Origin of the sequence: Rhodoferax aquaticus (assembly GCF_006974105.1) — a bacterium.
Taxonomy (GTDB): Bacteria; Pseudomonadota; Gammaproteobacteria; order Burkholderiales; family Burkholderiaceae_C; genus Allorhodoferax; species Allorhodoferax aquaticus_A.
This window is the reverse complement of sequence record NZ_CP036282.1, coordinates 627,300-681,452: the sequence shown is the minus strand read 5'-3', so window position 1 is coordinate 681,452 and position 54,153 is coordinate 627,300. Positions and strand designations below refer to the sequence as shown.

Below are 54,153 nucleotides of genomic sequence, written 5' to 3'. Positions count from 1 at the left end.
TGAGTCTGCACATTGCGTTTATAGGCGGTGGAAATATGGCCTCCGCCATCATTGGCGGTCTGACCAAGCAAGGGCACCCCACTAGTGGCATCACCGTTGTTGAGCCTTCGGAAGACGCCCGAGCGAGCTTACGTTCCCAGTACGGCGTTGGCGCTATGTCAGCTGGGTCGGATGCGCTCAAGGCGGCTGACGTGGTGATTTGGGCAGTGAAGCCTCAGGTTTTTCACGCCGCTGGGCTTGCAGTTGCGCCGTGGGTCGCTGGGGCGCTTCACATCAGTATTGCGGCGGGCATTCCATGCGGCAGCATTGCCACTTGGCTGCATTCAGATCGCATCGTTCGAACAATGCCGAATACCCCGGCACTCATCGGTAAGGGCATCACAGGTTTATTTGCCATGGAACGCGTCACCCCCACAGACCGCGAGCACTGCACCGGCATATTGGGTTGCACGGGTCAGACCGTATGGGTGGAGCGCGAGGAGCAACTTGATGCGGTTACAGCGCTGTCCGGCTCTGGGCCTGCCTATATGTTTTATTTGATGGAAGCGATGACCGATGCAGGTGCTCAAATGGGCCTCAGCCGCGAGCAAGCGCACAAGCTGGCCGTAGCTACCTTTATTGGTGCAGGTGAATTGGCCTTAGCGTCCACTGAAGCCCCTGAAGTCTTGCGCCAACGGGTGACTTCCAAAGGAGGAACCACCCACGCAGCCATTAGCGCAATGGATGCGAGTGAAGTCAAAACCCTGTTCTCCAAGGCCTTGTTTGCCGCTCACGCACGGGCGCAAGAGATGGGCAAAGAGTTTGGCAGCGCCGTATGACTATTGCGATCAGCAAAGACTCGCGACAGCAAGCCATCACGTCGATTGAACGCTACTTCCGGGAACACATGGATGAGCCCATTGGTAATGTTGCCGCTGGCGGACTGCTGGGATTCTTCTTGGAAGAGATTGGCCCTTTGGTCTACAACCGCGCCGTTGCCGATGTGCAAGAACGCCTGCAAGCACGTGTCATGGAGGTCGATGTAGAAGTTCACGAACCGGAATTCGTTTATTGGCGAAAACTCGACAAAAAACGGTGAGGCAACTACTATTTTTGCAGCATTTGCCAAAAACCAGGGGTGCCGTAGTGGTGTTTGAGGTAATCAATCCATAGGCGCACCCGCAGTGGCAAATGTTTGCGCTGCGGAAAAACTGCGTAAATGCCATTGGGCGGGGCCGCAAACTCGTCCAACACTGACACTAACGCTCCCTCTGAGATCTCGGCCTCTACCTCCCAAGTGCTGCGCCAAGCGATGCCATAGCCGGCTAGGCACCAGTCGTGCAGCACCTGACCATCGGAACAATCCAACGGCCCAGCAGGTCTTAAGTGAATGACTTCCGTACCCTGTTCGCTTGGCACTTTAAAGGCCCAGCCTCGGGTTTGGGACGCATCACTCGACAAGGTTAAGCAGGCGAATCTAGCCAACTCATTGGGGTGCTTTGGTGCCCCATACCGGGCAAGGTAAGCCGGGGTTGCCACACACATGCGTCGGTTGTCCGCCAGACGCAAACTCACCATGGACGAGTCCGGCATATCCCCTACACGAACCGCGCAGTCAAACCCTTCTCCCGCAATATCGACCACTCGGTCACTCAGGTTCAAAGACACGGTTACCTCAGGATGTAGTTCTCGAAACTTGGGTACCAACGGTGCCACATGGCGCCGCCCAAACCCTGCTGGCGCAGTAATGCGCAAATGACCGCTAGCCTTCACCCCGCCTGCACTCACACTGGCTTCCGCGTTGGACAAGTCCGCCAGTAGGCGCTGGCAATCTTCGAGGAACGCACTGCCTTCGTGCGTGAGGGTCAGCCGCCGGGTAGTGCGTAGCAACAACTTCACACCTAAGCGCTCCTCCAATGCGTCCAGCCGTCGCCCCATGATGGCGGGGGCCACGCCTTCTGCGTTCGCAGCTGCAGTAAGGCTTCCTCGCAAGGCTACAGAGACAAATGATTCGAGTTGCTTGAGTTTGTCCATGGTTAGCTCCCGTTGGCCTGAATGGCAGAACGCTCTGCTTCGTGTCCTCCGCCCGCTTTGCGGGCTCCCCCTTGACCTACGCAGACCGCTCTCCCATTCAGGCCCTTGGCGCTCGTGGAATATGCGTACGCAGCTACTTTTTTCATAGCACGACACCAGCTTCATGCAGTGCAGCCACATCAGTGGCCGAGTAGCCCAAGCTTTGCAGCAGCGCGTCGGTGTGCTCACCGAGCTTGGGCGGGTCCAGCCGCAGGCCGAGGCGCTCGCCGCCAAGAGTCAACGGCAACAAAGGCACTTGCGTCTGGCGGCCGTCGGGCAGCTCCATGGGCGCCAGCCCGCCCGTGGCTTGCAGGTGCGGGTCGTCAAATAAATGCTGCGGATCGGTGATGGGCGCAAACGGCAGGCCGACCTGCTCAAAGCGCTGAGACAGCTCAGCCCGGCTGAACTGTGCCAGGCGCGTGCGCAGCTCGGGAATGAGCCAGCTACGGGCCAGCACGCGGTCGTTGTTGGTGGTGACGCGTGGGTCGGCAAAGAGATCGGCGTAAGCGAAGGCCTCGCAAAAAGTCTTCCACTGTCCGTCACCCACCACGGCCAGAAAGATTTGCTCGTTGTCTTTGACGCTGAACACGTCGTAAATGCCCCAGGGCGAGATGCGCTCGGGCATGGGCGCAGCGGCCTTGCCGGTCACGGCGAACTGCATCATGTGCTGAGCAACCAGAAAGATGTTGTTCTCAAACAGCGCGCTTTGCACCTCTTGGCCCTTACCGGTTTGCTGGCGCTGCATGAGCGCGGCCATGGCGCCCACCGCGCCGAAGATGCCGCCCATGATGTCGTTCACGCTTGACCCAGCACGCAGCGGGTCACCCGGGCGGCCGGTCATATAGGCTAGGCCACCCATCATCTGCACCACTTCGTCCAGCGCGGTGCGGTGGTCGTAAGGGCCGGGCAAAAAGCCCTTGTGGCTCACGTAAATCAGGCGCGGGTCCAGCTTGCTTAAAGACGCGTAGTCCAAGCCCAGTTTCTGCATGGTCTCTGTTTTGAAGTTCTCGCTCACGATGTCAGCAGTGGCGACCAACTTGAGCACGATCTCGCGGCCCTGCGGGCTTTTGAGATCCACCGCAATGCTCTTCTTGTTCCGGTTGAACAGCGGGTAAAAGCCCGCGCCACTGCCCAGCAGCTTGCGGGTGCTGTCGCCCGCCAAGGGTTCAACCTTGATGACCTCAGCACCCAGATCACCCAAGGTCATGCCGCAAGTAGGCCCCATGACCATGTGGGTGAATTCGACGACGCGGATGCCGGCTAGGGGCAGTGATTGAGTGGATTCAGACATACATAAAGTTCAATGCATCGGAAAGGTGCGGCAAAACTAAAGCGCTAGCGCCTGACGGCCTAGGCCGCCTATACGGTGTAATCAAACACCAGCACATCGTCCAGCGCGGGCTTGAGCTGCGCGACAAACGCTTGGTGCACAGGGTGCGGCAAGTAGCGTGCGCGCCCCGTGTCATCGGCAAACGTCAAGTTAAAGCAGTGGGTAAAGCCTTTGACCAAACCCTCTGGGCTGTTGTTGCGCCCCCATTCCAAGCTGATGACATCGGCAATGGCGTCCTGCAGCGCGCAAAATGCATGCTCCAGCTCAGCCTGCTGCTGCGCTGACACTTCTGGCTTAAATTTCAACAGTACCAAGTGGCGAATCGGCATGCGCTAACTCCTTGAATGGCGGGGTGCCTGCATTTTTGTCACAAATAGAGTGATTTTTATCCATATAGTTTCCTATAAAGGATGGAATACAGTAGCACTATCCGCAAATCTCTGCCCTTTGCGTGGGGTTTTGCACCGTTTTTTGATTTGGAAAGGCTTTTTTCATGTCCACAACATCTACCCCCCGCACTGCTGAGCACCGCCTGCAAGTCGCGACCAGCCTGCACAGCTTCATCCAGGACAAAGTGCTGCCCGGCACCGGCATCAGCGCTGAGGCGTTCTGGAAAGGCTTTGACGCCATCGTGGCTGACCTGGCACCCAAAAACATCGCCCTGCTCGCCGAGCGCGACCGCCTGCAGACCGAGCTGGACACCTGGCACCAAGCCAACCCCGGCCCCATCAGCGATATGCCCGCCTACAAGGCATTCCTGGAAAAAATTGGCTACTTGGTCGAGAGCCCCAAGAAGGTAAAGATCACCACCAAAAACGTGGATGCCGAGCTGGCCACCCAAGCCGGTCCTCAGCTGGTCGTGCCCGTGCTCAATGCCCGCTACGCCCTGAACGCCGCCAACGCCCGCTGGGGCAGCCTCTACGACGCGCTGTATGGCACAGACGTCATTAGCGAAGACAAGGGCTGCGAAAAAGTAGGCCCCAAGGGTTACAACCCCAAGCGCGGCAAAAAGGTCATCGAATACGCACGCAACGTGCTGGACCGCTGCGCACCGCTGAAGAAGGGCTCGCACGTGGGCTCTACGGGTTACGCCATCAAGGGCGGCGACTTGGTCGTCACCTTGAAGGACGGCTCTACGTCCAAGCTGGCCGACAAGGACCAGTTCGTGGGCTTCCAGGGCTCTGCCAAAGATCCCTCCAGTGTGCTGGTGATTCACAACGGCCTGCACCTCGACATCATCATCAACCGCGCCACGCCCATCGGCAAGACCGATGCCGCTGGCGTGAGCGATTTGGTGCTGGAAGCCGCCCTCTCCACCATCCTGGACCTGGAAGACTCCGTGGCCGTGGTGGACGCTGAAGACAAGGTGCTGGCCTATGGCAACTGGCTGGGCATTCTGCAAGGCACGTTGGTCGAGAGTTTCGAGAAGGGTGGCAAGACGCTGACCCGTGGCCTCAATGGCGACCGTGTGTACACCGCCCCCGACGGCAAGAAGGAAGTCAAGTTGCACGGCCGCAGCCTCATGTTTGTGCGCAACGTAGGCCACTTGATGACCAACCCGGCGATTCACTACACCGCGGCCGACGGCAGCACGCAAGAGATTCCCGAAGGCATCATGGACGCCGTGGTCACCACCACCATCGCCCTGCATGACCTGAAGAAGACCAAGAAGGACGCCATCCGCAACTCGCGCAAGGGCTCGGTCTACATCGTCAAGCCTAAGATGCACGGCCCCGCTGAAGTGGCGTTTGCCGCCGAGCTGTTCACCCGCGTGGAGCAGATGCTGGGTCTGCCGGACAGCACCGTGAAGCTGGGCATCATGGACGAAGAGCGCCGCACCAGCGTGAACCTGAAGGCCTGCATTGCCGCCGCCCAAAGCCGCGTGGCCTTCATCAACACCGGCTTCCTGGACCGCACCGGCGACGAGATGCACACCGCCATGCAAGCCGGGCCCATGATCCGCAAGGCAGACATGAAGAGCAGCGCCTGGATTGCCGCGTATGAAAAGAACAACGTGCTGGTGGGCTTGTCCAGCGGGCTGCGCGGCAAGGCGCAGATCGGCAAGGGCATGTGGGCCATGCCCGACCTGATGAAGGCCATGATGGAACAGAAGATAGTCCACCCCAAGGCCGGAGCCAACACCGCCTGGGTGCCCAGCCCCACCGGCGCCACACTGCACGCCCTGCACTACCACCAGCTGCTGGTGAGCGACGTGCAAAAGGAACTGGAAAAGACCAACTACGAGAAGGCCCGCGCTGGCATCCTCGACAACCTGCTGCAGATTCCGGTGACTGCCACCCCGAACTGGACAGCCGCCGAGAGACAAGCCGAGCTGGACAACAACGCCCAGGGCATTCTGGGCTACGTGGTGCGCTGGGTGGACCAAGGCGTGGGCTGCTCCAAGGTGCCCGACATCAACGACATCGGCCTCATGGAAGACCGCGCCACCCTGCGCATCAGCAGCCAGCACATGGCCAACTGGTTGCACCACGGCGTGGTCACCAAGGCACAGGTGGAAGAAACCTTTGCACGCATGGCCGCCAAGGTGGACAAGCAAAACGCCGGCGACAAGCTCTACACCCCCATGGTGGGCAACTTCCAGGGCGCGGCCTACCAGGCAGCGACCGAGCTGGTGTTCAAAGGCCTGGCCCAGCCTAGCGGATACACCGAACCGCTGCTGCATGCATGGCGCTTGAAGGTGAAGGCGGCGTAACTCGCCTTTCTCTACAGGCCCTTTAAAGGGCTATGCAGGTTGTTATACATTTGATAGCAGCCTGCGCCCAATAAACGGGCGTTACCGGCAATTTTGCGCCAAATCAGAGACGTATCGGCCACAGCACACCATAACGCGCTATTCACTAAGCTGCCAAGGCACTTGTCGCTGGACCACTAACGCAGCGCTTCCACCTCAATTGCACCACCCGCCTTGTGCAACACGATCACCACGGCTTGGCCTTTGGCTTTGCGGATGCTGAGTTCTTTGGGAACAACGACAAAGTTGCGGTGGTAACTTGTGCTGCCGCCACCAGGCTTGTAGTCTGGGTTGGTGATATCTAGGTCGTGCACCCACAGCGAGCCACATTGGGTGCAGTCCACCGTTTGTTGAAATACGACTTCATAGGGTCCGTGCACGCCCTCTGGAAACGACAGGGGTTGGTGCACGAGTTCAAGCCGTTCTTGGTTCGAATTGCGCAAGCTAGCAGCTCCGTCCTTCAGCTCAACCGCAAGGCGAGTCGCGGCATCTGTAATCAAGACACAAGCGGCCAAGCACAGTGCGACTGCGATTGCTGGAGCGAACGTGGCCATAAGGCGTCTTTTGCTGATGTGCATAAAGCAACTCCCTCTGATGCCTAGGTAGACGACCATCACGCCAGCGGCAAGCTCTACGCCCCATGGCGGACAACTCGGAGGGCACGGCCTGCCGTGGCAAACACGGATTATCGTGGCCATCACACAATGCCATGAGATCTTGCAACCATGCGACCAAATCCAAATAGTGACTGGGTAGTATTTAAATCCAATGGAGCTTCAAGGTTTTATGGCAATGGCTAGCAGAGGCACGCATTGCCGCGCGACATGGGTGGTTTTACCAACCCCGGCGCCAAAGTGATTCGTCTTGCAGCTCGCGCCAACGGATGCGTGTCACCGTCTTTGAGAACACGGCTTCTAGTTCAACCCATTCAATCTTCACCTGCGGTGGTTCGGGCTCTATCACCCGCGACACCAAAAAGTGCTTGTTTTTAGCCACCGGCTGCACGGCGGTCCATTTGGTGAGTAAGAGCTTTTTGGGGTGGAGCGGTGTCATCGCGAAAGTAGCCGGTCAATGCAGTCATGTCAGTCAATACATCCGGGGTATAGGGCCAATTGGGTCCCATGTTACGTGCACGCTGGTGTCCCTGCGAGAATCAAGGTCAGCAAGGGCTGAACCTTCCCCTCACCGGGTCTTGCCACTATGTCCTCTAAAAAACTCACCCCCACCAACAACAGCTCAGCGGTGCCCAGTAGCCGCTTGGGACGCTTAATGCGCTTGGGCGGCATGGCCACGGGCGTGGCTGGCAATATGCTGGTGGCCGGTGCGCAGCAGCTTGCCCAGGGCAAGCGCCCGAAACTCAGTGATCTGCTGCTCACCCCAAGCAACGCGCTCAAGATCACACAGCAGCTCTCCCACATGCGCGGTGCCGCGATGAAGCTGGGGCAACTGATTTCGATGGATGCCGGTGATTTGGTGCCCCCCGAGATAGCGGCTGTGTTGGCGCGCTTGCGTTCTGACGCGCACGCCATGCCAGAGCGCCAGCTGCGCGCGGTACTCACTGCCAACTGGGGCGCACAGTGGCAGCAGCGCTTTACATCTTTTTCTTTCACGCCGATTGCGGCTGCTTCCATAGGCCAGGTGCACCGCGCAACGACCCTGGACGGACGCGACATGGCCATCAAGATCCAGTACCCGGGCGTGCGCAAAAGCATCAGTAGCGACGTGAACAACGTGGCATCCCTGCTGCGCCTATCGGGCCTGCTGCCCAAAGCACTGGACATAGAGCCGCTCTTGAAACAGGCCAAACGCCAACTGCGCGAAGAGGCCGACTACGAAGCGGAGGGCAAGCACTTGCAACGGTTTGCCCAGTTGCTAGCCGCCACCCCAGAGTTTGTGGTGCCCACATTGCACGCCGACTTCACGACCCAGAATGTGTTGGCCATGTCTTTTGTAGCGGGGGTGCCCGTGGAGTCGATAGCGGACGCACCACAGGCCGAGCGTGACCGACTGCTGAGCCTGCTGGTGGGCCTCATGTTCCGCGAGTTGTTTGAGTTTGGGCTCATGCAAACCGATCCTAACTTTGCGAACTACCGCTACGACCTACAGAGCCAGCGGCTGATCTTGCTGGACTTTGGTGCCACCCGAAGTTTCACTCCGGCCTTCGGGCAGGCTTACCAACACCTGATGCGCGCAACTTTGGCGGGCGACCGCAAAGCCATGGCGCAAGCCGGTCTTGCCATTGGCTACTTTGATGACAGCATCCGGGCCCAACACCAAATGGCTGTGCTTGACCTGTTTGATATCGCACTCGAACCTCTCAAGTTCGACGGTGTTTTTGACTTTGGCACTACCAACATGGCCCCTCGCCTGCGTGAAGCCGGGTTGGCGCTGGGTCTGGACAGGGACTTTTGGCACATTCCCCCCATCGAAGCCTTGTTCTTGCATCGCAAACTGGGGGGCTTGTTTTTGTTGGCGGCGCGACTGAAGGCGCGGGTGAATGTGCGGCAACTTGCTGTGCCGTACCTGCAGGCTGGGAGCGGACTCTAGGGATTTGCTCACGCCTAGCGGGCCCTGACAGCCACTGACCCCATTAACGATTGCACAGGTACCCCACCCACTTTTCAGCATGGCACGGCCTACGCATTGAGCCACTAGGCATTTATCTGGACAATAACTGCCAGCCTCCTACCCCACACGCCCACTTCACAATGAGCACTCCATTTACCTTCCTCACCCGCGTACGCTATGGCGAGTGCGATGCGCAGCTGGTCGTATTCAACGCCCGCTATGGCGACTATGCGGACTTGGCTGCCACCGAGTACTTTCGCGCCATTTTTGGGGGCATTCAGGCCCTGTTGGCTCGCAACCTAGACACGCAAGTGGTGCATTATCAGATCGACTGGACGTCACCCGCCCGCTTCGACGATGTGTTGGGGGTGCGTGTGCAGACCGAACGCGTGGGCACGACCTCGTTCACGTTGAACATGGCGTTTTTTATCGCAGGCACCCAAGCGCTGGTGGCCACAGCGGCGCTGACCTATGTGCTGGTGAGCACTCCCGCTTTCACCAAAACTTCCATCCCCGATGATTTGCGCACAGCGCTGCAAGGCGGTGCCCCCGATGTGGTGATGAACCAATCGGGCAGCTAAGTGCGCCCGTGCGGGGCCTGGTAAGCGCCTAGACAAGGACACCACCTTGGCATACAGTGCCGCGATGGTCTGCGGCACTCCCCTCAAACGGTTGGCACTCCTGCGCACGTGGTGGATGGGGTGCGGCTTGGTGCTTGCCCAAGGCACCTGGGCGGTAGAGCCCTTGCGCTACGGAGTGATGGACTCCCTATCCCACCCCTTGGTCATTCAAGACGGCAATGGGACCGTCAGCGGCGGGCTGTTGCTTGATTTAGGCCAAGCGGTGGCGCGGGAGCTGCACACCAAATTGCAAGTTCAACCCTTAGCGCGCAAGCGCCTGGACGCAGCGGTACAAAAAGGGCAAGTGGACTTGGTGTGCTACTGGAGTCCGCAATGGACCACGCAGGCCGACAAGGTGCAATGGACGATGGAAAGCCTGGCCCAAATTGAGCGCTTGGTGACGCACCAAGGCCAGATGCCCTCCAAAGTGGCGCTAGATCAACTCGAAGGCAAACGCATTGCCACGCAACTTGGCTACAACTACCCCAGCTTGCAAGCTTGGTTTGACAACGGGAAACTGCAACGCAAAGACGAGACCCGCATCGTGCTGATGTTCAAGGCGCTGGACTTGATGATTGCCGAGGCGCTGGTGGCATCCGAGGCCGAGATTGAGGGGTTTTTTCACACCAACCCCGAAGCCCGCGCCCGCTTTGAAACATCACCCTACCTGTTCTCCAAAGTCGCAACCCAGTGCGCTTTGTCGCGTAAATCTCCTCACACACTCGAGCAGGTGAACAAGGCCTTGTCGACCCTCATCGAAAGTGGCGAACTGGCCCGCATGGCATCGGCCTACAAGCTCAGCGGCTTGTAGGCACCCTTACTGGCGTAGGCTACGCGGCGGGGAAACACCCCAACACGCCTGTGGAATAGGTCCCAAACGGCTATCTCGTGTTTAATCCACTGCACAGAGATCCTGCTTGGTACCGCACGGGTCTGCATGCGTGCTTGCACGGCCACAAACTGCTTGGCTCCCACCCACGCTGGGCGCATCGAACATCTTATTTGGCAAGGAACTAGTTCAATGGAAAATCTTCTCTCAAGGGTCGGCTCTCTGCTCTACGGCATGCGTTTCACCATGCTGTTCTTCTATGTGGGCTTGGTGGCGATCATTTTCGGAATCTTGGGCAAGTTCCTGCTAGAGACCTACAAGCTCATGAACACCTTGCTGTTCGCTGACCTAGAAAAAATTGCGCTCATCATCAAAGTGCTGGAACTGGTCGACATGACCATGGTGGCGCAACTCGTGTGGGTGGTCGCACTGGCGGGTGTGTCGCTGTTTGTGACGACCGGGCACTTTGACAAACAGGATATGAAAAAGCCGGACTGGTTGGACCACGTCAACACCTACAACCTGAAACTCAAACTCGCGTTTGCCATCATCTCCATCTCAGGCGTACACGCCTTGAAAACCTACCTCAGTGGCGAGCTGAACTTGGAGAACATTCAAATCGTCACCATGGTGGCGGTGATTCACTTCACCTTCGTGCTCTCGGCCATTGGCATCTCGTTTGCGGAGCGACTGACTCGCGAACAAACCTAACCCCATCTAGACCTCGGAGCCTCTCGCCATGCCCAACACCCGCTCTGCCAATGCCGCACGCCTAGAGTTCACGCCAGGCTCTTTGGTGCAATCCAACCTGTCTGGAGCGGCCGTCACCGGTGACTGGCTCTGGGTGGCAGGCGACGAGGCTTGTGGGATAGACCGCTTGCGCAGGCTCGACCCCGTGGGCCAAGAGTCCTTGCGCTTTGGCGAGGTGCGCGACTTCCCTCTGGCGGACCTGCTAGACCTACCGGGGCTGGCCGACGAAGAGGCGGACTTAGAGGGCATGGCGGTGTCCGATGGCTATCTGTGGGTGGTCGGCTCCCACGGCTTGAAGCGCAGGAACGCCAAGCCCGAGCGCGACCACGCAGACAACGCCAAACGGCTGGCCAAAACATCGTTAGACGGCAACCGGCGCTTGCTGGCCTGCCTGCCGATTGAAGCTGACGCCAGCGGGGCGCCCTGCCTTGTGCGACAAGCCCGGGACGGGCGACACGCTTTGCGCCTGAAGGGCGATGCGCAAGACAACCTGCTGACGCGCGCACTGGCCGACGACCCTCACTTCGGCCCCTACATGGCCATCCCGGGCAAAGACAACGGCTTTGACATCGAAGGTCTGGCCATTGACGGGCGACGACTGCTGCTGGGCCTGCGCGGACCCGTGCTGCGCGGGTGGTCCGCGCTTTTGGAGATGGAGGTCGAGGCACGGAACCAGCAGCTGCGTTTGGTTCCGCTAGACGACAAAGGCACCTTGATTCGCAAGCACTTCGTCCAACTGGACGGCTTGGGGGTGCGCGACCTGCACTTCTATGGCGATGACCTCTACATCTTGGCGGGCCCTACGATGGTGCTCAACGGCGAGATTCGGCTCTTCAAGTGGCCGCAGGCAAAGGCTTTGCTTGCGGACAACCGCGAGCCCGTGCGCTTTGAAGCGGCGCTGACTGAATCAGTAGCTCTGCCGCACGGGCAGGGCACCAACCGAGCAGAAGCCATTTGCGACCTGCCACTGTCAATGACGGGTGGCACGCCAAGCTGGCTCGTGCTGTACGACGCCCCCGACTGCGACCGCAAAGACGGCGAGCACACCGTCTTCGGCGATGTTCTGAGCCACGACTGAGAGCGACAGCACGTAGCGACACCCGGTGCGTTGGCAGTTGCAAGCCGGATGGAGTCGTCCGCGCCGAGCGCTGTGTACCGCCGCTCCCCTGATTTAACCCACCAGGGTGCGGCCCATGGCCGTAGCAGCCTCCAGTAACTGCGGCACATGCTGCAAGGCCTGCTGCAGCGGCATGCGCGCCGCAGGCGCTTGAAGTGCCACGGCCGTGCGCACCGTGCGACTGCCCGCTTGCAGCACTGGCACGGCCACACAGACCAAGCCGTCTACAAACTCTTCCGCATCCACCGCGTAGCCTTGGCGAATGATTTGCGCCAGCTCTTCCTCCAGCGCGCGGCGCTCCGTCAAGGTGGTGGCGGTGTAGCGCGGCAGGGGCAGGCTCTCCAACAGCGCGGCGCGCGCCTGCTCGGCCATATGGGCCAAAAACAATTTGCCACTGGCTGAGCAGTGGATGGGCACACGCGTGCCCGCCTTTAGCTCCATGCGCAAGGGGAAGGCGGACTCCACACGGTCTAGGTACATCACATCGGTACCGCTCAGCGCGGTAAGGTTGCAGCTCTCGCCCACCTGGCTCACCAGTTGGCGCAGCACCGCATGGCGCACGCCGCGCCGGGTGTCGGCGCTCAGCACGTTCTCGGCCAAGCGCACCAAGCGCGCGGCGGGGGCATACAGGCGGCCACCGGGTTCGCGGGTGATCAAGCCCCCGGCCTCCAGCTGCCCCAGCATGCGGTGCACACTGGGCTTGGGCCAGCCGCTGCTGCGCACAGCGTCGGCCAGGCTAAAGGGCTGGCCCGTGGCGCACACCAGGTCCAGTAACTCAAACACGCGCAGCAAGGGGGTGGGCTTGTCCATGGACACCATGCGTTCCAATATTCGAGACGAATTACTATAAATATTCGAGATGAATGCGAGCGCTGATTATGCTTGCCTCCATGTCTATGCACCAGCCCTCCTCTTTGTCCGGCCCTCGCAGTCCATTCCAAAACATCGTGCTCACAGGCGCTTGCGGCGGCCTGGGCCAGGCCTTGGCGCGCCAACTGCTGACCCAAGGCGCGGTGGTGGCATTGGTGGGGTTGAACCGCCCGGTGCTAGAGGCGCTGGCCGCATCCGCGCCCTACCGCAGTGCCATTTACACGCCCGATGTAGCAGACCCCGCAGCCATGCAGGCGTGCGCCCAAGAGTGGGTAGGCCGCTTTGGCGTGCCCGACCTGCTGATCGCCAATGCGGGGGTGGCAGGCGGCTTTGACACCGCACAGGCCGGTGACTTGGCCGTGATGCGCCGCATGCTGGAGATCAATGTGCTGGGAGTGGCCACCACCTTCCAGCCCTTTTTAGAAGCCATGCGCACACAAGGGCGAGGCAGCTTGGTGGGGGTGGCCAGCCTGGCTGGCTGGCGCGGCATGCCGGGCAACGGTGCCTATTGCGCCAGCAAAGGCGCGCTGATTCGCTATCTAGAGAGCCTGCGCGCCGAACTGCGTGGCAGCGGTCTGCGTGTGCACACGGTCAGCCCCGGCTATTTGCGCACGCCGCTCACCGCCGGGAACCAGTTCGTCATGCCCGGCCTGATGGAGGCCGATGATGCGGCGCGTGCCCTGCTCGCAGCCGTCGCACGCGGGCGTGAGCAGATTGTGCTGCCGCGTCGCATGGGCTGGCTGGCCCGTGCCTTGGGCCTGCTGCCCGCAGCGTGGCACGACCGCATCCTGCTGGGCCAGCCGCGCAAGCCCCGCGTGGGCGAGGCAGGTGCCACCGCGATCCCAGGCCTGCCGCCCCGCCACTGATTTCAAACCATAAGAACCTGAGTGAGACACCGATGACCGACACAACGACAAGCGCCACCACGCGCGACTGCATCGCCCTGATTGGCGCGGGCCCCAGCGGGCTGGCTGCCGCGCGCAACTTGCAAAAGCTGGGCCTGCCCTTCCAAGGCTTTGAGGCCCACAGCGACGTGGGGGGCCTGTGGAACATGGACAACCCACGCAGCACCGTTTATGAGTCGGCGCACCTGATCTCCAGCAAGAGCACCACCGAGTTCAGCGAGTTCCCCATGCGCCCCGAGGTGGCGGACTATCCCAGCCACAAGGAAATGCGCCAGTACTTCTTTGATTTTGCAGACCACTTTGGCCTGCGCAAGCACTTTCATTTTGGTGCCAAGGTGCGCTCCGTTCAGCCAGTGGGCGGCGGCGTGGCGCCACTGTGGCGCGTGGAATGGCAAGGTGCTGACGGCGCGGTGCAGAGCGCGGAGTTCAAGGGCGTGGTGATTGCCAACGGCACGCTGGCCGAGCCCAATATGCCCACGTTTGAAGGCCACTTTAATGGTGAGCTGCTGCACACCGCAGCCTACAAAAGCGCCGAGCTGTTCCGGGGCAAGCGCGTGCTGGTGGTAGGCGCTGGCAACTCAGGCTGCGACATTGCGGTGGACGCGGTGCACGCAGCGCTTAGCGTAGACATCTCGGTGCGCCGGGGATACTACTTTGTGCCCAAGTATGTGTTTGGCAAGCCTGCTGACACGCTGGGCGGCAAGATCAAGCTACCTGCCTGGCTCAAGCAAAAGGTGGACAGCACAGTGCTGGGCTGGTTCACCGGCGACCCCAGCCGCTTTGGCTTTCCCAAGCCCGACTACAAGATGTACGAATCGCACCCCGTGGTGAACTCGCTGGTGCTGCACCACCTGGGCCATGGCGATCTGCATGTGAAAGGCGACATTGCGCGCCTAGACGGCCACACCGTGCATTTCAAAGACGGCAGCGCCAAGGACTATGACCTCATCCTGTGCGCCACGGGCTACCGGCTGCACTACCCCTTCATGGATGTAACGCTGCTGAACTGGCAAGGCATGTCGCCCCAGCTCTACCTCAACATCTTCTCGCCGCAGTTCGACAACCTGGCGGTGATGGGCATGATCGAGGCCAGCGGCATCGGCTGGCAAGGCCGCTATGAACAAGGCGAGTTGGTGGCGCGCTATTTCAAAGCGCGCGACGCAGGCAGCCCGGCCGCCGCCGCACTCAGCCGCGCCAAGGCGGGCCCACCGCCCGACCTGAGCGGTGGCTACCGCTACCTCAAGTTGGAACGCATGGCCTACTACGTGCACAAGGACACCTACCGCGCTGCGGTGCGTGCCGCCAGCGCAGCGCTGGCCTGAGGCTTCAGACACACCACACAAGGGAGACACACATGCTACCTGTCGACGAGATACGCCTGAATTTCAACCCCGCTTCGCTGGTGGTGCTCAACATCGTGCTGGGTTTTCTGATGTTTGGCATTGCCCTGGACACGCGTGTGGCCGACTTCAAACGCGTGCTGCGCATGCCCGTGGCCATGGCCGTGGGCATTGCAGCGCAGTTTGTGGTGCTGCCCGCCGTGACCTATGCCCTCACGCTGGCGCTGAACCCTGGCCCCAGCATTGCGCTGGGCATGATTTTGGTGGCCTGCTGCCCGCCCGGCAATGTGAGCAATATCCTCACACACCGGGCGCAGGGCAATGTGGCTTTGTCCGTGTCCATGACCGCCATTTCCAACGCGCTGGCCATTGTGCTGATGCCGCTGAACTTTGCGTTCTGGGCGGGCATGCACCCCACGGCGTCCACCTTGTTTCGCAGCATTGCGCTGGACCCGATTGAGATGGCGGGCCACATAGTGGTCATCATCGGCGTGCCCTTTGTGCTGGGCATTGCCTGTGCGGAGAAGCTGCCGCGCTTTACAGAGAAGGTGCGCAAGCCCGCACGCATTCTGAGCTTTTTGTGCCTGATCGGCTTCATTGTGGGCGCCGTAGCGGGCAACTGACGCTACTTTCTGGACTATGTGGGCCTGGTGCTGCTGGCCGTGGCCATCCATGACGCGCTGGCCTTTGCCACAGGCTATGTGTGCGCGCGCGCCACCGGACTGTCGGACTATGACCGCCGCGCCGTCTCCATCGAAGTGGGCATTCGCAATGCGGGCCTGGGCTTGGTGCTGATCTTCAGCTTCTTTGGCGGCCTGGGCGGCATGGCTGTGGTGGCCGGTGTCTGGGGCTTTTGGGACATCATTGCCGGCTTGGCGCTGGCAAGCTGGTGGGGGCGTAAGCCACCGGCCAAGCCGCAGGGAGAGTCCGCATGAGCGCTATGCCACAGGCGCGCGCACGCCGCGTGCTGGTAACGGGGGCGGACGGTTTTTTAGGCCGCAGCCTGGTGGCCGCGCTCGCGCAGAGAAGTAGTCTGGATGCTGTGGTCGCGACCGATGTGCGGCCCGTACCTGCCGAGCGGCGCCTAAGCGGTGTGGTCTACCTAGCGCAGGACGTGCGCGACCCCACGCTGGCCACCCTGCTGGCCGAGCACGCTATCGATACCGTGGTGCACCTGGCCTCTATCGTCACACCGGGCAAGCAGTCCAGCCGGGAGTTTGAATACTCGGTCGATGTGCTGGGCACGCGCAATGTGCTTGAGGCTTGCGTGTCACACGGCATACAGCACCTGCTGGTGAGCTCCAGCGGCGCAGCCTATGGCTACCACGCAGACCACCCGGCATGGCTGGTGGAGACCGATGCGCTGCGCGGCAACGAGGTGTTTGCCTACGCACACCACAAGCGCTTGGTGGAAGAGATGCTGGCGCAGTACCGCAGCAGCGCGCCGCAATTGCTGCAAACCGTGTTTCGCATTGGCACCATCTTGGGCGAGGGCGTAGACAACCAGATCACCGCGCTGTTCGAGAAACCGAGGCTCTTGGCCATCCAAGGTAGCGAAAGCCCTTTTGTGTTTATCTGGGATACCGATGTGACCGGTGCCATGCTGCATGCTTTGGAGCACCGCCGCGCGGGTTGCTTCAATGTGGCGGGCGACGGAGCCTTGCCCTTGCGCGCGATTGCCCAGCGCCTGGGCAAGCCTGTGCGCAATCTGCCCGCTGCCTTGCTCAAAGCGGCGCTGGCCATCGGGCATGCGCTGGGGGTCAGCCGCTACGGGCCTGAGCAGCTGGACTTTCTGCGCTACCGCCCCGTGCTGCTGAACACTGCGCTCAAGACCCAGCTGGGTTACGTGCCCGCCAAAACCAGCAGCCAGGCGCTGGACGCCTTTATCGCCGCCCGCGCGGCGCAGGGCCGACCGATCACTGGCTCGGGAACCCGGGCGTGAACGCACAAGCAGCGAGCTCCTGGACGCGGGGTGACAGCCTGCGCGCGCTGGGCGTGGTGGTTCTGTGGGGGCTGAACTTTGTCGTCATGAAAGTGGGACTGCAGGGCCTGAGCCCCATGCTGCTGGGCGCACTGCGCTTTGCGGCGGCCTCCTTGCCTTTTCTTTGGTGGGTGGGGCGCCCGCCGCTGCCCTGGCGCTACGTGCTGGGCTATGGCTTGGCCCAAGGCCTGGGGCAGTTTGGCCTTCTGTTCTGGGGACTGCAACTGGGCATGACGGCAGGCATGGCCTCGGTGGTGATGCAGATGCAGGCCTTTTTTACTTTGCTGCTGGCCGCGCCTGTTCTGGGTGAGCGTGCCCGCAGTTGGCAATGGGCTGGCCTGGTGCTCGCGCTAGGGGGCCTAGTGGCCATTGCCAGTGCGCACGGCCAAGGCCCGGGCCAGATGACGCTGGTGGGCCTGGTGCTCACGGCCAGTGCGGCGTTCATGTGGGCAGTGTCCAACATCGTGGTGCGGCTGGCGGCGCGCCACGGCAGCTACGCGCCTTTCCCCTTCATCGTGTGGACCAGCGTGGTGCCCATACTGCCGTTCACCGGTTTAGCTATCTGGAGCGATGGCTGGGACAGCGTGGTGGCCCAAGTGAGCAGCTTGCGCTGGCCCGCCGTCGCCTCGGTGCTGTACTTAGCCTGGCTGGCCACGTTGCTCGCCTACACCATGTGGACCCAACTCCTGCAGCGCCATAGCGCCGGCAAGGTGACACCATTCTCGCTGCTAGTGCCCGTAGTGGGTCTGACTGCGGCAGCCCTGGCGTTTGGGGAAGTCCCAAGGCTGCTGCAGTGGGTGGGCACTGGGGCCGTGTTGCTAGGCCTGGCCGTGAACCAAGGTGGGCAGTGGTGGATCGCACGCAGGCCAGCCGCATCGTGACGTCTTGAACAGACTAGGGTTCCAACCGGAAATTACTATTAATTTAATAGCTGACTTCGCTTATTCCACGTGCGCAAAAGCCCGATTTACCTACATCCAAAGCCGATAAGCCCAAAAACTCTCGTGGTGCTGAATGCCTTTGCCCAAGGCCTCGGGGGTAAAGCCGGTGATGCGGCGTGTGGTGCGGATCAGGTGGGACTGGTCGGAGTAAGCGGTGTCTGCCGCCGTAATTTGCGCCCTGCGCCCTGCGCGCAAGGCTTTGTGCTGGGTGGTCCGCATGCTCACTCCACCTCCGGCGGGGGTTCAAGGGCCGAGAATGGGAGGGGGTGATCGCGGCCCGTGGGGCCAATATTGCTGATGATGACCCGCGCCTGCCCGTTGCGAAACAGGTGCACGTAAGCGCGGCCCGGTTCGGGGTAATAAGGGATGGTGGTGGTGTACTCGTGCAGGGCACCTTTGACGCCCCGCTCCACAATAGGCACGCCGGGTGCGATGGTGGGGTCGTCCTCCACCGGGATGGTGATGGTGGTTGGTTTGGGTCGGTCCCAGGTGTACCACTTGACCTTGACCTTCATACCCGGGCGCCAGGTGCGGGGGATGGTGTAGCCCCCGGCGATGGTGCCGCCGCAGTTGAAGTCGCCCCCGCTCATCTCTGGGCTCACTTGCCCAAACGGCACCTCTTGCACCCAAAACCCTTGCACATAGGGCATGAGGTCTTGCCGCGGGCCGCCGTGGCGCACGCATTCCAGCCCTACTCCGATGGTCGGGGTTCTTTGGGATTTGCGTATGGCTGCTTCGCGATTGATCGTCTCCCAGAGCTCGGGGTTCTCACGTTTAAGGCGTTCATCAAACGTCTCCCGGTGCGCACAGCCCATCACCAGTGCGGCCAGGGCCAAGGTTGCACAAGTGAATGCACGTTGAGTCATTCGTTGCATCGTCAGCCCCTTCATTCAAACACCGCACGCGGTAAGAAGTAGCCCCCGCCCTCGCGCCGCCCGCTGGTGATGATTCCGATGGCTTTGGCCTTGACCCAGCTTTGCAGCAGCCTCGCGTCTTCATCGCGCATCACCGGATACAAGTCGCAGCTGCTCACGTAGAGCGCGTCGGGGTACTTGAAGCGATATTCGTTGTTGTAGGCCGCCTCTTGGTCGAGTTCGTCTTTGCGGTTGGTAGCGTTCATTGCGTTGAGGGCTTGGATGCGTTCAGATACCAACTTCTCCAACCCCGTCTGCCCCGCTGGCACTTGCACGGTGCCCGCTTTTTCTGCGGCAATGCGTTGTTGGTAGTTGGCGAACACCTTGGCCTCCAAGGCATTGAGCGTCTTGCCCTTGCCTTGGCGGTGCACGATGTCCACCAACAGGCGCGCCTTGTCGTCGTGGGTGATGGGGCCGGCCAGCACAAAGCCCGCCAGGCTGTCGTGCACATAGCGCCCCAGCAGCACGCAGTGCGCTTGCCCGGCCACTTGGCTGCGCCCTTGCAGCACGCCAAGGGCGACCTCTATCCAGGCCTGGTCGGCAGGGTTTTGTTGTTGGCAGATGAACTGGGGCAGCCAGTTGCTGTGACGCCGCAGGGTGTCGTCGATCCAGACCGCGCGCTGGTTGCCATATTTTTGGCGCACCGGCATCTCCCAGTAGTTGTATTGTTTGGCGGCCTGCCACTGCGTAAAGAGGCTCAGGTCGCCTTGCAGGTTTTGGTTGTAGCTGCGGATGTTGTCTTCGTCTTGCGCGCTGATGGGGTTGTGCAGCAGCCTGAAGAGGTCGGGTGCCAAAACATGGGCGGTTTTACCGGGTGGCGGGGGCAGGTAGATGCGGCGATAGTCGTAGTACAGGCGCATGTGCAGCGCAATGAGGGCGTGCAGGTCTTGGCACTCTTCCAAGGGCGTGGCCATGGGGGCGGGCTGGGTGCGCGGGGCGTAGTCTTGGGCCTGGGCCATGTAGTCGTTCCAGGCCTGGGCCACTGCGGGGCTGAGGGCGTAGTCTTCCAATAGCTGCTTGCTCATCAATGTGGCATCAAGCAACGGCACACCGGCGATGCGGGCGAGCTTGTACATGTGCAGCAGCGGCACTTGGGAGAGCAGCTCGGCATCCGTCTTGCTGCGGCCCTGGGCCAGCAGGCCATAGCCCCCGCCCACGTCGGAGTGCACGCCGGGGTACACATATTCGCTGAGCTGGCCGCCCCGGATGCGGGTGAGCGGGAAGTTCAGCCGCTGCTCATGCGCGCCCAGCATGTGCACGCAGCGCTCCACCAGCGCGGGCAAAGGTTGGCGTATTTCTTTGGCCCAGGCAAAGTGCCCGGTGGCAAAGCCTGCCACCGGCCCCAGAGCGCGGCGGGCAGAGTCGGCCAATCCGGTGCTGGCCACGCAGTCAAACAAGCCCAAGAATTTGATGCGCAGCGGCATGCCCGCGATTTCGCCGCTGGGGATGGCGGCATTCAGCCAGTGGCAAAACGCGCTGGCCTCTGCGGCCCCGCGCGAGAAGCCAAACACGCTCACGTGGATGTAGGGGATGTTGGGCAAGGGCTTGCGCTTGCGGGCATCTTGAATGCTTTGCGTGGCGTGGGCGTAGATATTGGCCAGCCAGCTTTCGCGGGTGGGGGCGGGACGCTCCGGGTCGGTGGAGCCGCCGTCTACCTGGCGTTCAAAGTCTTTGAGCAGGGCTTTGATGTCATCTTCTTTATAAAGGGCGAACTCGTTGTTGAACGACTTGTGCACCGAGTTAAAGACTTCCAGCACCCCGTACAAGATGCGGGCCTGCCCGCCCTTGGCATAGGCTTTGCCCTCGTCGCTTTCGCCGGGCTCTTGGTTGGGCTCAAAGCGGGTGCCTAAGCCAGAGACATAGGTTTTGTAGTGGCCTGTGTGATCGGAGTTTTCTGCAACACTTTTGTGCGCATTAAAGAGGCGCGCCACATTGCTGTGGCCGCGCTCGGGCATGTCGCGGTCGCGGTTGTTGTTGGTGCCATCAAAGAACAGGCCGATGTACAGCGGTATCTCGCACTTCAGCGGGTCGCTGGGTGCCATCAGGCTCGCAACGACTTCGTCCACCGTGGGTGTCATTTCCTGTGCCGGGTTGGCGCTGATGCGTAAGGGGGCGTTAAAAACTGTGCGTGTCATGGTCTTAGGCGGTGGGTTTACTACGGTTTTGATAGCTTCTAGCGCAGGCAGAACCTGCGCCAAAGGCCGATTGGGCTTGTGATTTGCGCCCTGCGCGCAAGGCTTTGTGCTGGGTGGTCCGCATGCTCACTCCACCTCCGGCGGGGGTTCAAGGGCCGAGAGTGGAATGGGGTGACACTTGTATTCTGGATAGCAGTCAGTGATGATGACCCGCGCCTGCCCGTTGCGAAACAGGTGCACATAGGCTGCGCCTGGTTTGGCGTAATACGGGATGGTGGTGGTGTACTCGTGCAGGGTCGCCTTGACTTCCCCCACCATGACGGGGGTGGCAGATGCCTTGGTGGAGTCGTCTCCCGCAGCTCCGGTGGTTTTGCTCGATTCGTCCCAACCATCCGTGTACCACTTGACCTTGACTTTCATACCCGGGCGCCAGGTGCGGGGGATGGTGTAGCCCCCGGCGATGGTGCCGCCGCAGTTGAAGTCGCCCCCGCGCATGCCGATGCTGCCCTGGCCGTAGGGCACTTCTTGCACCCAAAACCCTTGCACATAGGGCATGAGGTCTTGCCGCGGGCCGCCGTGGCGCACGCATTCCAGCCCTACTCCGATGGTGGGGGTTTCTTGGGATTTGCGTATGGCTGCTTCGCGATTGATCGTCTCCCAGAGCTCGGGGTTCTCACGTTTAAGGCGTTCATCAAACGTCTCCCGGTGCGCGCAGCCCATCACCAGTGCGGCCAGGGCCAAGGTTGCGCAAGTGAATGCACGCTGAGTATTTCGTTGCATCGTTAGCCCCTTCATTCAAACACCGCACGCGGTAAACAGTAGCCACCACCCTCGCGCCGCCCGCTGGTGATGATGCCGATGGCTTTGGCCTTGAGGCCGCCTTGCAGCAAACCTAGGTCTTCATCGCGCATCACCGGATGCAGGTCGCAGCGGTTCTGTCGCCATAAGCCATTGTGAGGACGATGACGGCGTGTCTTTGTAAAAACGGCTTTGCAATCGCTGTTGGGTGCTTTGCTATGTGTGCGCCCGCTGGTACGCGGCTTGCCCCTTGCGCTTTGGCCATTTGGAAGAAATGATGCAAGCAGGTGGCGACTTGGGACGACGGAGCAGGGCTGACCTGTCTTCAGAACTACCCGTCAGCGCCGGTTGCTAGAGTTTTGACGGCTACTTACGCATGCTGTATGGGCGCTAGAGGCCCATTTGCCTGGCGGATTCAAGTACAACGTGCAACGGAATGCAGTGTAAGAGGTCTTTCGGGTAGCTTGTAGAAGACCTCATGTGGGGTACGGTAGCCTAGGCACTTGCGCGGTTTGTGTTGTCATTGCGTCCAAGCTGCCAAGAGCACTAGCGCTTGGCAAAGTACACCTTTGCCTTCAAGCAGCTTGCATTGCGCCGCCTACATCCAAAGCCGATAAGCCCAAAAACTCTCATGATGCTGAATGCCTTTACCCAAGGCCTCGGGGGTCAAGCCGGTGATGCGGCGCGTGGTGCGGATCAGGTGGGACTGGTCGGAGTAACCGGAGTCTGCCGCAATCTGCGCCCAGTCGAGTTTGTCGCTGCTTTGGGTGGCCAAGGCGGCGGTGGCAAAAAACGCGTCTTCAGAGCGCCCCATCACCCGTAATTCGCGCAAGGGCAGACCCGACCAGCGCTTGATGCGGCGCTCCAACTGGCGCAGGCTGCGCCCCGGGCCGGACACCGCCGCGCGCTGGGCCAAGTGGGTCACCCAATCGGAGTAGCGCTGCCATGCCACGGGCTGTGCGGGGCGGCAGGCTTGCCAGCGGGGTTCTAAAAACTCCTCCAGCAGTTGCAGGGCCTGCGCATCGTCGCCCGCGTTTTGCACGGCTTGGAGCATGGGCAACCAGTCCGGTGGCAGCACCGTGGCGGCATCCACCATGCGGTCCATCAAGGCTTCGGGCTGCAAGTGCGTGAGGGCGTGCAGCGCATCGGGCGGAATCAGCACCATCATGGCGTGCACAGGGCCTGGGCACCAGGTGGCCGTGGGCCGGGTTTGCGGGCCGCTCAAAACCCAGCGCCCGGGCAGTGGCGTTTTGGCAGCGGTCTCGTCTAGCGGCTGGCCCTCGTCAGACCCGTCGCTGGATGCGCCAAGGGCCAGGCTGCTCCCCGTGAACCACCAGCTCAGGCTGCACAAGGGAGCAGCCGGAAAGTGATTCACCCGCTGCGCGTCTGTGAGGCTAGAGCCCAGCGTGTTGCGCACCATGGTCGCGCGTATGCAGGCGCTCAGCGTGGCGCTTGGCTGCCACAGTGTGCCGCTAGGCCACAGCTTCGAATCAAACGCAATTGCAGGGGAGCTGGGGCTTGCCATGGCGCCAGTGTACGGGGCAGGCCGCCCCATGCACCACTTGGCGGCGCGATGTCGCAATCGTTCAATACAGGCCCCGGGGTGGCGCCAGACAATGCACGCCATGAACCCCGCATCCACTTCATCGCCCAGCATTTCGGCCCAGACTTCTGCCCTTACACGCCCGCCCGGCCCTCCTTCCCGCTGGTGGGGTTTGCCCCTCTTGGCCGCCATGAAGCGCGATTACCTAGGCTTTACGACGCAGCTGCAGCGCGACCATGGGGACATCAGCTACATGCGTTTGGGCCATGAACGCGCGTACGACCTGATGTCCCCTGACTTGGTGCGCGAGGCTTTGGTCAGCCATGCCGACGCACTCATTCGCTGGGAGCGCGGCATTGAGGTGTTTGCGCAAGTGTTTGGCCAAAGCGTGCTGGTGACCGAGGGGCCTGTGTGGCAGCGCCAGCGCCGCATGCTGATGGCGGCCTTCATGCCCAAGCAGGTAGCCGGCTATGCCACGCTGATGACCAGCGCCGCGCAAGACGCGTTTGCGCAATTGATCCCCCCAGGGCAGACGAGCGCACGCATCCCCATGGATGCGCTGTGGAGCAGCGTGGCCATGGACGTGATTTTGCGCACCCTGTTCAGCCGCAGCGCACAAGCAGACTCGCAGGCCGCGATTGCCGCCACGCAAGCCTTGTCAGCCGCGGCTTTCCAAGAAATGTTTCTACCGTTTTCTTTGCCAGACTGGTTGCCACTGCCGGGCAAGGCCGCCAAACGCCGAGCTATTCGCAGCTTGCGCCAGTTGATACAGCGCCATATCAACGAACGCCACGCTGAGCTGGCCGCTCACCCCGACGCGCCAGCCGCCACGGACTTGCTGGGGCGCCTGCTGGCTTTGCGCGACGAGACCACGGGTGAAGCGCTGTCAGCACAAGAGGTGTTTGACCAATGCATGGTGAGCTTTCAGGCCGGGCATGAAACCTCAGCCACCGCCTTGCTGTGGTGGAGCCGCTTGATGGCGGAGCACCCCGACCTAGCGCAGCGCGCGCACGACGAGGTGGCCACGGTACTAGCTGGCCAAACACCGGGCCCCGAGCACATGGCGCAGCTGCCATGGCTTACCGCTACTCTGAAAGAGGCCATGCGCCTGTACCCGCCGGTGGCGGCCATCATGTCGCGCCGCACCACGGCCCCCATCACGGTAGGGGGCTGGCAGATACCCCAAGGTGCCATGCTGCGCATCACCCCGTGGCTGCTGCACCATGATGAGCGCTGGTTTGCCAATCCGGAGCAATTCCAGCCAGCGCGTTTTTTGGACGGTGCCCCCGCCATCCCCAAGGGCGCATGGATGCCCTTTGGCGCTGGCCCTCGCGTGTGTCTGGGCCAACACTTTGCGATGATGGAAATGACGCTCTTGGCCGCCATGCTCTTGCAGCGTTATCGCCTGCGCTTGCCCGCTGACGCCGCCCCGAGCACGCCAGAGTTGCATGTCACGCTGCGGCCTCGCGCGCCTATGGAGCTGATGCTGTCTCACCTGTAGGTCTCTCGGCCGACAGCCAACCCACGCACCACACATCCCCCCATGTCGAGTGGGGTTTTCGCTATAAACTGGCTCTCTTTCCCGCAGGGTGCGCAAGGTCGCATGGGCTGAAAATAGGAGACTGTGATGGCTGTTTGGCTGCGCGGCATGGCCGCTTTGGGGTTGAGCATTCTGTGTTCGTGGGCTTGGGCCTTGGCGCCCGCCGATTTAGACCGCTTGCAAGTGGGTACCCAGTTGGAACTGCCAGCGGTCGATGTGGAAACGCCAGCGCAAGTCGCCATGGCCATCGACTCGGTCACGGTGTTTAAGGATGTGGATGGCACAAGCTGGCACCGGGTGGACGGCAAATTTGGCGATGGCAAAGCCGCCTCACTTGTCATCCATGTTGAAAAAGACAAAGTAGAAGTCGAATCCGCCATCGCCCGCATGAGGCCACGCGACCTGGGCGTGAACCCCAAAGCCATTTGGCAAATGGACAAACAAGGCCAAGGCGAGATTGTTTATGAGGGCCAGCACTACAAGTTCAACGCCAACGAGTCAGAAGACGCCAAGTACGCCAAAGACAAAGCTGCCCCTGCAGACATGAGCTACTACCGCTTTGAAAGTGCAGAGGACGAAGACCTCGCCCTCTTGGTCTTTGAGTGGGCAGAAGACAAGTTTGAAGTTTTGCACCTGGAATGGGTGGACGCCGAGAAAGTGCAAATCAAATGAGTGTGAACGCCCGGGGCCCCGTGGCGCTGCTGCCTGAGCTGCGGCCCGGCGCTTTTTATGTTGCCAACGATGGCCCGCCCCCCGGGCCCGTGTGCTATTGCGAAGACACCTCTGACCGCTATGACATTTTTGGGTTTCGCTGCAAAGGTGTGGTGTGTTCGGTGCAGACCGCGTTTCAAAACGTGTTGATTGCCGACACTGTGAGCTACGGGCGCGCATTGTTCTTGGATGGCGTGCTACAAAGTAGTGAGCATGACGAGTCGCTGTACCACGAGCTTTTGGTGCAGCCTGCCATGCTGAGCCATCCCAACCCGCGCGATGTGCTCATCATTGGCGGGGGCGAAGGTGCCACCTTGCGCGAAGTGCTGGCGCATCGCAGTGTCCAACGTGCCGTGATGGTGGACATTGACGAAACCTGCGTTGAGCTCTGCCGCGAACACCTAGGCCCTTGGCACCAAGGCGCCATGCAAGACCCGCGCGCCCACTTGGTGTTTACCGATGGCCGCGCTTTTGTCGAGCAAGACCTGGACTTTTACGACGTGGTCATCATCGACGTGGTGGACATGCTGGAAAACGGCCCCGCACAGCGCATCTACACCCAAGAGTTCTACCGGCACCTGCGCCAACGCCTGCGCCCCGGCGGCATTGTCGTGGTGCAGGGCATGGAGTTTTCCCATGTAGACCATGTGCAGCATGCCGCCCTGGTGCGCACCTTGCGCACCGCGTTTAGCGAGGTGCATAGCTACCAGTCGCACATCCCCTCGTTTGTCGCACCCTGGGGCTTTGTGCTGGCGTCTGACCATGTGCGTCCGTATGAGTGGAGTGCGGCCACCTTGGACGCCACTATCGCCCACCGCTTGGGCAATAGCTGGCTGCTGCATGTAGATGGTGCCTTTTTGACCTCGCGCTTTCAGCTGTGCTTGGCCACGCAAAAACTGCTGTCTATGCCCGGCCCGACCCTGGGCGATGACCTGGGTTTCGCAAGGCCCCCCGAACCCGAGCAGGTAGACGACCCCATTGCCGTGTTCCCTGCGCGCCCTCTTCTCACCTAGCCATGCTGCCCTACACCTATACCTTAGAAGCCAACGCGGATGCGCACACCGGTGCCCTACAACGCACCTTGTTTGGCACCACGGCCACGCTGCTGCCACGTGCGCAGCCTTCCGCCGACATGGCCTGGCCCGCCGAGGCCCACAGCGTGGTGCTGATCGACGTGCCCCAAGACTCGGCCAACTTGCTGGATCACGCCGCACAACGCTGGATAGAAGCCGCCCCACCCGGCCCCAAGCTCGACATTTTGTTTCGCAGTGTGCGCATGCTCTGGAAGTCTGGCCGCGCCTATGTGCAATGCCCCGAAACCTTGCGTGACCAAGCGCTGGCAGCCGTGCTGGACTATGCCCTGTTGGCGCGCACCATCGCCACCTTGGAGGCGCGCGCCCATGCCCTGGCGCAAGCGCTGGTGGGCTGGCAGGCCCAGGCAGAGACGTCTGCCAGCATCGCGCCGCTGCGTGCACAACTGGCGGAGGCCACGCAGTGCGCCTTCCAACTGGTAGCGCTGCGCCCCTACTGTGAGTTGCCCGCCCGCACGGGTGATGTGACGCTAGGCACGCGGCTACGCACGGAATGGCTGACCCAAGCCCAAACCAGCGATGCGCTGAATTTGGTTGAGCACCAGCTAGAGCTCGTGGTGCTGGGCTTAGAAAACCAACTGCAACGCGCACAAGAAGCGCGCCGTGGCCGCTGGGAAGTGGCCATCGGCGTGGGTATTCTTGCCTTTTTAGTGTTTGAATTTTGCTTCCACCTTTATGCCTAAGACCTTAGGCCCAGACCCCGCGGCCATGGCCCACAAAGACTACTTCAGCGAGCGCGACGGCCAGCGTTTTGCAGGCACCCACTTGATCGTGGACTTGTGGGAGGCCCAGCATTTAAACGATGCCCCCCGCATTGAGGCCACGCTACGCGCAGCCGCCCTGGCCGCCAAGGCCACGGTTTTGCATGGGCACTTTCATGTGTTCACGCCGCTGGGTGGCGTAACAGGCGTGCTGCTGCTGGCGGAGTCCCATATTTCCATCCACACCTGGCCCGAGCGCAGCTTTGCCGCTATAGACCTGTTCATGTGCGCGGGCTGCGATCCCCAGGATGGCATCGCCGCGATCCAACGCGGGTTTGAGCCACAACGCATCACCGTTAAAACCCTGCGCCGGGGAGAGCTCGCTGCTAGCAATTTGCCGGTTGCGGATTGACTAGGCATGGACAACGCCGCACTCGTGGAAGGCCCCGCTTCAGACATTGATCCTGCACAGTTGCACGCAGCGCTTGTCCAAGCCTTTGCCGACTACTTGATCGGCCCTTTTGACATGCCATTGGCGCAATGGCCGCATTTTTTAGCACGACAGTGCATTGACCTGTCGCTAAGCCGCGTGATCCTTCGTGACAATGACGTTCTGGCGTTTGCTTTCGTTGCCCCGCGTGCGGCAATGGGTGTTTGGCGCTTGGCCGCCATGGGCGCGGTTCCAGCGGCGCGCGGCACTGGCGCAGCGCAGCGACTGCTGAACGATCTGATTCAACGCGCAGCGCATGCCGGCATGACAGCGGTTGAACTCGAAGTGTTTGCACAAAACACGCGTGCATTGCGCTTGTATGAAAGCCACGGCTTTCAGGCGCTCCATGACCTGCATGGCTACCACGCACAACCCTGGAGCCAGGCGCCACTATCGCTACCCTCGCCCACCAGCGGCGCGTTTGCGCCACTCGCCCTTGAGGAGGCTTATGCGTGGATTGCGCAGGCCCAACTGACGGGATTGAACGATCTGCCGCTGCAAGTGACGCCGCCCGTATTGGCTGCGAATCCCTTGCAATTGCAGGCCTGGAAATTGGGTAGAGCCTTGCTGGTTTTTACACTGCCAGATGAGGTCAAGGTGCAAATCCTCAGCCTGATAGACCGGAACCCCGCGCAGCACGACGCATATCAGTTGGCGCTCCAACTACGCAGCAGCTTCCCAGAACGCGCGTGCTTTGTGCATGAACTGCAGCGCAGCGATGTGGGTGGCGATGCTTTAGCGCGCGCTGGGTTTGAATGCCAAGCCCTGCACCAGCTGCTGATGCGGCGCTCCATTACTTAGATCCCTCCATCGATAGCGGCGTAGGCTGTGCGCCCAATGGGTGCATCATTTACTTAGCAAGCCACCCTAGGCCATGTGCATGCAAGCTGTGCACGTACAGGCGGTCTTTGGTTTCTGTGATCGCGGTCGTCTCGGGGTAGGCACCTGTGGGGTCTTGCAAGTCGGCCACGATCTTGCCGTCCTCGGTAAAGGCCACCACATGCCCGTAGGACTTGGGCACCGGCCAGAGTGCGCGTGGCAAGCGCATCGTGACTTCGCGCAAGAAAGGCTTGTCCATGAGCTTGTCGGCCACCGGGTTACGCGGTTTGGCAAAGCCCAGCCAGATCTTGCCGTCTAGCCCGCGCATCAGGTTGTCGGGGTAGCCTGGCAAGTTGTCCAAAAACACGGTGGCTTGTGGGTTGGGTTGCTTTACGTCCAAGTCCTTGGCAGACACATCCATCTTCCACACGCGGTAGCGCCCCGTCTCGTTCACAAACAGGTGCTTACCGTCTTGGCTCAGTGCCACCCCGTTGGCAAAACTCAGGCCTTTGGCCACCACGCGGGTGACTTTGGTGGCGGGGTCGTACTCGATGATGCGACCCGTGGCCGCTTGTTCCAAGATATCGAGCACGCTGGACTCAAACGTGCCGCCCCAGTCCTTGGGTGCGAAACGCATGGACGCGTCACTGAGGTACATCTTGCCGTCTGGGGCGACGACCACGCCGTCGGCATAGCGAATGGGGTCGCCGTTCACCGCATCGGTGAGCACGGTGACCTTGCGGTCAGGCGCAATCGCAAGCAGGCCTTTGAAAGAGTCGGCAGCGATGAGATTGCCTTGGGCGTCAAAGTCAAAGCCCAGCACCCGGCCACCGGTGTTGGCGAACACTTCTTGGCCGCTGCCATCGGCATTCATGCGCAAGATGTTGCCGCTGACCACCGTGGTGTAGAGCTTGCCATCGGGCCCAAAGGCGATGTGTTCTGGCCCCACCTCGCCCTGCAGGTCGATCATCTGCAAATTGGCCAGCTTGGTGTTGACCGCATGCACGCCCACGTAGCCGGGCTGCGCCGGCACGGGCAGCGACACGGGTTGGATGGGAATGGGCCACAGGAGCAAATACGCCACCAGCACTAACAGTGCCGCCCCCAGACCTTGTACTATTTTCTTCATCGAGTGTCTCCTTGGTGTTGTAGCGCTGATGGTAGCTATACACACCAGCTTGGGAATCAGCGTATACCCAAGCGCCTTAGCCCTTGAAGTGCGGCAATGCTGCGCCTGAGCCAGCCAGCCCCACGCCAACGCGGGTGCAGGGGCTCATGCAAAATCGACACATGCACGCGCCCTCTTCCACCGCCACCCAGGCTGAATTGCCTTCGCTGACTGCCCTGATTGACTTTGCCAACCCGCACACTGCGGATGGTGCGCCTCGCCTGCGCCACGCGTTTGGCACGCCTTCGCGCATCTTGCAAGCCAAGCAGTTGACCGAGGTGGCGGGCGTGCTCTTGGCCGCAGAAGCCGCAGCGCGCGCGGGCGCTTGGTGTGTGGGCTATGTGCGTTATGAAGCCGCGCCTGCCTTTGATGCCGCCTTGGCGGTGCACCCCGCAACCGGCCCTTTGGCGTGGTTTGCCGTGTACCCGCAGACGCTACCTTGGCCGCAAGCCCCTGTGCCAGCCCCCGCAAGCCCCACCGTGCAATGGCAACCCAGCCTAGAGCGCAGCCAGTTTGACGCGGCGCTCGCCAAACTTGACGCCGCGATTGCAGCCGGTGAGTTCTACCAAGTGAACTACACCAGCCAGCGAAGCGGGCAGTGGGTGGACGATGCCCAGACCTCGACCGCGTCTGCCGGGCTCGCGCTCTTCCATGCACTGCAACAAGCCCAGCCTGGGGGCTACGCCGCTTACCTCAACACAGGGCTTGAGCAGGTGTTGTCGGTCTCGCCCGAGTTGTTTTTTGACTGGCGTGATGGCGAGTTGCTAACCCGCCCCATGAAGGGCACGGCCCCACGCGGTGCCACGCCGCAAGACGATGCGGCCCAAGCCGAGATGCTGCGCAACTCGCCCAAAGAGCGGGCCGAGAACGTGATGATTGTGGATTTGCTGCGCAACGATGTGTCGCGCATTGCCGAACCCTTTAGCGTGCAGGTGCCCCAGCTGTTTCACACGCAAGCCCTGCCCAGCGTGTGGCAAATGACCTCCGACGTCACGGCCCGAACCCGCGCGGGCTGCACCTTGGCCGATGTGTTTGCGGCGCTGTTTCCCTGCGGCTCCATCACCGGCGCACCCAAGGTGCAAGCCATGCAGGCCATACGGGCCTTGGAGCCTGAGGCACGCGGCGTGTACTGCGGCGCAGTGGGCGTGTTGCAGCCCGGCGGCACGGCCACGTTCAACGTGCCGATTCGCACGCTCACACTGCAAAGCCACTCAGGCAACCAACAAGGCCAAGCGCAGCAAGTGCGCTATGGCATTGGCAGTGGCATTACCTCGGGCTCTGAGCCTGCTGCCGAATGGGCGGAGTGGCAGCACAAACAAGCCTTTGTGCAGCGCGCCACCACCCGCTTTGAGCTGCTAGAAACCTTGGGCCTTGTGGACGGGCAGCTCATGCAGCGCAGCTTGCATTTGGCCCGCATGCAGGCTGCGGCCACACACTTTGGATTCACCTGGCCCGGCGTGGCGCTTGAGCAGGCGCTGGACCACATCGCCCAAGCACACGCCACGGGCGCATGGCGTGTGCGCTTGCTGCTCGGGCTCCAGGGCCAAGTCACCGCGCAGGCGTTTGAGCTGCCGCCGTCGCCGTCCACCGTGCTGCTGCAACTGGCAAAACAGCCGCTGGAAGAAGCGCACAGCGAGTTTGTGCGGTTCAAGACCACGCACCGCCCGCACTACGACGCATTCACCCCCACCGAACCGGGTGTGTTTGACACCCTCTTGTGGAACACCCAGCACGAGATTACCGAATGCACGCGCGGCAACATCGCCCTGCTGCTGCGCGGCCAGTGGGTCACCCCACCGCTGCGCTGCGGCTTGCTCCCGGGCGTGGGTCGCGCACAAGCTTTGGCGGATGGCAGACTGGTGGAAGCGGTGGTGGCAGTGCGCGAGCTGCCTGAGGTCAGCGCACTGGCGTTTGTGAACAGCATGCGGGGCTGGCTACCCGCCAGGCTAGCACCCTAGCGCAAATCGCTACAGATTCAATAGCTGCTTGCACATATTCCATGCGCGCCACCGGTCATTTTCCCTCTCAAAACCCAGAAACCCAATCCTAGTAGCGCACCAGGCTGCGGTAGTTGAGCTTGGTGCTGCCCTGGGGCGGTACGGTGACAGACCATACCGCCACGTTGCTGGCGCCTTTGGTGAAGGGCTGGTTGGTGTTCAAGATTTGCCAGTCGCCGGGCATGGGCTCTTGCACGGTGACGGTCACGGCTTCGTCTTTGGCGTTTTTCAGCACCAACTCATAGGCACTTTCGAACGCGCCATTGCCCTTGCTGTCGTTGGGCAGTTTCTTGAAATCGGTCTGGCGCTTGTCGGCGGTGACATCAAACGCGTCACCCAGCTTGAGGCGCACTTTTTCGTTCTTGGGTGTGTGGTCGATGCGGTCTTCCCCAATGAACTGGGCGTTGCCCGCGCTGTCTTTCTTGTACACACGCACCACGCCTTTGGGCAGGGGCATGCCAAGGCGGGCGTTCTCTTTGTTTTCAAACTCCACAAACACGCCGACTTTTATCTTCTTGCCCAGCTCGCCCACGGGGCTGTGGTAGTAGTACTCATCGCCCTTGAGCAAATACTCTTTGCGCACCGGCACGCCGGTGCCTGACAGCAAAGCCACTTGCTTGGTTTGGTTTTCTGCAATGGTGGTGGGGCGGCCTAGGGTGTAGAGGTGGTATTCAAACAGCGACTCCTCGGCCATGGACTTTTCCATCATGGGGGCGGCAGCCATCATCACGCCGCCGCGCGCGCGGGCTTGCACATCGGGTGCCACGCGGTTGACATCGCCCGCCACCAACTGCAGCTTGGCGTTGCGGTAGCTGGCACCGCTGGTGTTGGTCAGCGTGACCCAGCCTGAGATGTCGAGCTTGTCGTCTTTGGCACCCAGCTCCACCACGTAGTCGGCCTTCCAGCCCAGGCCCCCGGTGAGGTAGCTGAGTTCCACGTCTTGCGGTTGGGCTTGGCTGTTGTCCAAGGTCATGACCAGTGTGGGGCGGTCACGCAGATTGGCGGGCACATCGCCATAGACCAAGCGCCCGGGCATGCCGGTCTCAATGCGGTTACCTATTTTGAGCACCACGCCGTTGTTGGCGGAGAGCACTTGCGCGCTCTCCGACGTCTCTTGGCCGGTGCTGGGGTTGGTACGCACCACCGTCACGGTTTGGCCCACGTACTTCTCCAGCATTTTTTGCGGGCTGAGCAAGTCAAAGTCAAAGTTTTGCTCCAGCACCCGTAAGTTGACGCCGGGGCTTAAGGAGCGCAAAAGCGCTGTCTCAGGGCGAATCTGCGCACTCACATCCCGAAAGGCCAAAGCGCCCACACCGGGCTTGATTTGGAGCTTGCGCAGGTCTTTTACCAAGGCCAAGTTGTCGTTGTAAATGGTGACCGCCACTTCTTGCTGGTCCGCCAACGTGGCGCGCTGCTCAGGCGCCTGGGCCATGGCGGTGGCGCACACCAAGGCGGCCATCAAAGGGGTGAGCGTGAGTTTCAACATAAAAACCATCTTTCTAAAAAACGAAAACTTGCGTTTGTGTTTGCGGCCCAGCACAGGCCACCCCACCCTAACGGGTCAGCACCCAGCGAGGTGCACAGCACATACTAGGTGGCACAAACTGACACACTTTGCGCGCCGTGTCGGTGCGCTGGCGTGCGTTTAAGGCGCAGCATCGCGCCACTGGCTAAAGGGGTGCGCTGCCAAATTGGAGTTGAAATAGCGCGCGTCATGCGTGACCTCGGGCCCTAGCCAGTGCGGACGGCTAAAAACCTGGTCTTCGCTTTGCAACTCAATCTCTGCCACCACCAGGCCCGCGTTGTCGCCAGCAAACGCATCCACCTCCCACACCATGCCGTCGACGGGTACGCGGTAGCGCGTCTTCTCAATGCAGGGACCGTCACACAAGGCCAGCAAGGCCTGCGCATCCGCCAGTGGAATGGGGTACTCAAACTCAGCCCGTGTAGCGCCGGTACTGATGCCTTTGATGGTCAAGAATGCGTGCTCGCCGGCCACGCGCACACGCACCGTGCGGGCCTTGTCACGGTTCAGATAGCCTTGGCAGTAGCGCACGCCCGCTTCATTCTTCCAGTCGGTGCCTTGCACCAAAAATTTGCGCTCGATTTCAATTCCCATGGTGTCCCCTGCCCGTTGGTTTGCAAAGCACTATTGTTATCGAGCGCAGGCCATAGACCGGATCGCACCTGCTGAAAATCACGACCTGTCTTCACGGGCTTTACACTGCCGACCATGCCCGCTACCAGCCCCAAGTCCACCAACAACGCCAGCCACTGCCCCTTGTGCGGGCAAGCCAACCAATGCGCCATGGAACTAGAGCGCACCACCGGCCAAGCCCAAGGCCCCTGCTGGTGCACCCAAGCCACATTTCCACCGGAACTGTTAGCGCAGGTGCCCGTGGAGCAACAAGGTGTGGCGTGTATTTGCGCGCGGTGTGCGGCGGTGGGGGCAAGGAGTGAGGCTGCTTGAGCAGTCCGTCAAGCGCATCCAAACACAGTCCGTTTATTCACCTAGCGGCAAACTCTGCAGCAGCACGCGCTGCACATTGCCGCCCATCACCGCGCGGATGTCGGCTTCACTCAGCCCCGCTTGCTGTAGGCCGTCGACGATTTGCGCCAAGCCGGTGACGTCAAACGGGGTGCGCGTGGCGCCGTTGAAGTCTGAACCCAAGGCCACATGGTTCACGCCGACTACGCCAATGGCGTAGCGCATGGCTTTGACAATGTTGGCTACTGTGGGTTCACACACCGCGCCGTCCCAATAGCCAATGCCCACCAAGCCCCCGGTGGCCGCAATGCCACGCAAGTGGGCATCCGTCAGGTTGCGCGGGCCAGGGCACGTGCCAGCGACCCCGGTGTGCGACACCAGTACCGGCGCTTTGGCCAAGGCCAACACGTCATCCATCACGGGTTTGGAGGCGTGGGCCACATCGATCAGCATGTGCTTGGCCTGCAGCCGTGCCACCACCTCACGGCCAAAAGGCGTGAGCCCACCCTTTTGCATGCCATGGGCGGAGCCGCCCACTTCATTGTCGAAAAAGTGCGTGAGCCCGGCAATGCGGTAGCCCGCATCGAACAAACGGTCCACATGGGCCAACTCACCTTGCAGCGGGTGCAAGCCTTCTAGCGCCAGCACCGCAGCCACGCGCTGTGGATTTTTTTGCCAAGCTTGCACATGCGCAGCCAGGTCTTTTTGCGATTTCACAATCACCAACTGACCGTGGCTATCGGCCGCAGCGGTGTGCAACTTTTCGCTTTGGTACAGCGCCCGCTCCAAGAGGCTGTTCCAGGTGGCCACAGGCCAACGCTGGGCCATGATGAGCATGGTGATGTTGTCGGTTTGGTCACTATTGCGCTCGTAGTTCATGCCCTTGGGCGTTTTGGTGACGGCAGCGAACACCTGCAAGCCCAAGCGGGCGTCTAGCTGGCGCGGCAAATCCGAATGGCCACGGCTGTAGCGCGTGAGCAGGTCTCGGTTCCACAAGAGCGCGTCGTCATGGAGGTCGGCCACAAACAAGGTGCTGTACAGCGCGGTGGCTTTGGCGCTGGCCGCATAGGGGCCGGGCGCCACAACCTGGTTCATCTTGCCGTCCACGAGGGTGGGCACGTAGAAAAACACCGCCAACCCTGCAGCCAGCACGGCCGCTACGGCTAACCCTACTCGACGCAAACGGCGCATGGCATGCCCTTCTCGTTACGGTTCAATGCGGTGCAGGGCAATCAGGTTGATGAGCGCAGCGCTTACTTCAGCCTTAAAGCCCACGCGCTTTTTCTCATCCCCGTCGCCACCCTTGAGCAGCAAGGTTTGCATGTACTCCACGCAGTCGCGGTGGCCCCAGAACTTTTTGATCACCAAGGCAATGCGCATATGGTGTTGTTCGATGACGGCCATCTCATGGTCCACCCGGGCCTGAGTCGGCAGCTCGTGCAGTGGCATGGGACGCGTGGGAACATCATCCTCTTCCCACTGCAAAGGTGGGAATCCCGTAGCTTGGTCACGCGGATCGTGGGACAGTGGCACAAAACTCCTTTGGTTCGGCGCTGCGTGCGCGCACGCCTTTTTTTGTATCTGCGATGTTACATGTTCTCGTCACAGCGGAGCCGCACAATGGGCATAGGCATTACCCCTAAGCATTTTGATCACAGTGTCCCACGGCACAATAGCAAATATGTCAAATCTCCCACCCTTCATCGCCCCGGCACGCTTTACCGACCCAGTTGCAGCATTGGACCAGGTCAAACGCATTTATGACTCCAGCATTGCCCACCTGCGCCAAGCCATGCAGCGCTTTGTGGCCGGAGATGACAGCACAGGCCATGTGCGCGCTTGCTACCCGCTGGTACGCATCCATACCGACACGGTCTCGCGCCAAGCCATTGGTGACATCGCCCGCCTAAGCTACGGTTTTGTGGCCGGCCCCGGTCGCTTTGAAACCACGTTGACCCGGCCCGAGCTCTACTCCAACTACTACTTGGAGCAATTCCGCTTGCTGCTGCAAAACCACGGTGTCGAGCTCGAGGTGGGCACCAGCACCCAGCCCATTCCGGTGCACTTTTCGTTTGCCGAAACCGACCACGTGGAGGGCAGCATGAGCGCACAGCGCCGCATGCTCATGCGCGATGTGTTTGACCTGCCCGACCTCGCCGCCATGGACGATGGCATTGCCAATGGCACTTACAACCCAAGCCCCGGCGAGGCGCAGCCGCTGTCCTTGTTTACTGCACCGCGCGTGGACTACTCACTGCACCGCCTGCGCCACTACACCGGCACCCTGCCCGAGCACTTTCAAAACTTTGTGCTCTTCACCAACTACCAGTTCTACATTGATGAATTCATTGCCTTGGGCCGCGCCGCCATGGCAGACCCCAACAGCGAATACGTGGCGTTTGTAGAACCTGGCAATGTGGTGACACGCCGCGTGGGCCTGCCTGCTGAGGCGGGCGATGCACTCGGTGTGCCCCCACCACGTTTGCCGCAAATGCCGGGCTACCACCTGGTGCGCGCCGACCAAGCGGGCATCACCATGGTCAACATTGGTGTGGGCCCAGCCAACGCCAAAAACATCACCGACCACATTGCCGTGCTGCGGCCACACGCCTGGATCATGCTGGGCCACTGCGCGGGCCTGCGCAACAGCCAACAACTGGGCGACTACGTGCTGGCCCATGGCTATGTGCGTGAAGACCATGTATTGGATGAAGAGTTGCCGCTGTGGGTGCCCATCCCCGCGCTGGCCGAAATTCAACTGGCCTTGGAGCAAGCGGTGGCTGACGTCACGCAGATCAAGGGCGCAGCGCTCAAGAGCATCATGCGCACCGGCACCGTGGCGTCTACCGACAACCGCAACTGGGAGCTCTTGCCCGACAACCAGCCCCAGCGCCGCTTCAGCCAAAGCCGTGCCGTGGCCCTGGACATGGAAAGCGCCACGATTGCGGCCAACGGCTTCCGCTTCCGCGTGCCCTACGGCACTCTGCTGTGTGTGAGTGACAAGCCGCTGCATGGCGAGATCAAGCTCCCCGGCATGGCCAACCACTTCTACCGTGAACGCGTAGACCAGCATTTGCGCATTGGCATACGCGCGCTGGAACTGCTGCGCGCCCAAGGGGTAGACCAGTTGCACAGCCGCAAGCTGCGCAGCTTTGCCGAAGTCGCCTTCCAATAAGCCAACCCACATCCCCTTATGAGCACGCCCCTTTTCTCAGTACAGCATCTGCACAAGCACTATGGCGATGTGCAGGTGGTCAAAGACCTCTCCTTCGACATTGCACCGGGTGAGTGCTTGGGGGTGATTGGGCCCAATGGGGCCGGCAAAACCACCACCATCCGCATGTGCTTGGGGCTGACCGCGCCCGATGGCGGGACCATCCATGCCATGGGCTTGCAAATGCCGCGCGACGCGCTGGCCATCAAGGCACAACTCGGCGTGGTGAGCCAAATGGACACGCTAGACCCCGACTTCAGCTGCGCCGAGAACCTGCTGGTCTATGGCCGCTACTTTGGCATGAAGGATGCGCAAATCCGCGAGCGCATTCCTGCCCTCTTGGAGTTTGCATCGCTCAGCCACAAGGCAAATGCCAAACCGGGCGAGCTGTCGGGCGGCATGAAGCGACGCCTCTCCTTGGCCCGCGCGTTGGTCAATGACCCCAAGCTCCTGCTGCTCGATGAGCCCACCACGGGCCTAGACCCCCAAGCGCGCCATTTGATGTGGGAGCGCTTGCAGCTGCTCTTGCAACAAGGCAAGTCCATCTTGCTGACCACCCACTTCATGGACGAGGCCGAACGCCTGTGCTCACGCCTCTTGGTGCTAGACCACGGCAAAAAGATTGCCGAAGGCAAGCCACGCGACCTGATCGCACAGCACCTGGAGCCTGATGTCATCGAGGTGTTTGGCCAAGGCGCGGTGGCGCTGGCCACCAGCCCTTTGCGCGACATGGCCTCACGGGTCGAGGTGAGCGGGGAGACGGTGTTTTTCTACACCAACGCAGCGCCGGCCTTGCAACAGGCCTTGGCGGCATATCCGCAACTGCGCACCCTGCACAGACCTGCCAATTTGGAAGACCTTTTCTTAAAACTGACCGGCCGCCAGATCCGGGAGGACGCATGATGACTACACCCCACCCAACCCAAAGCGTGTGGCGCCCACCGCAGCTGTCTCTGCGGTTTTGGCCCGTTTTTTTGCGCAACCTTTTGGTGTGGCGCAAGCTGGCGATTCCCAGCCTGGTTGGCAATATTGCAGAGCCGCTGATGTGGCTGGTGGCTTTCGGCTACGGCATGGGCGCACTGGTTGGGCAGATCACGGTGGCAGGAGCTAGCGGCGACACCAAGGTGCCCTACATCTTGTTTTTGGCCAGCGGCTCCATCTGCATGAGTGCTATGCAAGCGGCCTCGTTTGAGGCCTTGTACTCCGCGTTTTCACGCATGCATGTGCAAAAGACCTGGGACGGCATCATGAATGCGCCTGTGGGCTTGGACGACATTGTGCTGGCCGAAATGCTGTGGGCTGCGTTCAAGTCTTTGTTTACCGTGACGGCCATCTTGGCCGTCATGCTGGCCTTGGGCATTAGCTACAGCCCCTTGCTACTGGTGGCGTGGCCCATTCTGCTGGGCGTAGGCATCACCTTTAGCTGCATTGCCTTGATCTTCAATGCCTTGGCCAAAGGCTATGACTTTTTCACTTACTACTTCACGCTGTTTCTGACACCCATGATGTTTTTGAGTGGGGTGTTTTTCCCGCTGGAGCAGTTGCCCATGGCGGTGCGCGTGATTGCAGACTGGTTGCCCCTGAGCAATGCCGTCGCCTTGGTGCGCCCTTTGTTCATGGACCAGTGGCCTAGCAACTTTGGACACCATGTCGCCGTGTTAGTGGTGTACACCGTGGTGTCGTTTTGGATTGCATTGGCGCTGACCCGCAAGCGCTTTCAAAAATAGTCGACGCAGGCACCGCCCTGCCTAGAGCATGCCGGCGGACTCTTGCTGCGACGTCCAGTCGATAGGGTCGCGCTGCATCACTTCATCAATGTCCATGCCCAGGGCAAGTGCCACCTCGTCGGGAAAGCTATCGGTTAACTGCGCATCGCCATAACCGGCCTCTTGGGCGCGTGCCCGCCACGATGACAGGTGCACAACCCCTGCCAATGCCTCGTAGACTTTGTTGTCAAACGGTGCGCGCTGGTGCTCTATGGCTTCCACAATGGCCAAGGGAAACTTCCAATGCTTGGCGAAACCAGCGCCCACTTCCGCATAGGTGTAGCCCAACAATTGGTGCTCAGCCTTGGCGCGTTTGAGGCTCAGTGGGCCGACCCTGTCGTTCAACCATGCCATTTGCTCTGGCATGCCCACATGCATAACCAACTCACCAGAAGCATGGACCAGCCCCGCCGTAAAGGCGATTGCGGAATTGGCCTTGGCGTTGCGTGCGAGCTTGCGGGAGAGCTTGGCCACATTCAGGCTGTAGGTCCAAAACTGCTGCATATCCAAGCCCGGCACGTTCTTGAAGGCGCCCGACATGGCGGCAGCTGTGGTCAATGCCCGCACCTGGTTCAGCCCCAAAACTGCCAAGGCATCGGACACAGAGCCAATGCGATAGGCCAGTTGGTACTGGGCAGAATTGGCCAGCGCCAGCAGGCGGGTCGTCAGGCCAATGTCGGTGTTGATGTGCTGGCTAATGGCCCGCAGATCGGGGTCGGGGCTATCCAACTCGCTCAGCACCATGGCCACCGCACGTGGAATGCTGGGCAAGGCAAGTTCAGAATCAAGCAAATCATCCAAATGCATGGTCATCAAGTCCTTCGGTACGCGCATACGCAGCCAGTACACGATTATGTGCCAATGGGCTGTTATATTGGTACAAAGCCTCGCACCCGCGCACCATGCCCGCCCTAGATGCATCCGCCATACCAGCCGACTTGCTCAGCTGCCATGTGGTCGTGCTCGGCACCGAAGCAGCAGGGTTGGACGCTGCGCTCACCCTCTTGGCTCAGCTGGGCCACACCCGCATCACTGCCCACACCAGCGCTACTGAGGTCATAACGATTGCAACCGAAAGCGCGGTCCACGCCTGTGTTCTAGTCGCCACAGATGCAGCGGCTGTGCGCCTCATCGACCAGCTACGCAACAGCCGCAGCACCGCATTGCTCCCCATCTTGGCATGGGTGCCTGAGTCCGCACAGGCATTAGGCGCTGAAGCCCTGATTGCGGGTGCGAATGATTGCGTGCGCACCCCGCCACACCCCACAGAGCTCGCCATACGCTTGCGCAAGCTGCTGCTCGCCCAGGGCTCTCACCAGCGCCATACCCGTGAGCAGCTTGCGCTAGAAGCCCAGGTGCAAGCCCGCACTGCGCGGCTGGATATGCTGATTGAGAACGGTATTTTGATGGCGCAAACCCGCGAGCGCCATCAACTGATGCGGCATACGCTGTTTGAGGGGCGCAAGCTCTTGCATTGCGATGCTGGCTCTATGTACCTGGCTACCGAGCAAGACAGCTTGCGCTTTGCCATGCGCACCCGCGACGACACCTTGCCCGCGATTGAAATTCCACTGCATGACCGCAGCACGGGTGCTCCCAACATCCATTACGTCAGCACCTGGTGCGCACTGCACAAGCAATCGGTGCGTATTGATGACGTGTACCGCGAGACGCGCTTTGACCTGCAAGGCACCCGCCGCTTCGATGAGAGCAGCGGTTACCGCACCGTGTCCATGCTGACGGTGCCCATGGCACCGCGTGGCGGCGAGGTGCTGGGCGTGCTGCAGTTCATCAATTGCCTAGACCCGGTTACGGGTGAAGTGGTGCCATTTCCTGAGGACTGTGTGTCCTTGGTGGAGGCGTTGGCCGCACAGGCTGCAGTGGCCTTGGACAACCTAGCCTTGATTGATGAGCGCAAAGCCTTCATGGAAAGCCTCATCCACACCATTGCGACTGCCATCGACGCCAAAAGCCCTTACACCGGCCGCCACTCTGCCCGTGTGCCTGAGCTGGCCTTGATGCTGGCGCGCGCCGCCCATGCAACTCAGCAAGGGCCCTTGGCCCCCTTTAGTTTTGCCACTGAGGACGAGTGGCATGAATTCCGCGTGGGCGCGTGGTTGCACGACTGCGGCAAGATCACGACACCCGAATACGTGATCGACAAGGCCACCAAGCTGGAGACCATTTACAACCGCATCCACGAAGTGCGCATGCGATTTGAAGTGCTGCTGCGAGACGCACAGATGGAGGCACTGCAGGCCCAGTTGAATGGAGACGACGCGGCTGCCTGCGCGCGAAAGCTGGAGCAAACCAAGTGGCAGCTTGCGGAAGACTTTGCCTTCATTGCGCGCTGCAACTTGGGCGAAGAAGACATGGCGCCCGATCACATGGAGCGCGTGCGTCGTATGGGCCAAGTCACTTGGCAACGCAACTTTGACGACTGCGTGGGCCTCGCCCACGAAGAGTTGCAGCGCCGAAGCGCGCAGGGACTGCGCCCACTCCCCGCCACCGAGTCATTGCTGGCGGACATGCCTTGGCACCTGATTGCGCGCGGCCACGCGGATGTACCGCCCGAGCACTTTGGTTTTCGGGTCGACATTCCGCAGTGGCTGGCCAACCAAGGCGAGGTGTACAACCTGTGCTTGCGTCGCGGCACGCTCACGCCCGAAGACCGCTACAAAATCAATGAGCACATGATCCACGGCATCATGATGCTGGAGCGCATGCCGTTTCCCAAGTCACTGCAGCGTGTGCCCGAATATGCAGGTACCCACCACGAGTCACTCAATGGCACGGGCTACCCACGGCGCCTGCAAGCGCAAGACCTGTCGGTACCCGCCCGCATCATGATGATTGCCGACGTGTTTGAGGCGCTGACTGCCATAGACAGGCCTTACAAAACACCCAAGAAGTTTTCCGAGGCAATTGCCATCTTGCACTCGCTCAAACTCAATGGCCACATTGACGCGGATTTGTTTGACCTCTTTCTGACCTCTGGCGTGCATCTGGAATACGCCAAGCAGTACCTGGCCCCTGAGCAGATCGATGCGGTGGATATACGCAACTACCTGAGCTAGGCGTAGACGGGCGGGAAACCGGCTGTCACTCGGGGCTTGCTCTGGCGCTGTCAGCCCATGTTTCCAGCGCGGGCTTGCGAGCGCTGGCGATCTCCCAGTCGTTTTGGTAGTGAGCGGCATGGGGGATGACCTCAATAATCACGGCAATCATGCGTGGGCTCCTGGATGGGTGGCTGTTGCAGCCAACACAGGCAAGCGTGCATTGGCTGAAGGTCGGTAGTGCCCGCACCAGCTACGGCCACTTGGCGGCCACTGCACGCACACTGGGGCATTGCGACACGCTGAAGTGCCTGGGCACCGCAGACAGTCGCTACACTATGCATAGCTACTCACGCATACTCCATGCGCGCCAGTGGCAGTTTTTTGCATAAAGTACCATCTCGCCATGAGCAAGCTATCCCTCACGCGCGACAAGATGTACAAGACCGTGGCTCGGCAGTTGCACGGCCAAGTGCCCTGCTGGGTGTGCGGCCAGCATGTGGAGCCACAAGCCGCCACTCTGGAGCACATCCGCCCTTTGAGCGAGGGGGGCAACAGCCACCAAGACAACTTGGCCATCAGCCACGATGTATGCAACAACCAGCGCCACATCCAAGGGACAGCCACGCCATCAGCCGTCGAGCCGGGGCGGGTGCAGCGTCGTACAACAAAAGCCTCGGCCTAAGCGACTTGCGAGTCAGTGCCCCACTGGTACGAAAACTCATAGAAGTGCTGGCCTTGCACGATGGAGATACTGAAGCGGCCACTGATGCCTTCCCACGCCTGCGTTCCAGAATCTGGCACGACGGTGATGCTTTGGGTGGGGACGCCCCTGTCCATGGTGGCGCTGTGTTGAAACACCAAGCTTCCCGTGCGGCCTTGCAAAGTGCCCTGCAACTTTTCCATAGCCACATAGCCAGCGGAGCCCAGAGCGTCCACCCGATAGGCCAGCATTTCGCCCTGGCTCACGCCCACTAAGTCACCAGAGAGGGCCTTGTCGATCGATAAGCGGCGCAGCCCGGCGGTGGTGCCTGGCTCACTGAGCGCCTGTGGCTGCAAAGTGAGATCAAACGTGCCTTTGGCAATCGCCGTGGCGCCTGCAGATGCTGGGGTATTTGTATTGGGCGTACTGTTCATGTTGTGCCTAAACTGTGGGAATGAGACTGACTGAATTAAACCTGCTGTGCAGGCCGACTGATTGGAAAAACACGACATGCAGAGCGCTGGCAATGGCTTGGCAGCGCGCCCCCCTTGCATGGGCATGAACACGCCTGCGACTCGCGCCCAGCTGGCTGCTCGGGGCGTGCTACGGGGTCCGCAGACCTTGGCCGTGGAACATGTGCAGCTGCCGCCATGCGCCGCGCTCGCCGATCGGGTTGTGCATTTTTGGCATGTGCAGTGGACGCCACAAGCGGACGCAGTTGCAACTGCCCCGCCTCAGCAAGCCACCTTGCCTCACCCGCATTGGCATTGGGTGGTGGAGGGTGGCGTGGGGCGCGTGTATGGCGTCCATACGGCTAAGTTCACGCACGCCCTGCAGGCGGGGGAGCCAGTTTTTGGAGTGAAACTGAAGCCGGGAGTGCTAGGGCCACTCGCTAACGGTGCAGCATCGCGAATGAAAAACACCGCAACCGCGATGCAGACCTACTGGCCCACCCAAAGTAGCCAAGTACTCGCCGCACTGGCCGATTGCGATACGCCGAAGGCCAAGGTATCCGTTGCGCAGGCCTTTCTGCTAGACCACTTGCCCGCATTGACGCCACAGGCAGCCCGCGCGAACGCGGTGTTGGACGCCATTGCCCAAGACAAGGGCCTAGCCAGTGTGGAGTCCATAGGCATCGCGGCGGGACTGGACACACGCGCGCTGCAGCGTCTGTTTCAACACTACGTGGGCGTTAGCCCCAAGTGGGTGGTCGGGCGCTACCGCATCCATGAAGCCCTGGAACAAATCCACACCCAAGCGAACCCAGCGTGGGCCGACTTGGCCCTTGCGCTAGGCTACTTTGACCAAGCGCACTTCATCAATGATTTCAAAGCGCTGGTCGGATGCACGCCCCGGCAATATGCCAAGCGTGTGCAGGCTTTAATGCCAGTGGCCGTGGTGCCCACCCCAGTAGCCCCAGCCTAGGTTGACGCTGACGGGCGGGTAATAAGGTCGTGCGTAGTAGGGCGGATACACCACGGGTGGCGCAAGCACCACCGGCGCCGGTGCGTAGATGGGCGCTGGTGTGTAGTAGGTGGGCGCTGGCGCCTGCACCACAGCAGGCGCAGCAACTGGCGGTGCAGCTTGTGTACCGACTGGTGTGACATTCAGTGCAATATAAGGGCCGGGCTCATTGGGCATTTGCACCGTGTACTGCTTGCCTGCATATTCGTAGACCACGTTGTAGCCTGCAGTGCGGCTCTCATAAAACGTTTGGTTGGCGCATCGCTGCACGTTTTGCATTTGCACGGGCGGTGCGCCTTCTATACGGTCGCCCAGTACTGCGCCGCCCAAGACCCCAATGACCGTGGCAGCCGCTTGCCCCGCACCGCGGCCTACGGCATTGCCCACCGCGCCACCAGCAACGGCCCCCATAACGGCGCCTGCCCCCGATTTTTGGGGCTGCACCGCCACTTGTTCGATTGTGCAGACTTGGCGCGGCACCGCGACTTGCTGCAGAACTGGGGTGCTGGAAAGCACACGCCCTTGGTCTTGCTGGGCAAAGCTGTGGCCGTGCACCGACAGCGCAATGGCTGCCAAGGCAAGGGAAGAAACTCGTTTCATATGAAGTGACCTTTGGAACAGGAGCAAACGCGTTCAAACAACGCACTTGCGCTCCCCCAACGCCCTGGCCATAGGGCGCGGTTGACCCGTTTCTTCATCTTTACACGGCAAGTGGGCAACTTTACACAGGGGCCTGCGGTGGCAAGCACGGCAACTGAGCTAGTTTGCGCATGGCATGCACATCCGCCATTGCTATGCGTTGTGCAGCAAGCAATGCAGTACAGGTGGGCGCAAACGGCATGTTTACCTTGATTTATCGCTACAAGCTAAGCCATACCCGCTTGGAGCAGGTCCGCTGCTTTCTCTGCAATCATCAATGTGGTGGCCAAAGGATCTGCGCTCACCAGCCGAGGCATGACCGAGGCATCCACCACCCGCAAGGCAGCGATGCCGTGGACCCGCAGTTGTGCGTCCACCACATCATCTGCGCTGTTACCCATGCGGCAGGTGCCTGCCATGTGATGGGCGCTATGGGCGTTTTCGCGGAGAAAGTGCTCTATTTCGACATCATTGCGCGCACGTGCGGTGCTGGCCAACTCCACGCCGCCCAATGTTTTCAAGCTCGGCTGCTCAAGGATGGTGCGCATCACCTTGAAGCCGCGCACCATGCGCTCCATGTCGAAGCGCACACCCAGATAGTCGGGGTCCACCACAGGGGCCGCAAACGGGTCTTTGCTTGCCAGCGCCACGCGCCCGCGGCTTGCTGGGCGCAGCAAGTGCAAGCTACAGGCGTAGCCAGACGCCCAGCCCAGCATGTGCTCCCGCGCGGCCCATGGCTGGGTATATAGCGAGACTTGGAGGTCTGGGGTGCGTAAATGGTCTTCGCTCACGATGAAGGCGCCCGCTGGGTTGAAGTTGCCAGCGAGCAAGCCGCTGTGCGTGCTACGCCACTGCCGCCACGCGCGGGCAAATGTCCACAAGCCACCCAGCGTGAGCGCCAGTGGGTTCGTCGCATGGGGCGTGCGCATGGGCAATGTCAGACACAAGTGGTCATGCAGGGTTTGGCCCACACCAGGCAGGTGATGCACGGTGGCAATGCCCTTTTGCACCAATTGCTTGTGGGGCCCAATGCCGGAAAGCATAAGCAGGTGCGCAGATCCGATGGCACCAGAGCACAGCACGACCTCGCCTGCGGCATGCAGCTGCATGGTTTGGCCCGCGTGCACAAACTCGACGCCAACCGCGCGGTGGTGGTCGATCAAGATTCGCATCGCATGGGCTTCGGTAAACACCCGCAAATTGGTCCGCTCCAAGGTCGTGCGTTGCAAATAGGCACTTGCGGCAGTTTGGCGCACGCCTTGGTGGCGCAGTTGCTTAAGCAGACTAGCGCCGCGCCCCGCAAAGTGCAGGGAATCTGCATGCAAGGGGTAATCAGCGCTTTGCGCGCCTTGGAGGAACTGGCTGGCAAGCGCGAGGTCGTGCGGCGCATCGTCCGGGTCGAGGGCGAGCTGGGCTTGTGCTTTGTGGAGGTAAGGAAGTACGTCGTCTGCCCCCCACCCCACATTGCCCTCTGCGGCCCAGTGGTCATAGTCTTCGCGCTGAGCGGGCTGCCAATGTGCGGGCTGGGTGGCGCTGCTACCCCCCAGGATCTGCCCAGTTTGCAAAGTGACTTGACGGCCATTGAGCCCCGGTTGTGCGAGGGTTGCTAACTGCGTACTCCATTGACCCGTGCGCGCCAGCACTGCTGCGGCAGCAGGACATCGCAGCACGACATGGTCAGGTGCCGCGCCAGCCTCAAGCAGCGCAACCGTGGTGTTGGGCTTTTCGCTTAAGCGCGCCGCCAAGACGCAGCCCGCCGTTCCGCCACCGATGATGATGTAGTCAAACATGAAGTCCTTCGTGACCTTTGCGCCTGCACCAGCCGCCCGCCGGCCGGTGACCACACTCTAGCCCAGACCCTGACACCCGGTCACGCCCCAGATGACCACATCGGCACAATGGTAATTACACAATTAAATTGCTCTCAATTTAATTGTGTAAGACAATTCACCCATGTCAACGCCAAACACATCAACCGATAACCCCGTGCCCAGCGGCGATGCTGCTTTGGCGCTGGACAACCAGCTATGTTTTGCGCTGTATTCGGCCTCGTTGGCAATGACCAAGTTGTACAAGCCCCTGCTAGAAGCGCTGAACCTCACTTACCCGCAGTATTTGGTATTGCTGGTTTTGTGGCAGGGCGATGGCCTGACCGTCAGCCAACTGGGCAACCGCCTTGGCTTGGACTCTGGCACCCTGACCCCCCTACTCAAGCGCATGGAGCAAGCTGAACTGTTGACCCGTCAGCGCAGCGCTGAGGATGAACGCCGCGTGCAGGTGTACTTAAGCACCCACGGCGCGGCCCTCAAATCCCAAGCCCGCAACATCCCCGCGTGTGTAGTGGCGCAAACGCAATGCCCCGTGCCAGAACTGATGGCCATTACTCGCCAGATCCAGCAGTTGCGAGACCAAATTAACGCCAGTACCGCCAGCGCTACGGCCGAACCTGTTACCCCCCGTTGAACCCGCCTCGCACCCGAGGCATAACCTTGAAAGAAGACCATGAGCAACACCATCGAAAAAGTCATTTACCAAGCCCACGCCACATCCACAGGCGGGCGTGACGGCACCACCCGTACCTCTGACGGCTTGTTGGACCTGAAATTGGCAGTGCCAAAAGAAATGGGTGGCCCCGGTGCTGGCGTGAACCCGGAGCAACTGTTTGCCGCTGGCTACAGTGCCTGCTTTATTGGTGCCATGAAGTTTGTTGCTGGCACCCAAAAGCTGGCTTTGCCTGCGGACACCAGCATTGACGCCACGGTGGGCATTGGACAAATCCCCCAAGGCTTTGGCATTGAAGTGCAATTGGTGGTGCGTATTCCAGGCATGGACCGCGCAGCAGCGGAAGCTTTGGTGCACAAGGCGCACCAAGTTTGCCCCTACTCCAACGCAACACGCGGCAATATCGACGTGACCATCACCGTCGCGTAAAGCCCCGCAAGGCCAGTTTTTCTGCGTATTCGCAATTTCAGCGTCAGCTGAATGCGGCATGATGCTCCTTTGGATTAGCCAAGGGAGAACTGAATGCGACTGGCCTTGCTGTCAGATATCCACGCCAATATACAGGCGCTGGATGCCTGTTTGGCGCACGCACGTGCACGCCAAGCGCAGCGCTTTGTCTTTTTGGGCGATTTGGTTGGGTACGGCGCTGACCCCCGCGCTGTCGTCGACCGTGTGCGCCTGCTGACCGAAGAGGGTGCCCTGGTCCTCAAGGGCAACCACGATGCCATGGCCGTTGCGCCGCCCGCGTCGGTACGAACCATTGGCGACAGCACTGCCTATTGGACCCACCGCCAACTCACGCCAGAGCACCACCAGTGGCTAGACCAGCTACCTATGACCCTCCAGCACGAGGCCAGCCTGTTTGTGCACGCCAGCGTCAATGAGCCTGAACTATGGCGCTATGTCTACGACCAGCGCGCTGCGACCGATAGTTTGAATGCCACTGCAGACTGGCGGGATGTCCGCTATGTGTTTGGTGGCCATGTGCATTTGCAGACGCTGTATTACCGGGGTGCTGACACAGAGTTGATGATGTTCACTCCGCTTCCCGGCGTTGCCCTGCCCGTGCCGCGGCATAGGCAATGGCTGAGCACCATTGGATCTGTGGGGCAGCCGCGCGACGGCAATACCAAAGCCATGTACGCCATGTTTGACACAGAGCGCGCCCAGCTGACGTTCCACCGGGTGGACTATGACAATTCCAGCGCCGCGAGCGCTATTCGCAGGGCAGGTCTTCCGGAGTTCTTTGCCCATCGGTTGGAGATAGGCAGATGAAACTGCTGGAGCCCGGCGAGGTTCTCGACGGTTTTGTCATTGAAGAATGCATGCACGCTGGCGGCATGGCCCACATCTACCGGGTGCACTATGCCCACGGCGCGCAAGACCCGGGCTTCCCAATGGCCATGAAAATCCCACGCATGACTGCGGGTGACGGAGGCGAAAACATTGTGAGCTTCGAGATCGAAAGTCAGCTCATGCAGGTGCTCACGGGGCGCCACGTGCCCCGTTTTGTCGCGACTGGCGATTTAGACCGAATGCCTTACCTGGTCATGGAATACATCCCTGGCCGTACCGTGCAACAGGTTTTGGACCAAGGCCGCATGACCGACCCGGCAGCGGTCGCCCAGTTGGGCACGGCCATGGCCCGCGCGGCCCACGCGCTCCACCAACAAAATGCGGTCCACCTCGACCTCAAGCCCGCCAACGTTTTGCTGCGGGACGACGCCAGCGCGGTGCTCTTGGACTTTGGCCTCTCGTGCCACGCCCACTACCCGGACTTACTGGCCGAACAACTACGTAAAGCCGTGGGCTCCCCCATTTGGATGGCACCGGAACAAGTGGTTGGCGTGCGGGGGGATCCGCGCAGTGACGTCTTTGCCATTGGGGTCATGCTGTACCAATTAGTGACCGCAGAGCTCCCTTTTGGCGAGCCGCAGACCCCCGGTGGGCTGCGCCAGCGCTTATGGATGGACCCTATTCCGCCCCGAGCCCACCAACCCGGCGTACCGGCGTGGCTGCAGGAAGTTATCTTGCGCTGCCTAGAGCCCGAGGCAGCGCGGCGCTACCCGTCGGCTGCGCACCTGGCCTTTGACCTCACCCACCCCACGCAGGTGACCATCACCGCCAGAGGCGGCAAAACCGAGGGCACACCCGCTTGGACCCACTTCAAGCGCTGGATCAAAGCCGCCGGTATGCACTACCAGCCCAGCCCCCTGCCCGCACAGCAGATTGAAGAAGTACCCATCGTTCTGGTGGCACTGCCCCACAAAGATGTGAGCGATGCCACCTTGTACTCGCTGCGCCAAGCGGTGGCACGCTCTTTAGGCACCCGCCCCGGGGCACGCTTGGCCTGCATCACGGTCATATCGCCGGGACTCAGCAGCACCACCCACACCGCCCATAGCGAAACCAGCTTGCAGCGCCATTACCTGACGCAGTTGCGCCAATGGGCAACACCGCTAGACCACCCGGGACACCAAACCTCGTTTCACGTGCTTGAATCACATGATGTGGCGCAGGCCATCTTGGACTATGCGGTGGGCAATAGCGTGAGCGTCATTGTGTTGGGCGCAGCCACGCATGGGACCAAAACCCAGCGTTTTATTGCAACCGTACCCATCAAAGTAGCCATGGAAGCGCCATGCACCGTGATCTTGGTGAAACAAACACTTCCGTTTGAACAGCTTGCCCAGCCCGCAAGCCCCAGCCGTGCGGCGGCGCCGGGGTACTCGGATTCAGACTCTGATACAGACGCCAAGCTGCCAAGTCCCTTGTACGGGGATGACCTTGGCCCCTTGGGCTGACACAGCATGCAAACCCAAACACTCAATATCGTAGGCGCGGGTCGGGTCGGACAAACCCTGGCGCACTTGTGGCACCAGCACGGTGTATTTACAGTTCAAGACGTGCTGACCACGCGGCCTGATACCGCACAGGCCGCCTGCGCCTTCATCGGTGCCGGCACGGCTTGCACAAGCACGCAAGCACTTAGGCCGGCCGATGTCTGGATGCTAGCCACGCCCGACGCACGACTGCCCGAAGCCATCACCCAACTTGAAAAGCGAGCGCCCGACCTTGGTACGAGACCTCCCGCTCCTTTGGTCTTTCACTGCAGTGGTGCGTTGGACTCTGGCCTATTGCTACCCCTGCAAGTCCGCGGCTGGCAGGTCGCCAGTGCCCACTGCATTTTGAGCTTTGCCACCCCCACAATGGCAGTGCAACAGTTTGCCGGAACACCTTGCGCATTAGAAGGAAATTCTCCTAGCCAGGCGAAGCTGCAAACAGCGTTTGAGGCCATTGGCGCGCAGTGTTTTGAAATCCGCAAAGAAGACAAGTTGCTGTACCACGCAGCCGCCGTGTTTGCGACCAACTTTTTGCCGGTGCTGCAAAGCGTTGCGGAAGAGGCATGGCGTGCCGTGGGCGTTCCCGAGCTCTTACTGCCCCATTTGCGCGCGTCCCTGCTCCACAACGCGGTGACCAACATCCTGGCCCTGGGTCCCCAAAAAGCGCTCACCGGACCCGCAGCACGGGGGGACCTCCCTGCGATTGAACGGCAAGCGCAAGCGGTCAGGCAATGGGATGCGCCCTCAGGAGCGGCCTACGAAGCCTTAAGCCAACTGGCCTTGCGCTTGGCCGGCAAAGCCTAGGTAGCCGAACAACTAGCGCTGTGCTGAAGCGCGCAAGCGCCAGTTCTGCCACACAAACGCGAGCAACGATGCCGCTGTCACCACGGCCAAAATGTTCTGCAGGACCCAGTTTTCCGGAAAGTCGAGCTCATCAAACACCATGTGGTAGCACGCCAATGCCAACAACACACCCACAAGGCGGGCGGCCCAGTGGCTAGGCACCAACCAAGTCGCGGGCACGCGTTGCCAGACGGTATGGCCTAACAAGCCCGCCAAGATGCCCAACGCCGCGCCTACTGCTACATCACCCGGCCAATGGGCGCCCACCGCAATCCGTGACAGGCCAGCACCCATTGCCAGCAACCACAACCATGCGTATCGGGCACGTGTGGCCCGCGGCACGGAAAAGTACAGACCTGCCGCCACCGCAAATGCGGTGAGGGTATGGCCGGAAGGCATAGAAACGTTGTGCAAGGTCTCACCCACAATACGCATCTGGGTGTTGTCCACGACGGCTGCGGGACGCGGGCTTTCCAGCAAGTCCTTGCCTGTGCGGGCCAACACAGCAGCAAACGGCGCTGCGCACATCCACGCCCACATGGCGCGCGGCGCCAACACCAGTAAGGGCGCCGTGACCCCAAATATCCCCCAACCGTTGCCGAAGATCGACAAGCCGGTCCATACCCACGCCGCGACAGGCAGGCACAAGGCATTGATGTAGAGGTACATCTGCGGCTCCCACCAATGCAGCCACAAGGGTGCAGTCAGCAGGAACAAAACAAAGGGCACCGCCCAGACCCACTTGGCTACCGCAGACGGGTTAGGGGCGACGACAGAAACATGCGCGGGTTCAGACATCAGTTCATCCTGGGTAGGTGGCACCAGCATCTATCTTCAGCTGGGGTGCTGGCTTGCCAGACCAAGCTCGGCAGTCGTAGAAGTCAAAGCGAGACAAGCTTGCGCTCAAGCGCTCAATGGGCAGCGTGTCCAACCAAGTGCAGCTCGCAAAACCATGGGGTGCCAGTGGCACGGTGTAGGCCATCTGGGACCAATCCACCAACAAGGTGTTGCCCCCTGCTGGCAAATCACCGGCCCAGAGATCGAACTGGTCAAAGCGGTCATCCAGCGCGTACACCGGCAAAGGACGTACGTACCAGCCCAAGCGGCTTGCCAAGGTCCAGTTCTGCACGGCAACCGATGTCAGTCCGCGTTGCGCCGCCAAGGTGCTTGCTTTTTGCCCCGCTTCACTCCAGCCATGCAGGTCGGCAAACGGGTTGGTAGGAGCCGCGGAATAACGCTGTTGGCTGCCCGCCCAGGGTTGCCCCGCGCTGGCCATCAGTCCGAGCAGCGCTGCACACGCTGCCAATTGCAAGGCAAGAAGGGCCCCCACGACCCATCGCCCGCGGGATTGCACACTCCGAGCCAAGGCTATACCCGCAAAGGGAGCCAACACGGCCCAGGCTGGAGCTGTCCAGTGCGGCAGACTGCTGCCGCCGCCAGACATCCATGCAAACACGGCAAAGGGAATCACAAAAAAGGCGAGCAAGCACCGCTGGCCTCGCGCCACCGCGTGCACGCCCCAAGCTCCCCACCACAGCAAAGGGCCAAACGCCAACACCTGCAAGCCCAAAAACCGCAAGACGTGCACGCCTGACCAGGCACCACCTGCGCCATGCTGTGCTTGGTAATGAAAGGAAACCCATTGGTTCTGTGCATTCCACACCAGGACTGGCGAAACAAGCGCGAGCGCAAGTACCGCTGCTACCCACAGGTATTTGTTGCGCAGCACGGCCCAACCGTGCGCCAGCAACATACACACCCCCATAGCCGCCGCCGGGAGAATCGCGGTGTACTTGCTCAAGCCCGCCAATCCCAACAGCAAGCCCATGAGCAGCCATGGCCCGGCACGCTGCGCAACCGATGTCTCCATGAGTCGCAAAGTTTGTGCTGCAATGGCCAGACTCCAAAACACCAGCAATGTGTCAGGTAACAAGCCAATTCCCAACACATGCAACAGCGGGGCAGCGGCAAAGGCTAGGGTCGCCCACACTGCTGCTTGCGCGGCCCTTGCAGCATCGCCCGACAAGCGCACCGTGATGCGGTAGACCAACACCGCACTGGCGAGCCACAAAGCCTGCGGGACCAATCGAAGTACGGCCTCTGGCGCGTTGAGCGCCACAAGCGGAATCTGGACCCATCCCACCATAGGAGGGTGGTCAAAATAACTCAGCGCCGGATGGGCCGCATACAACAAATAATGCGCCTCATCCACTGACAGGCCAAGCACAGCCCCCACCGAAAAGTGAACGATTGACACCACAACCAGCAGCACAGCTAAGCGCCAATTGATGTCAAAACGATGAAAAAAAGAAAGCAAGGTGGTGTTTGTGAAAAAATACGAAGCCCGCAGTCTAAACTGCTCGGTATTGCCCCTATTCACCTCACTGCACGCCCTGACAGCTTTAGGCGGAGCTGCCAGGCCACCCCACAGGAAGCCCATGCCCACCTACCACATTGAACTGCTTGAAGGCCGCACGCTCGAGCAAAAGAAGAAACTGGTCGAAGAAATCACCCGCGTCAGCGTAGAAGTCTTGGGGGTATCGCCTGGATCGGTCGATATCGTGTTCACCGACGTTCAGCGCCACAACTGGGCAACCGGCGGCAAGCTGTGGTCAGAGCCCCGACAGTGACCCACACTCTGGAGTAACCCACCATGTGCCAATTGCTTGGAAT

58 protein-coding genes (2 of these 58 running past the window's edge) are annotated in these 54,153 nt (G+C 60.9%); 35 read left to right on the top strand and 23 right to left on the bottom strand.

Features of this window, described 5'->3' with window-relative positions:
* Both proC and EXZ61_RS03190 read left to right on the top strand, forming a co-directional pair.
* Positions 1-818 carry the 3' portion of a pyrroline-5-carboxylate reductase gene (gene proC / locus EXZ61_RS03195; RefSeq protein WP_142808958.1) on the top strand. It extends 1 nt beyond the left edge of the window, so only the last 818 of its 819 coding nucleotides appear in the window; the start codon is cut by the window's left edge — 2 of its three bases fall inside, at positions 1-2; the stop codon is at positions 816-818.
* Positions 815-1,078 (top strand): DUF2164 domain-containing protein, encoded by a 264-nt coding sequence (locus tag EXZ61_RS03190; RefSeq protein WP_142808956.1) that lies wholly within the window; start codon positions 815-817, stop codon positions 1,076-1,078. The genes proC and EXZ61_RS03190 overlap by 4 nt, the downstream gene beginning before the upstream one ends.
* An 8-nt stretch (positions 1,079-1,086) precedes the next feature.
* On the opposite strand, the gene EXZ61_RS03185 is transcribed toward EXZ61_RS03190, so the two are convergent.
* The 3 genes from EXZ61_RS03185 to EXZ61_RS03175 form a co-directional block, all read right to left on the bottom strand.
* Positions 1,087-2,013, bottom strand: a complete 927-nt coding sequence (locus EXZ61_RS03185; protein WP_142808955.1) for a LysR family transcriptional regulator — start codon at positions 2,011-2,013, stop codon at positions 1,087-1,089.
* A 142-nt stretch (positions 2,014-2,155) separates the two neighbouring features.
* Positions 2,156-3,343, bottom strand: a complete 1,188-nt coding sequence (locus EXZ61_RS03180; protein WP_142808953.1) for a CaiB/BaiF CoA transferase family protein — start codon at positions 3,341-3,343, stop codon at positions 2,156-2,158.
* Between the two features lie 68 nt (positions 3,344-3,411).
* A complete protein-coding gene (locus EXZ61_RS03175; RefSeq protein WP_142808951.1) occupies positions 3,412-3,711 on the bottom strand; it encodes a Dabb family protein in 300 nt (99 codons plus the stop codon).
* A 164-nt stretch (positions 3,712-3,875) separates the two neighbouring features.
* Here EXZ61_RS03175 and EXZ61_RS03170 point away from each other — a divergent pair, with 164 nt between their 5' ends.
* Positions 3,876-6,095, top strand: coding sequence for a malate synthase G (locus EXZ61_RS03170; RefSeq protein WP_142808949.1), 2,220 nt, complete (start codon positions 3,876-3,878; stop codon positions 6,093-6,095).
* Between the two features lie 176 nt (positions 6,096-6,271).
* Here EXZ61_RS03170 and EXZ61_RS03165 read toward each other — a convergent pair whose 3' ends face one another.
* A complete protein-coding gene (locus tag EXZ61_RS03165; protein ID WP_142808947.1) occupies positions 6,272-6,688 on the bottom strand; it encodes a hypothetical protein in 417 nt (138 codons plus the stop codon).
* Positions 6,689-6,968: 280 nt separating this feature from the next.
* On the bottom strand, positions 6,969-7,187 hold the full coding sequence (locus EXZ61_RS03160; protein WP_142808945.1) for a TIGR02450 family Trp-rich protein: 219 nt from the start codon (positions 7,185-7,187) through the stop codon (positions 6,969-6,971).
* Between the two features lie 147 nt (positions 7,188-7,334).
* Here EXZ61_RS03160 and EXZ61_RS03155 point away from each other — a divergent pair, with 147 nt between their 5' ends.
* From EXZ61_RS03155 to EXZ61_RS03135, 5 genes are all read left to right on the top strand, one after another.
* Complete coding sequence (locus EXZ61_RS03155; protein WP_142808943.1) at positions 7,335-8,681, top strand: ABC1 kinase family protein; 1,347 nt, start codon at positions 7,335-7,337, stop codon at positions 8,679-8,681.
* A gap of 161 nt (positions 8,682-8,842) precedes the next feature.
* Positions 8,843-9,283, top strand: coding sequence for an acyl-CoA thioesterase (locus tag EXZ61_RS03150; RefSeq protein WP_142808941.1), 441 nt, complete (start codon positions 8,843-8,845; stop codon positions 9,281-9,283).
* A 46-nt stretch (positions 9,284-9,329) separates the two neighbouring features.
* Positions 9,330-10,133, top strand: a complete 804-nt coding sequence (locus EXZ61_RS03145; protein WP_142808939.1) for a substrate-binding periplasmic protein — start codon at positions 9,330-9,332, stop codon at positions 10,131-10,133.
* Between the two features lie 210 nt (positions 10,134-10,343).
* A complete protein-coding gene (locus tag EXZ61_RS03140; protein WP_142808937.1) occupies positions 10,344-10,862 on the top strand; it encodes a YqhA family protein in 519 nt (172 codons plus the stop codon).
* A gap of 28 nt (positions 10,863-10,890) precedes the next feature.
* Positions 10,891-11,979: a DUF3616 domain-containing protein gene (locus tag EXZ61_RS03135; RefSeq protein WP_142808935.1), complete on the top strand. Its 1,089-nt coding sequence runs from the start codon at positions 10,891-10,893 to the stop codon at positions 11,977-11,979.
* 93 nt (positions 11,980-12,072) lie between these two features.
* On the opposite strand, the gene EXZ61_RS03130 is transcribed toward EXZ61_RS03135, so the two are convergent.
* Entirely contained in the window at positions 12,073-12,828 is a 756-nt protein-coding gene (locus EXZ61_RS03130; RefSeq protein ID WP_142808933.1) for an IclR family transcriptional regulator, read from the bottom strand.
* 86 nt (positions 12,829-12,914) lie between these two features.
* Here EXZ61_RS03130 and EXZ61_RS03125 point away from each other — a divergent pair, with 86 nt between their 5' ends.
* Genes EXZ61_RS03125 through EXZ61_RS03105 form a run of 6 tightly spaced genes read left to right on the top strand, consistent with a single transcriptional unit; the run spans position 12,915 to position 17,995 of the window.
* Positions 12,915-13,754 carry an SDR family oxidoreductase gene (locus tag EXZ61_RS03125; protein ID WP_142808931.1) on the top strand — a complete coding sequence of 280 codons (840 nt, stop codon included), beginning with the start codon at positions 12,915-12,917 and terminating at the stop codon, positions 13,752-13,754.
* Between the two features lie 32 nt (positions 13,755-13,786).
* Positions 13,787-15,115: a flavin-containing monooxygenase gene (locus EXZ61_RS03120; RefSeq protein WP_142808929.1), complete on the top strand. Its 1,329-nt coding sequence runs from the start codon at positions 13,787-13,789 to the stop codon at positions 15,113-15,115.
* Between the two features lie 32 nt (positions 15,116-15,147).
* Positions 15,148-15,756: a bile acid:sodium symporter family protein gene (locus EXZ61_RS03115; protein WP_237219072.1), complete on the top strand. Its 609-nt coding sequence runs from the start codon at positions 15,148-15,150 to the stop codon at positions 15,754-15,756.
* An 18-nt stretch (positions 15,757-15,774) separates the two neighbouring features.
* Positions 15,775-16,068, top strand: coding sequence for a hypothetical protein (locus EXZ61_RS22050; RefSeq protein WP_237219071.1), 294 nt, complete (start codon positions 15,775-15,777; stop codon positions 16,066-16,068).
* Positions 16,065-17,075 carry an NAD-dependent epimerase/dehydratase family protein gene (locus EXZ61_RS03110; RefSeq protein ID WP_237219070.1) on the top strand — a complete coding sequence of 337 codons (1,011 nt, stop codon included), beginning with the start codon at positions 16,065-16,067 and terminating at the stop codon, positions 17,073-17,075. The genes EXZ61_RS22050 and EXZ61_RS03110 overlap by 4 nt, the downstream gene beginning before the upstream one ends.
* Positions 17,072-17,995 (top strand): EamA family transporter, encoded by a 924-nt coding sequence (locus EXZ61_RS03105; RefSeq protein WP_237219069.1) that lies wholly within the window; start codon positions 17,072-17,074, stop codon positions 17,993-17,995. The genes EXZ61_RS03110 and EXZ61_RS03105 overlap by 4 nt, the downstream gene beginning before the upstream one ends.
* A 90-nt stretch (positions 17,996-18,085) precedes the next feature.
* Here EXZ61_RS03105 and EXZ61_RS03100 read toward each other — a convergent pair whose 3' ends face one another.
* The 5 genes from EXZ61_RS03100 to EXZ61_RS03080 all read right to left on the bottom strand — a co-directional run bounded on the left by EXZ61_RS03100 (position 18,086) and on the right by EXZ61_RS03080 (position 23,427).
* Positions 18,086-18,274 (bottom strand): hypothetical protein, encoded by a 189-nt coding sequence (locus tag EXZ61_RS03100; RefSeq protein ID WP_142808928.1) that lies wholly within the window; start codon positions 18,272-18,274, stop codon positions 18,086-18,088.
* Between the two features lie 2 nt (positions 18,275-18,276).
* Positions 18,277-18,930: a DUF3304 domain-containing protein gene (locus EXZ61_RS03095; RefSeq protein ID WP_168224687.1), complete on the bottom strand. Its 654-nt coding sequence runs from the start codon at positions 18,928-18,930 to the stop codon at positions 18,277-18,279.
* Positions 18,931-18,941: 11 nt separating this feature from the next.
* Positions 18,942-21,104 (bottom strand): T6SS phospholipase effector Tle1-like catalytic domain-containing protein, encoded by a 2,163-nt coding sequence (locus EXZ61_RS03090; protein WP_142808924.1) that lies wholly within the window; start codon positions 21,102-21,104, stop codon positions 18,942-18,944.
* Positions 21,105-21,230: 126 nt separating this feature from the next.
* On the bottom strand, positions 21,231-21,884 hold the full coding sequence (locus EXZ61_RS03085) for a DUF3304 domain-containing protein (protein WP_168224686.1): 654 nt from the start codon (positions 21,882-21,884) through the stop codon (positions 21,231-21,233).
* Positions 21,885-22,500: 616 nt separating this feature from the next.
* Positions 22,501-23,427: an AraC family transcriptional regulator gene (locus EXZ61_RS03080; RefSeq protein WP_237219068.1), complete on the bottom strand. Its 927-nt coding sequence runs from the start codon at positions 23,425-23,427 to the stop codon at positions 22,501-22,503.
* Positions 23,428-23,527: 100 nt separating this feature from the next.
* On the opposite strand from EXZ61_RS03080, the gene EXZ61_RS03075 reads away from it, so the two are divergent.
* The 6 genes from EXZ61_RS03075 to EXZ61_RS03050 all read left to right on the top strand — a co-directional run bounded on the left by EXZ61_RS03075 (position 23,528) and on the right by EXZ61_RS03050 (position 28,779).
* Entirely contained in the window at positions 23,528-24,946 is a 1,419-nt protein-coding gene (locus tag EXZ61_RS03075) for a cytochrome P450 (protein ID WP_142808920.1), read from the top strand.
* A 126-nt stretch (positions 24,947-25,072) separates the two neighbouring features.
* Positions 25,073-25,657 (top strand): hypothetical protein, encoded by a 585-nt coding sequence (locus EXZ61_RS03070; RefSeq protein ID WP_142808918.1) that lies wholly within the window; start codon positions 25,073-25,075, stop codon positions 25,655-25,657.
* Positions 25,654-26,709 carry a fused MFS/spermidine synthase gene (locus EXZ61_RS03065; RefSeq protein WP_168224685.1) on the top strand — a complete coding sequence of 352 codons (1,056 nt, stop codon included), beginning with the start codon at positions 25,654-25,656 and terminating at the stop codon, positions 26,707-26,709. The genes EXZ61_RS03070 and EXZ61_RS03065 overlap by 4 nt, the downstream gene beginning before the upstream one ends.
* A gap of 2 nt (positions 26,710-26,711) precedes the next feature.
* Entirely contained in the window at positions 26,712-27,470 is a 759-nt protein-coding gene (locus EXZ61_RS03060) for a hypothetical protein (RefSeq protein WP_142808914.1), read from the top strand.
* A complete protein-coding gene (speD, locus tag EXZ61_RS03055; protein ID WP_142808912.1) occupies positions 27,463-27,900 on the top strand; it encodes an adenosylmethionine decarboxylase in 438 nt (145 codons plus the stop codon). Before EXZ61_RS03060 ends, speD begins: the two co-directional genes overlap by 8 nt.
* 6 nt (positions 27,901-27,906) lie before the next feature.
* The gene (locus tag EXZ61_RS03050; RefSeq protein ID WP_142808909.1) at positions 27,907-28,779 is read left to right on the top strand and encodes a GNAT family N-acetyltransferase; all 873 of its coding nucleotides are present in this window, start codon (positions 27,907-27,909) and stop codon (positions 28,777-28,779) included.
* Positions 28,780-28,828: 49 nt separating this feature from the next.
* On the opposite strand, the gene EXZ61_RS03045 is transcribed toward EXZ61_RS03050, so the two are convergent.
* Positions 28,829-29,926, bottom strand: a complete 1,098-nt coding sequence (locus EXZ61_RS03045) for an SMP-30/gluconolactonase/LRE family protein (protein WP_142808906.1) — start codon at positions 29,924-29,926, stop codon at positions 28,829-28,831.
* 161 nt (positions 29,927-30,087) lie between these two features.
* On the opposite strand from EXZ61_RS03045, the gene EXZ61_RS03040 reads away from it, so the two are divergent.
* Positions 30,088-31,923: a chorismate-binding protein gene (locus tag EXZ61_RS03040; RefSeq protein ID WP_178084833.1), complete on the top strand. Its 1,836-nt coding sequence runs from the start codon at positions 30,088-30,090 to the stop codon at positions 31,921-31,923.
* An 88-nt stretch (positions 31,924-32,011) separates the two neighbouring features.
* Here EXZ61_RS03040 and EXZ61_RS03035 read toward each other — a convergent pair whose 3' ends face one another.
* Both EXZ61_RS03035 and EXZ61_RS03030 read right to left on the bottom strand, forming a co-directional pair.
* Positions 32,012-33,448, bottom strand: coding sequence for a DUF4139 domain-containing protein (locus EXZ61_RS03035; RefSeq protein WP_142808903.1), 1,437 nt, complete (start codon positions 33,446-33,448; stop codon positions 32,012-32,014).
* A 159-nt stretch (positions 33,449-33,607) separates the two neighbouring features.
* Positions 33,608-34,081 (bottom strand): CYTH domain-containing protein, encoded by a 474-nt coding sequence (locus EXZ61_RS03030; RefSeq protein ID WP_142808900.1) that lies wholly within the window; start codon positions 34,079-34,081, stop codon positions 33,608-33,610.
* 114 nt (positions 34,082-34,195) lie between these two features.
* Here EXZ61_RS03030 and EXZ61_RS03025 point away from each other — a divergent pair, with 114 nt between their 5' ends.
* Positions 34,196-34,432, top strand: coding sequence for a cysteine-rich CWC family protein (locus EXZ61_RS03025; RefSeq protein WP_142808897.1), 237 nt, complete (start codon positions 34,196-34,198; stop codon positions 34,430-34,432).
* Positions 34,433-34,465: 33 nt separating this feature from the next.
* Here the strand turns inward: EXZ61_RS03025 and EXZ61_RS03020 are convergent, their stop codons facing one another.
* Together EXZ61_RS03020 and EXZ61_RS03015 are read right to left on the bottom strand one after the other, a co-directional pair.
* Entirely contained in the window at positions 34,466-35,641 is a 1,176-nt protein-coding gene (locus EXZ61_RS03020) for a dipeptidase (RefSeq protein WP_142808894.1), read from the bottom strand.
* Positions 35,642-35,656: 15 nt separating this feature from the next.
* Positions 35,657-35,983 carry a hypothetical protein gene (locus EXZ61_RS03015; protein WP_142808892.1) on the bottom strand — a complete coding sequence of 109 codons (327 nt, stop codon included), beginning with the start codon at positions 35,981-35,983 and terminating at the stop codon, positions 35,657-35,659.
* A gap of 148 nt (positions 35,984-36,131) precedes the next feature.
* Here EXZ61_RS03015 and EXZ61_RS03010 point away from each other — a divergent pair, with 148 nt between their 5' ends.
* From EXZ61_RS03010 to EXZ61_RS03000, 3 genes are read left to right on the top strand one after another with little or no spacing between them, the layout of a single operon-like run.
* Positions 36,132-37,625, top strand: coding sequence for an AMP nucleosidase (locus tag EXZ61_RS03010; RefSeq protein WP_142808891.1), 1,494 nt, complete (start codon positions 36,132-36,134; stop codon positions 37,623-37,625).
* Between the two features lie 18 nt (positions 37,626-37,643).
* Positions 37,644-38,567, top strand: a complete 924-nt coding sequence (locus tag EXZ61_RS03005) for an ATP-binding cassette domain-containing protein (protein ID WP_142808889.1) — start codon at positions 37,644-37,646, stop codon at positions 38,565-38,567.
* The gene (locus EXZ61_RS03000) at positions 38,564-39,391 is read left to right on the top strand and encodes an ABC transporter permease (RefSeq protein WP_142808887.1); all 828 of its coding nucleotides are present in this window, start codon (positions 38,564-38,566) and stop codon (positions 39,389-39,391) included. Before EXZ61_RS03005 ends, EXZ61_RS03000 begins: the two co-directional genes overlap by 4 nt.
* Before the next feature lie 21 nt (positions 39,392-39,412).
* Here the strand turns inward: EXZ61_RS03000 and EXZ61_RS02995 are convergent, their stop codons facing one another.
* Positions 39,413-40,243 carry an HDOD domain-containing protein gene (locus EXZ61_RS02995; RefSeq protein ID WP_342590566.1) on the bottom strand — a complete coding sequence of 277 codons (831 nt, stop codon included), beginning with the start codon at positions 40,241-40,243 and terminating at the stop codon, positions 39,413-39,415.
* 89 nt (positions 40,244-40,332) lie between these two features.
* Here EXZ61_RS02995 and EXZ61_RS02990 point away from each other — a divergent pair, with 89 nt between their 5' ends.
* On the top strand, positions 40,333-42,507 hold the full coding sequence (locus EXZ61_RS02990) for an HD domain-containing response regulator (protein WP_142808884.1): 2,175 nt from the start codon (positions 40,333-40,335) through the stop codon (positions 42,505-42,507).
* A 25-nt stretch (positions 42,508-42,532) separates the two neighbouring features.
* On the opposite strand, the gene EXZ61_RS22335 is transcribed toward EXZ61_RS02990, so the two are convergent.
* Positions 42,533-42,658 (bottom strand): hypothetical protein, encoded by a 126-nt coding sequence (locus EXZ61_RS22335; RefSeq protein ID WP_281063819.1) that lies wholly within the window; start codon positions 42,656-42,658, stop codon positions 42,533-42,535.
* 234 nt (positions 42,659-42,892) lie between these two features.
* Between EXZ61_RS22335 and EXZ61_RS02985 the strand changes: the two genes are divergently transcribed.
* Positions 42,893-43,171, top strand: coding sequence for an HNH endonuclease (locus tag EXZ61_RS02985; RefSeq protein ID WP_142808883.1), 279 nt, complete (start codon positions 42,893-42,895; stop codon positions 43,169-43,171).
* Here EXZ61_RS02985 and EXZ61_RS02980 read toward each other — a convergent pair.
* Positions 43,168-43,623: a DUF3224 domain-containing protein gene (locus EXZ61_RS02980; RefSeq protein WP_142808881.1), complete on the bottom strand. Its 456-nt coding sequence runs from the start codon at positions 43,621-43,623 to the stop codon at positions 43,168-43,170. The genes EXZ61_RS02985 and EXZ61_RS02980 overlap by 4 nt on opposite strands.
* 61 nt (positions 43,624-43,684) lie before the next feature.
* On the opposite strand from EXZ61_RS02980, the gene EXZ61_RS02975 reads away from it, so the two are divergent.
* Positions 43,685-44,614 carry a helix-turn-helix domain-containing protein gene (locus tag EXZ61_RS02975; RefSeq protein ID WP_142808879.1) on the top strand — a complete coding sequence of 310 codons (930 nt, stop codon included), beginning with the start codon at positions 43,685-43,687 and terminating at the stop codon, positions 44,612-44,614.
* Here the strand turns inward: EXZ61_RS02975 and EXZ61_RS02970 are convergent.
* On the bottom strand, positions 44,570-45,253 hold the full coding sequence (locus EXZ61_RS02970; protein ID WP_142808877.1) for a glycine zipper 2TM domain-containing protein: 684 nt from the start codon (positions 45,251-45,253) through the stop codon (positions 44,570-44,572). The genes EXZ61_RS02975 and EXZ61_RS02970 overlap by 45 nt on opposite strands.
* Before the next feature lie 266 nt (positions 45,254-45,519).
* Entirely contained in the window at positions 45,520-47,082 is a 1,563-nt protein-coding gene (locus EXZ61_RS02965; RefSeq protein WP_142808875.1) for a GMC family oxidoreductase, read from the bottom strand.
* A gap of 163 nt (positions 47,083-47,245) precedes the next feature.
* Between EXZ61_RS02965 and EXZ61_RS02960 the strand changes: the two genes are divergently transcribed.
* The 5 genes from EXZ61_RS02960 (at position 47,246) to EXZ61_RS02940 (ending at position 51,441) form a co-directional block, all read left to right on the top strand.
* Positions 47,246-47,755 (top strand): MarR family winged helix-turn-helix transcriptional regulator, encoded by a 510-nt coding sequence (locus tag EXZ61_RS02960; protein ID WP_142808873.1) that lies wholly within the window; start codon positions 47,246-47,248, stop codon positions 47,753-47,755.
* A gap of 39 nt (positions 47,756-47,794) precedes the next feature.
* Positions 47,795-48,223: an organic hydroperoxide resistance protein gene (locus tag EXZ61_RS02955; RefSeq protein ID WP_142808871.1), complete on the top strand. Its 429-nt coding sequence runs from the start codon at positions 47,795-47,797 to the stop codon at positions 48,221-48,223.
* 93 nt (positions 48,224-48,316) lie between these two features.
* Positions 48,317-49,069, top strand: a complete 753-nt coding sequence (locus EXZ61_RS02950) for a metallophosphoesterase family protein (RefSeq protein WP_142808869.1) — start codon at positions 48,317-48,319, stop codon at positions 49,067-49,069.
* On the top strand, positions 49,066-50,598 hold the full coding sequence (locus EXZ61_RS02945) for a serine/threonine protein kinase (RefSeq protein WP_142808867.1): 1,533 nt from the start codon (positions 49,066-49,068) through the stop codon (positions 50,596-50,598). The genes EXZ61_RS02950 and EXZ61_RS02945 overlap by 4 nt, the downstream gene beginning before the upstream one ends.
* 6 nt (positions 50,599-50,604) lie before the next feature.
* A complete protein-coding gene (locus EXZ61_RS02940; protein WP_142808865.1) occupies positions 50,605-51,441 on the top strand; it encodes a Rossmann-like and DUF2520 domain-containing protein in 837 nt (278 codons plus the stop codon).
* A 12-nt stretch (positions 51,442-51,453) separates the two neighbouring features.
* On the opposite strand, the gene EXZ61_RS02935 is transcribed toward EXZ61_RS02940, so the two are convergent.
* Positions 51,454-52,278: a phosphatase PAP2 family protein gene (locus EXZ61_RS02935; protein WP_168224684.1), complete on the bottom strand. Its 825-nt coding sequence runs from the start codon at positions 52,276-52,278 to the stop codon at positions 51,454-51,456.
* Between the two features lie 4 nt (positions 52,279-52,282).
* Positions 52,283-53,737: an ArnT family glycosyltransferase gene (locus EXZ61_RS02930; protein ID WP_168224683.1), complete on the bottom strand. Its 1,455-nt coding sequence runs from the start codon at positions 53,735-53,737 to the stop codon at positions 52,283-52,285.
* 181 nt (positions 53,738-53,918) lie between these two features.
* Here EXZ61_RS02930 and EXZ61_RS02925 point away from each other — a divergent pair, with 181 nt between their 5' ends.
* Positions 53,919-54,110, top strand: coding sequence for a 4-oxalocrotonate tautomerase (locus EXZ61_RS02925; RefSeq protein ID WP_142808859.1), 192 nt, complete (start codon positions 53,919-53,921; stop codon positions 54,108-54,110).
* Between the two features lie 23 nt (positions 54,111-54,133).
* Positions 54,134-54,153, top strand: the 5' portion of a protein-coding gene (locus tag EXZ61_RS02920) for a class II glutamine amidotransferase (protein WP_142808857.1). 793 nt of this gene lie beyond the right edge of the window; 20 of the gene's 813 nt are visible here — the first part of the coding sequence; it begins with the start codon at positions 54,134-54,136; its stop codon lies off the right edge, out of view.

Coding starts and splice junctions, on each gene's coding strand:
- EXZ61_RS03190 (WP_142808956.1), top strand. CDS start 815: ATGACTATTGCGATCAGCAAAGACTCGCGACAGCAAGCCATCACGTCG.
- EXZ61_RS03185 (WP_142808955.1), bottom strand. CDS start 2,013: ATGGACAAACTCAAGCAACTCGAATCATTTGTCTCTGTAGCCTTGCGA.
- EXZ61_RS03180 (WP_142808953.1), bottom strand. CDS start 3,343: ATGTCTGAATCCACTCAATCACTGCCCCTAGCCGGCATCCGCGTCGTC.
- EXZ61_RS03175 (WP_142808951.1), bottom strand. CDS start 3,711: ATGCCGATTCGCCACTTGGTACTGTTGAAATTTAAGCCAGAAGTGTCA.
- EXZ61_RS03170 (WP_142808949.1), top strand. CDS start 3,876: ATGTCCACAACATCTACCCCCCGCACTGCTGAGCACCGCCTGCAAGTC.
- EXZ61_RS03165 (WP_142808947.1), bottom strand. CDS start 6,688: ATGGCCACGTTCGCTCCAGCAATCGCAGTCGCACTGTGCTTGGCCGCT.
- EXZ61_RS03160 (WP_142808945.1), bottom strand. CDS start 7,187: ATGACACCGCTCCACCCCAAAAAGCTCTTACTCACCAAATGGACCGCC.
- EXZ61_RS03155 (WP_142808943.1), top strand. CDS start 7,335: ATGTCCTCTAAAAAACTCACCCCCACCAACAACAGCTCAGCGGTGCCC.
- EXZ61_RS03150 (WP_142808941.1), top strand. CDS start 8,843: ATGAGCACTCCATTTACCTTCCTCACCCGCGTACGCTATGGCGAGTGC.
- EXZ61_RS03140 (WP_142808937.1), top strand. CDS start 10,344: ATGGAAAATCTTCTCTCAAGGGTCGGCTCTCTGCTCTACGGCATGCGT.
- EXZ61_RS03135 (WP_142808935.1), top strand. CDS start 10,891: ATGCCCAACACCCGCTCTGCCAATGCCGCACGCCTAGAGTTCACGCCA.
- EXZ61_RS03130 (WP_142808933.1), bottom strand. CDS start 12,828: ATGGACAAGCCCACCCCCTTGCTGCGCGTGTTTGAGTTACTGGACCTG.
- EXZ61_RS03125 (WP_142808931.1), top strand. CDS start 12,915: ATGCACCAGCCCTCCTCTTTGTCCGGCCCTCGCAGTCCATTCCAAAAC.
- EXZ61_RS03120 (WP_142808929.1), top strand. CDS start 13,787: ATGACCGACACAACGACAAGCGCCACCACGCGCGACTGCATCGCCCTG.
- EXZ61_RS03115 (WP_237219072.1), top strand. CDS start 15,148: ATGCTACCTGTCGACGAGATACGCCTGAATTTCAACCCCGCTTCGCTG.
- EXZ61_RS03110 (WP_237219070.1), top strand. CDS start 16,065: ATGAGCGCTATGCCACAGGCGCGCGCACGCCGCGTGCTGGTAACGGGG.
- EXZ61_RS03100 (WP_142808928.1), bottom strand. CDS start 18,274: ATGCGGACCACCCAGCACAAAGCCTTGCGCGCAGGGCGCAGGGCGCAA.
- EXZ61_RS03095 (WP_168224687.1), bottom strand. CDS start 18,930: ATGCAACGAATGACTCAACGTGCATTCACTTGTGCAACCTTGGCCCTG.
- EXZ61_RS03090 (WP_142808924.1), bottom strand. CDS start 21,104: ATGACACGCACAGTTTTTAACGCCCCCTTACGCATCAGCGCCAACCCG.
- EXZ61_RS03085 (WP_168224686.1), bottom strand. CDS start 21,884: ATGCAACGAAATACTCAGCGTGCATTCACTTGCGCAACCTTGGCCCTG.
- EXZ61_RS03080 (WP_237219068.1), bottom strand. CDS start 23,427: ATGGCAAGCCCCAGCTCCCCTGCAATTGCGTTTGATTCGAAGCTGTGG.
- EXZ61_RS03075 (WP_142808920.1), top strand. CDS start 23,528: ATGAACCCCGCATCCACTTCATCGCCCAGCATTTCGGCCCAGACTTCT.
- EXZ61_RS03070 (WP_142808918.1), top strand. CDS start 25,073: ATGGCTGTTTGGCTGCGCGGCATGGCCGCTTTGGGGTTGAGCATTCTG.
- EXZ61_RS03065 (WP_168224685.1), top strand. CDS start 25,654: ATGAGTGTGAACGCCCGGGGCCCCGTGGCGCTGCTGCCTGAGCTGCGG.
- EXZ61_RS03060 (WP_142808914.1), top strand. CDS start 26,712: ATGCTGCCCTACACCTATACCTTAGAAGCCAACGCGGATGCGCACACC.
- speD (WP_142808912.1), top strand. CDS start 27,463: ATGCCTAAGACCTTAGGCCCAGACCCCGCGGCCATGGCCCACAAAGAC.
- EXZ61_RS03050 (WP_142808909.1), top strand. CDS start 27,907: ATGGACAACGCCGCACTCGTGGAAGGCCCCGCTTCAGACATTGATCCT.
- EXZ61_RS03045 (WP_142808906.1), bottom strand. CDS start 29,926: ATGAAGAAAATAGTACAAGGTCTGGGGGCGGCACTGTTAGTGCTGGTG.
- EXZ61_RS03040 (WP_178084833.1), top strand. CDS start 30,088: ATGCACGCGCCCTCTTCCACCGCCACCCAGGCTGAATTGCCTTCGCTG.
- EXZ61_RS03035 (WP_142808903.1), bottom strand. CDS start 33,448: ATGTTGAAACTCACGCTCACCCCTTTGATGGCCGCCTTGGTGTGCGCC.
- EXZ61_RS03030 (WP_142808900.1), bottom strand. CDS start 34,081: ATGGGAATTGAAATCGAGCGCAAATTTTTGGTGCAAGGCACCGACTGG.
- EXZ61_RS03025 (WP_142808897.1), top strand. CDS start 34,196: ATGCCCGCTACCAGCCCCAAGTCCACCAACAACGCCAGCCACTGCCCC.
- EXZ61_RS03020 (WP_142808894.1), bottom strand. CDS start 35,641: ATGCGCCGTTTGCGTCGAGTAGGGTTAGCCGTAGCGGCCGTGCTGGCT.
- EXZ61_RS03010 (WP_142808891.1), top strand. CDS start 36,132: ATGTCAAATCTCCCACCCTTCATCGCCCCGGCACGCTTTACCGACCCA.
- EXZ61_RS03005 (WP_142808889.1), top strand. CDS start 37,644: ATGAGCACGCCCCTTTTCTCAGTACAGCATCTGCACAAGCACTATGGC.
- EXZ61_RS03000 (WP_142808887.1), top strand. CDS start 38,564: ATGATGACTACACCCCACCCAACCCAAAGCGTGTGGCGCCCACCGCAG.
- EXZ61_RS02995 (WP_342590566.1), bottom strand. CDS start 40,243: ATGACCATGCATTTGGATGATTTGCTTGATTCTGAACTTGCCTTGCCC.
- EXZ61_RS02990 (WP_142808884.1), top strand. CDS start 40,333: ATGCCCGCCCTAGATGCATCCGCCATACCAGCCGACTTGCTCAGCTGC.
- EXZ61_RS22335 (WP_281063819.1), bottom strand. CDS start 42,658: ATGATTGCCGTGATTATTGAGGTCATCCCCCATGCCGCTCACTACCAA.
- EXZ61_RS02985 (WP_142808883.1), top strand. CDS start 42,893: ATGAGCAAGCTATCCCTCACGCGCGACAAGATGTACAAGACCGTGGCT.
- EXZ61_RS02980 (WP_142808881.1), bottom strand. CDS start 43,623: ATGAACAGTACGCCCAATACAAATACCCCAGCATCTGCAGGCGCCACG.
- EXZ61_RS02970 (WP_142808877.1), bottom strand. CDS start 45,253: ATGAAACGAGTTTCTTCCCTTGCCTTGGCAGCCATTGCGCTGTCGGTG.
- EXZ61_RS02965 (WP_142808875.1), bottom strand. CDS start 47,082: ATGTTTGACTACATCATCATCGGTGGCGGAACGGCGGGCTGCGTCTTG.
- EXZ61_RS02960 (WP_142808873.1), top strand. CDS start 47,246: ATGTCAACGCCAAACACATCAACCGATAACCCCGTGCCCAGCGGCGAT.
- EXZ61_RS02955 (WP_142808871.1), top strand. CDS start 47,795: ATGAGCAACACCATCGAAAAAGTCATTTACCAAGCCCACGCCACATCC.
- EXZ61_RS02950 (WP_142808869.1), top strand. CDS start 48,317: ATGCGACTGGCCTTGCTGTCAGATATCCACGCCAATATACAGGCGCTG.
- EXZ61_RS02945 (WP_142808867.1), top strand. CDS start 49,066: ATGAAACTGCTGGAGCCCGGCGAGGTTCTCGACGGTTTTGTCATTGAA.
- EXZ61_RS02940 (WP_142808865.1), top strand. CDS start 50,605: ATGCAAACCCAAACACTCAATATCGTAGGCGCGGGTCGGGTCGGACAA.
- EXZ61_RS02935 (WP_168224684.1), bottom strand. CDS start 52,278: ATGTCTGAACCCGCGCATGTTTCTGTCGTCGCCCCTAACCCGTCTGCG.
- EXZ61_RS02925 (WP_142808859.1), top strand. CDS start 53,919: ATGCCCACCTACCACATTGAACTGCTTGAAGGCCGCACGCTCGAGCAA.